At 47.3% G+C, this 40,805-nt stretch carries 38 protein-coding genes and 1 tRNA gene; 23 read left to right on the top strand and 16 right to left on the bottom strand.

Annotated elements, in window-relative coordinates:
• Positions 1-260: 260 nt before the first annotated feature.
• The 5 genes from S2091_RS22100 to S2091_RS22120 form a co-directional block, all read right to left on the bottom strand.
• Positions 261-794 carry an REP-associated tyrosine transposase gene (locus S2091_RS22100; RefSeq protein ID WP_105534148.1) on the bottom strand — a complete coding sequence of 178 codons (534 nt, stop codon included), beginning with the start codon at positions 792-794 and terminating at the stop codon, positions 261-263.
• A 211-nt stretch (positions 795-1,005) separates the two neighbouring features.
• Complete coding sequence (locus tag S2091_RS22105) at positions 1,006-1,506, bottom strand: hypothetical protein (protein ID WP_105534149.1); 501 nt, start codon at positions 1,504-1,506, stop codon at positions 1,006-1,008.
• A 201-nt stretch (positions 1,507-1,707) separates the two neighbouring features.
• Positions 1,708-3,882 (bottom strand): NHL domain-containing protein, encoded by a 2,175-nt coding sequence (locus S2091_RS22110; RefSeq protein WP_105534150.1) that lies wholly within the window; start codon positions 3,880-3,882, stop codon positions 1,708-1,710.
• A gap of 45 nt (positions 3,883-3,927) precedes the next feature.
• Entirely contained in the window at positions 3,928-4,773 is an 846-nt protein-coding gene (locus tag S2091_RS22115; protein WP_165795068.1) for a formylglycine-generating enzyme family protein, read from the bottom strand.
• A gap of 72 nt (positions 4,774-4,845) precedes the next feature.
• Positions 4,846-7,065: a peptidase domain-containing ABC transporter gene (locus S2091_RS22120; protein WP_105534152.1), complete on the bottom strand. Its 2,220-nt coding sequence runs from the start codon at positions 7,063-7,065 to the stop codon at positions 4,846-4,848.
• A gap of 496 nt (positions 7,066-7,561) precedes the next feature.
• On the opposite strand from S2091_RS22120, the gene S2091_RS22125 reads away from it, so the two are divergent.
• The 4 genes from S2091_RS22125 to S2091_RS22140 all read left to right on the top strand — a co-directional run bounded on the left by S2091_RS22125 (position 7,562) and on the right by S2091_RS22140 (position 14,168).
• Positions 7,562-8,791, top strand: coding sequence for a glycosyltransferase family 4 protein (locus tag S2091_RS22125; RefSeq protein WP_105534153.1), 1,230 nt, complete (start codon positions 7,562-7,564; stop codon positions 8,789-8,791).
• Between the two features lie 50 nt (positions 8,792-8,841).
• The gene (locus S2091_RS22130) at positions 8,842-10,497 is read left to right on the top strand and encodes a glycosyltransferase family 4 protein (RefSeq protein ID WP_105534154.1); all 1,656 of its coding nucleotides are present in this window, start codon (positions 8,842-8,844) and stop codon (positions 10,495-10,497) included.
• A gap of 526 nt (positions 10,498-11,023) precedes the next feature.
• The gene (locus tag S2091_RS22135; RefSeq protein ID WP_423828254.1) at positions 11,024-12,865 is read left to right on the top strand and encodes a replication endonuclease; all 1,842 of its coding nucleotides are present in this window, start codon (positions 11,024-11,026) and stop codon (positions 12,863-12,865) included.
• A gap of 286 nt (positions 12,866-13,151) precedes the next feature.
• Positions 13,152-14,168 (top strand): tyrosine-type recombinase/integrase, encoded by a 1,017-nt coding sequence (locus S2091_RS22140; RefSeq protein WP_165795069.1) that lies wholly within the window; start codon positions 13,152-13,154, stop codon positions 14,166-14,168.
• An 87-nt stretch (positions 14,169-14,255) separates the two neighbouring features.
• Here the strand turns inward: S2091_RS22140 and S2091_RS22145 are convergent.
• The 6 genes from S2091_RS22145 to S2091_RS22170 form a co-directional block, all read right to left on the bottom strand.
• Positions 14,256-14,332: transfer RNA gene (locus tag S2091_RS22145), tRNA-Arg, on the bottom strand.
• Positions 14,333-14,384: 52 nt separating this feature from the next.
• Positions 14,385-15,689 (bottom strand): serine--tRNA ligase, encoded by a 1,305-nt coding sequence (gene serS, locus S2091_RS22150; RefSeq protein ID WP_105534156.1) that lies wholly within the window; start codon positions 15,687-15,689, stop codon positions 14,385-14,387.
• A gap of 331 nt (positions 15,690-16,020) precedes the next feature.
• On the bottom strand, positions 16,021-16,641 hold the full coding sequence (locus S2091_RS22155; protein ID WP_165795070.1) for a head GIN domain-containing protein: 621 nt from the start codon (positions 16,639-16,641) through the stop codon (positions 16,021-16,023).
• 187 nt (positions 16,642-16,828) lie between these two features.
• Complete coding sequence (locus S2091_RS22160) at positions 16,829-18,139, bottom strand: replication-associated recombination protein A (RefSeq protein WP_105534158.1); 1,311 nt, start codon at positions 18,137-18,139, stop codon at positions 16,829-16,831.
• A 29-nt stretch (positions 18,140-18,168) separates the two neighbouring features.
• Positions 18,169-18,831: an outer membrane lipoprotein chaperone LolA gene (lolA, locus tag S2091_RS22165; RefSeq protein ID WP_105534159.1), complete on the bottom strand. Its 663-nt coding sequence runs from the start codon at positions 18,829-18,831 to the stop codon at positions 18,169-18,171.
• Between the two features lie 10 nt (positions 18,832-18,841).
• Positions 18,842-21,163 (bottom strand): DNA translocase FtsK, encoded by a 2,322-nt coding sequence (locus S2091_RS22170; RefSeq protein WP_105534160.1) that lies wholly within the window; start codon positions 21,161-21,163, stop codon positions 18,842-18,844.
• Between the two features lie 99 nt (positions 21,164-21,262).
• Here S2091_RS22170 and trxB point away from each other — a divergent pair, with 99 nt between their 5' ends.
• Together trxB and S2091_RS22180 are read left to right on the top strand one after the other, a co-directional pair.
• Positions 21,263-22,210, top strand: a complete 948-nt coding sequence (gene trxB / locus S2091_RS22175) for a thioredoxin-disulfide reductase (protein ID WP_105534161.1) — start codon at positions 21,263-21,265, stop codon at positions 22,208-22,210.
• Positions 22,211-22,218: 8 nt separating this feature from the next.
• Entirely contained in the window at positions 22,219-22,893 is a 675-nt protein-coding gene (locus S2091_RS22180) for a Smr/MutS family protein (RefSeq protein ID WP_105534162.1), read from the top strand.
• 28 nt (positions 22,894-22,921) lie between these two features.
• Here S2091_RS22180 and dusA read toward each other — a convergent pair whose 3' ends face one another.
• Positions 22,922-23,929, bottom strand: a complete 1,008-nt coding sequence (gene dusA, locus S2091_RS22185; protein ID WP_105534163.1) for a tRNA dihydrouridine(20/20a) synthase DusA — start codon at positions 23,927-23,929, stop codon at positions 22,922-22,924.
• 92 nt (positions 23,930-24,021) lie between these two features.
• Here dusA and S2091_RS22190 point away from each other — a divergent pair, with 92 nt between their 5' ends.
• Both S2091_RS22190 and S2091_RS22195 read left to right on the top strand, forming a co-directional pair.
• Entirely contained in the window at positions 24,022-25,047 is a 1,026-nt protein-coding gene (locus S2091_RS22190) for a site-specific integrase (RefSeq protein WP_105534164.1), read from the top strand.
• A gap of 328 nt (positions 25,048-25,375) precedes the next feature.
• The gene (locus S2091_RS22195) at positions 25,376-25,747 is read left to right on the top strand and encodes a hypothetical protein (protein WP_105534165.1); all 372 of its coding nucleotides are present in this window, start codon (positions 25,376-25,378) and stop codon (positions 25,745-25,747) included.
• Between the two features lie 543 nt (positions 25,748-26,290).
• Here the strand turns inward: S2091_RS22195 and S2091_RS22200 are convergent.
• The gene (locus S2091_RS22200) at positions 26,291-27,376 is read right to left on the bottom strand and encodes a Fic family protein (protein ID WP_105534166.1); all 1,086 of its coding nucleotides are present in this window, start codon (positions 27,374-27,376) and stop codon (positions 26,291-26,293) included.
• 628 nt (positions 27,377-28,004) lie between these two features.
• Here S2091_RS22200 and S2091_RS22205 point away from each other — a divergent pair.
• The 3 genes from S2091_RS22205 (at position 28,005) to S2091_RS22215 (ending at position 29,893) form a co-directional block, all read left to right on the top strand.
• Positions 28,005-28,478: a hypothetical protein gene (locus tag S2091_RS22205; protein WP_105534167.1), complete on the top strand. Its 474-nt coding sequence runs from the start codon at positions 28,005-28,007 to the stop codon at positions 28,476-28,478.
• A gap of 275 nt (positions 28,479-28,753) precedes the next feature.
• Positions 28,754-29,239, top strand: coding sequence for a hypothetical protein (locus S2091_RS22210; protein WP_105534168.1), 486 nt, complete (start codon positions 28,754-28,756; stop codon positions 29,237-29,239).
• Positions 29,240-29,332: 93 nt separating this feature from the next.
• Positions 29,333-29,893, top strand: a complete 561-nt coding sequence (locus tag S2091_RS22215; protein ID WP_105534169.1) for a DUF3885 domain-containing protein — start codon at positions 29,333-29,335, stop codon at positions 29,891-29,893.
• Positions 29,894-30,059: 166 nt separating this feature from the next.
• On the opposite strand, the gene S2091_RS22220 is transcribed toward S2091_RS22215, so the two are convergent.
• The 3 genes from S2091_RS22220 to S2091_RS22230 are packed head-to-tail and all read right to left on the bottom strand — an operon-like array spanning position 30,060 to position 33,102.
• Entirely contained in the window at positions 30,060-30,278 is a 219-nt protein-coding gene (locus S2091_RS22220; RefSeq protein ID WP_105534170.1) for a hypothetical protein, read from the bottom strand.
• Complete coding sequence (locus S2091_RS22225; protein WP_105534171.1) at positions 30,275-31,309, bottom strand: phage portal protein; 1,035 nt, start codon at positions 31,307-31,309, stop codon at positions 30,275-30,277. The genes S2091_RS22220 and S2091_RS22225 overlap by 4 nt, the downstream gene beginning before the upstream one ends.
• Entirely contained in the window at positions 31,306-33,102 is a 1,797-nt protein-coding gene (locus S2091_RS22230) for a terminase ATPase subunit family protein (RefSeq protein WP_105534184.1), read from the bottom strand. The genes S2091_RS22225 and S2091_RS22230 overlap by 4 nt, the downstream gene beginning before the upstream one ends.
• 139 nt (positions 33,103-33,241) lie before the next feature.
• Between S2091_RS22230 and S2091_RS22235 the strand changes: the two genes are divergently transcribed.
• The 12 genes from S2091_RS22235 (at position 33,242) to S2091_RS22290 (ending at position 40,629) form a co-directional block, all read left to right on the top strand.
• Positions 33,242-34,069 (top strand): GPO family capsid scaffolding protein, encoded by an 828-nt coding sequence (locus S2091_RS22235; RefSeq protein ID WP_105534172.1) that lies wholly within the window; start codon positions 33,242-33,244, stop codon positions 34,067-34,069.
• Between the two features lie 56 nt (positions 34,070-34,125).
• Positions 34,126-35,157 carry a phage major capsid protein, P2 family gene (locus tag S2091_RS22240; protein WP_105534173.1) on the top strand — a complete coding sequence of 344 codons (1,032 nt, stop codon included), beginning with the start codon at positions 34,126-34,128 and terminating at the stop codon, positions 35,155-35,157.
• A gap of 4 nt (positions 35,158-35,161) precedes the next feature.
• Positions 35,162-35,878: a phage terminase small subunit gene (gene gpM, locus S2091_RS22245; protein WP_243405528.1), complete on the top strand. Its 717-nt coding sequence runs from the start codon at positions 35,162-35,164 to the stop codon at positions 35,876-35,878.
• Positions 35,879-35,999: 121 nt separating this feature from the next.
• On the top strand, positions 36,000-36,485 hold the full coding sequence (locus tag S2091_RS22250; RefSeq protein ID WP_105534174.1) for a head completion/stabilization protein: 486 nt from the start codon (positions 36,000-36,002) through the stop codon (positions 36,483-36,485).
• 2 nt (positions 36,486-36,487) lie between these two features.
• Complete coding sequence (locus S2091_RS22255; protein ID WP_105534175.1) at positions 36,488-36,700, top strand: tail protein X; 213 nt, start codon at positions 36,488-36,490, stop codon at positions 36,698-36,700.
• A gap of 45 nt (positions 36,701-36,745) precedes the next feature.
• On the top strand, positions 36,746-37,105 hold the full coding sequence (locus S2091_RS22260) for a putative holin (RefSeq protein ID WP_105534176.1): 360 nt from the start codon (positions 36,746-36,748) through the stop codon (positions 37,103-37,105).
• Positions 37,098-37,367 (top strand): phage holin family protein, encoded by a 270-nt coding sequence (locus tag S2091_RS22265; protein ID WP_105534177.1) that lies wholly within the window; start codon positions 37,098-37,100, stop codon positions 37,365-37,367. Before S2091_RS22260 ends, S2091_RS22265 begins: the two co-directional genes overlap by 8 nt.
• Positions 37,364-37,819 (top strand): D-Ala-D-Ala carboxypeptidase family metallohydrolase, encoded by a 456-nt coding sequence (locus tag S2091_RS22270; protein WP_105534178.1) that lies wholly within the window; start codon positions 37,364-37,366, stop codon positions 37,817-37,819. Before S2091_RS22265 ends, S2091_RS22270 begins: the two co-directional genes overlap by 4 nt.
• 255 nt (positions 37,820-38,074) lie before the next feature.
• Entirely contained in the window at positions 38,075-38,335 is a 261-nt protein-coding gene (gene lysC, locus S2091_RS24570) for an Rz1-like lysis system protein LysC (RefSeq protein ID WP_105534179.1), read from the top strand.
• A 5-nt stretch (positions 38,336-38,340) separates the two neighbouring features.
• The gene (locus tag S2091_RS22280) at positions 38,341-38,820 is read left to right on the top strand and encodes a phage tail protein (protein ID WP_105534180.1); all 480 of its coding nucleotides are present in this window, start codon (positions 38,341-38,343) and stop codon (positions 38,818-38,820) included.
• Entirely contained in the window at positions 38,817-39,284 is a 468-nt protein-coding gene (locus tag S2091_RS22285; RefSeq protein WP_105534181.1) for a phage virion morphogenesis protein, read from the top strand. The genes S2091_RS22280 and S2091_RS22285 overlap by 4 nt, the downstream gene beginning before the upstream one ends.
• 424 nt (positions 39,285-39,708) lie before the next feature.
• On the top strand, positions 39,709-40,629 hold the full coding sequence (locus S2091_RS22290) for an NAD(P)H-dependent flavin oxidoreductase (RefSeq protein ID WP_105534182.1): 921 nt from the start codon (positions 39,709-39,711) through the stop codon (positions 40,627-40,629).
• Positions 40,630-40,805 lie beyond the last annotated feature (176 nt).

Genomic DNA, 40,805 nt, shown 5'->3' on the forward strand with positions numbered 1-40,805 from the left:
TCCAAACCAATCATTTTTACGGTAGTATCCATTTCGGACTCCTTCTCTTGATTGTCGCTTGCCAGCCCACCTGGCTCGCTAGGCACATTATGATGCCGTTTTCAGGAGGGTGGAGTCCATTTCATTAAGGTGTACAAGGTAGGGCGCAATGGGCTTCATCTATTGCGCCGTATGTATACTTAAAATAACCCAGCTGTTTGTTAAAGTTACGAAAGTTGATGACTAACTTTTTTAATGAAATTCACAGCGTATTACACCAACTAGTAATCAACATATTCAGGTATTTCACTACTGCCACCTGCCCAATCTATTGGATAAACTCCATCCTGCACCAAACGATGAAAAGTAGAAAATGGCCAATCACAAACTTGTTTAACCAATCCATGTTTTAGCGGGTTGATATGAACATAATCCATATGTGCAGTAAAATCCTTTTCATCCCGAATCAAGTGCTCCCAATAACGTCGCTGCCATACTCCTCGCTCACCACGCTTTTTTCGAATATCAGAACGCCATTCTTTATCGGGGATAGTTTTTGAGAATCGTGACTTTATTAATCGCCAACGTAGTGCAAAATCAGAATCGCCTATCGGAAGTGTCATGACGCAATGCAGATGATCTGGTAATACTACCCACCCGTGTATCGTGAAAGGATGCGATTTAATTGTTTGCCTTACTGCATCGCGTAAAAAATCGATATGACGAACAAGTAAATCATTTTCTTTACGCTGCAATAAATTCACGGTAAAGAAATAAGTTCCTCCTTTATGCCATGCTCGACGATAATTCGACATCGGTTGTTTTACCTTTCCATGCGGCGTAATACGCTTCGCTATTAGCGCCCTACGTATTGCAGGCTACGCGGGCTGCTCAACTGCGGCATTATCATCTGCTAGAATTTGACTCTGCTGAGCTGGCGTTAAACTAGCTTCACTTGAAGTTGGCTGGGATATTTCTAAGAGATTTGACATGGCATTTCCTAAGAATGTGGGTGTTTAATTATTTTTATTTGCTAGGATTCGGATAAAGCTGAATATTGGTGCGATCTAAATATCTAGTTCCGATTCTCTGTGCCCCTCGCACATAAGATTCTTTGAGTGCCAAATAAACATAAATCTGAGGGCCATGGACTATGAAATATAAATCGGTACCTTCTAAATTTCGTGGCATGACGTGGCGTAAATCAACGGTTTTCTCATAAATTGAGCCAGTTATATCGCCTTGCCATTTCACGTATAAAGAGATTGGTCTATCATATTGAAAACCTATACCTTCGCCATAAAATTTCATCCTCTTGTCTAGATACTCTTTCGGAACACCGTCAATTAAATTTTTTTCTCCCCATAATTTATAATCTAAGACTGCGGCATGTTGGTCATCAAAGCGCATATCAAAACTGAATCCACAAGATCTTTCCTTTACAAATAAATTGTCACATCCGGCCACAACGAATAAGAGCAAACTCAAGATCAAGAGATTCTTTATAAATAAACGGAACATTTTCATATCGATTTCATTTCTTTAAAATGATCATAATTTAGACATATTCACCAACTCGTATGGTGTAATAGCGCGTAGGTTAATGTAATGGACGCTTCCCCTCACTTAAGTAGTGTGTTGAAACTCTACTTTGGCACATTGCGATGCCGTTGTGGGCGGGAGGCGTCCATTACATTAACCTACGCGCTGTATCACACGCGACAAAAGTTACTGTAAATAGAGTTTAAACACTGCGTTACCACTAAGGATCGCAAACGTCTTACTATCGATCATTACAACGCAAGATATATCTTCCAAGACCCGATGCAGTCCAGGCTTAACTTCATAGCTGACTTCCCCACCAGCGACTTCGCTTAACTGTCCTTCTTTACTCCGCCTTTTAACAACGGTACCAATAGCGTAAAAAATATTCTCATCGCCATCAATGGCGAGCGATGCAGGAAAATTGGTAGTCTGAAAACCGTTGAAGAAACTGTTTTTCTCTGACAAGTCGTCAAATGTGCTTACCACACCTTGTGAAGAAATCTCGCGCAGCGTGTGGTTATCAATCACGTATAAATTGCCACCTTGATCTATGGTTATTCCGTCGATGCGCGCAAATTGCGCGGCTTGGCCAGTTTCATCAATGCGGTCACCTCGATTGTTGATATTCCCAACAAAGGTAGCCACCTTTCCAGATTGATCTATTTTTCTAATTGATCCCGCATCCACCACAAAAAGATTTCCTAATTTATCGAAAACCATATTTGCCGGTTGCGTAAAATGAGCATCCATCGCGGCTCCGTCGTTGCTACCGCGTTGTCCTGCTATGCCAGCCATGACTGTGACTTGCCCATTTGAACTAATTTTTAGGATGACAAAATTTCCGGCGTCGCTAATATAGACATTGTTTGACTGATCAACAGCTATTCCTGCAAGATAGCTATGATCAATATCTAATCCTGCTATAGATGAAAACGTTGCTTTGGGTAAGTTCTTGATTACGGGCCAATCAGAGTGCCGGTAGCTAACTAACGTCGTTGTTTTACCGTTTGATTCAATTTTTCTTACTAAAGCATTTCCTCGATCAATTACATATACATTTCCAGCCTTGTCTACTGCCATTTGATTTGGGGTGTTAAAGCTGGCATGATCTGCAATCCCATCCTCACTACCGCTGATTATTTTTTGACCGGCATAGGTTGTGACTAATCCAGTAGCATTGACTTTCCGAACAAGAAAATTATCTGCAACGTATAAACTTCCATCCCTACTTACGGTAATTCCGCCAGGAATAGAAAATGAAGCCAAAGTTCCCTTACCATCGTTACTGCCCCCAGCATCCTGACCAGCTAACGTAGTCACATATCCGTTTATACTAACTTTGCGAATTCTATGGCTATCCGATATATACAAATTTCCCTCGTGATCTACACCGATACCTTGGGGATAGGAAAAATGAGCCGTACTTAACGTACCATCATTATCTTCGGATGTAGTATATGTACCAGTCAAGGTGCTTACTGTCCCATTTGGAGTAATTCGGCGTATTGCCTTATTTCCTGAATCAGTAACATACATAACGCCGTATCGATCAATAGTTATATCGATCGGAGACGCAAATAACGCGTTTATGCCATCTCCATTAACAAAGCCAAATTTGCGATTTATGCCCGCAAATGTACTAACAATGCCATCGCTGCTAATTTTACGAATAGTGGAATTTCCAGTGTCAACAACAAAAATGTCTCCGCTCTTGTTAACCGCTATACCTTTTGGCAAACGGAATTTCGCACTCATTCCCTCGCCATCGGTGTATCCTTGCACTCCAACCTGCCCCGCCAATGTCGACACTACACCGGCAGGTGTTATTTTTCGAATAGTAAAATTCCCTGCATCTGTTACATAGAGATTGCCATGCGTATCTATGGTAATTCCCGTTGGTAGATTAAACCGGGCCTGAGCACCTGGACCATCCTCATTGCCGGGATTGCGCACTTGCCCAGCAAGTGTCGTTACTATGCCTTTTGCGTCTATCTTGCGAATTGTGTGATTGCTTGTGTCAGCCACATACAAATTACCGTGACTATCAGAAGCAATCCCTTTAAATATTTCGACCATACCGTAAGTTGCGTAACCGAATTGAGCATCGTTCAGTGAGCCATCAGCGAACCCGGGTCCATTACTATTTCCAGCAATTAGACTGAGCATACCGTTGGTCGTCGAATCTGGTTTAGGGTTCGCAATGGCACTATTGTCTTCGTTAACATTTAAAGAATTGATTTGAATAGTCGATGTGGAATTTTCATCCCCCCAACTACTAGCACTTGCGTGAACACCAATAGCAATAGTCAAGAAACTAATTACAAAGAATTTACTCAATTGAATTAATTTTGCACTCATGATTTTCCTCAGAATTTAACAGGGCCTAGTCATTGCAATTTAAATTTAGGGAAGCGTCCTAACCACGCGGAATCCGTCGAAGACGAACCGATATGTCTCTTGGAGACCGGCTCGGCTAGCCGAGCGAGTTTGCTCAGGGATGCCGCTCCATTCACCACCTCGAATCACGCGCCCAAATTTACATTGCTTGTCAATTCTCGTAGTACCGTCAGCAGGAGCGTTGTAGGTATTAAAACAATCTTCGACCCACTCCGACACATTGCCACTCATGTCATATACTCCCCACCGGTTCGGCTGTTTTGTGGCTACTGGGTGCGGCGAGCCTCCTGAATTTCCAGAATGCCAAGCTACGCTATCTGCATTGTCGCTGCCGCAGTATTCTTGCCGAACTCCGGATCGACAAGCATATTCCCACTCTGCTTCGCTCGGCAGTCGATATTGCTTACCGGTCTTCTGATTAAGCTTATTTATGTAATCCTGTGCATCGTACCAACTGACGTTTTCGACGGGACACGTATCTCCACAATTAATAAAACCGCTGGGATTGCTACCCATCAGCGCTTTCCATTGTCCTTGAGTGATCGTCGTTTTTCCGATTGCAAACGCTGCCCCTATTATTACTCTATGCACTGGGCCTTCATTACGTAATCCATTTTCCGAATCAGGATCAGCCCCCATCATAAAAGTCCCCCGTGGGATAATTACCATTTCTGGGCAACTGCCGTCGTCGCAGTCACGAAAAGTTGCTCCCAATGCCGTTATAGTTTTGATTAGCGACGATGTTGAATTGGTTCTTTCGGTTATCGTTTGCTCACCAAAACTCAATGAAGGTAGGTATATAAGCGTGCTCAGCAATATTGTGAAAAAAATTAATCGATTTTCAGACTTCATTTGTTTATCCCTTAAAAAATTTAACATTTTGCAAGATTGTTTGATTTCAACCAGCAGGTAGCTTCCCTGTATCTATACAGTCTGATATCCACGTTGATTCAACTGGATTCCATTCTCATCACTCGCTTTTCGCCCAATTTGAACTACCTCATCAACCAGTAAACTTTTCGGCAACGCATGCGTAATAAACAGCATCGTCACCTTGCCCTTTAATTGATTAATCGTCGCCGCAAAGTGTTCTGCTGTCTCTGAATCTAAACTACTGGTCGCTTCATCAAACACAAGGATTTTCGGCTGCTTAAGTAACGCCCGAGCAATCGCCATGCGTTGCTTTTGTCCACCAGACAGTCCCACGCCACGCTCCCCAATTTCGGTCTGATACCCTTGCGGCAAACCTTCAATGGTGTCGTGAATTTCCGCCATCTTGCAGGCATGTACCGCCTGATCAAACGTGGCATGCGGATTAGCCATGAGTAGGTTGTCGTAAATTGTTCCCGAGAACAGCACCGTTTCTTGTGGCACTACGCCAAAGTAATGACGCAGTTCATTGGCCGACAGATAGCGGATATCATTGCCATCCAATTTGATCTGACCATCAGCAGGAATATAGAAACCTTGCAATAGCTTAGCTAAGGTACTTTTACCGGAACCCGATGGCCCCATAATCGCGACTACTTTGCCGGGTTCGACTTTCATCGCAAAGCCTTGATACAGGTAAGGCAGATTGTCGCCGTAACGGAAGCTGAGATTTTCAATATCGATACTGCCGCGATTTTCGCGCAAGCGACTCGGCAGGATGGAGTACGGTTCGGTTGGTGCATTCATGATGTCGCCTAAGCGTTGCACCGACATATTGGCTTGCTGGAATTGCTGCCACAAGCCGACGATACGCAACATCGGTTGCGATACGCGCCCTGCGAACATTTGAAATGCGATCAACATACCAATGGTGAAGGTGCTGTCGTGCATGACGGTATATGCGCCCACCACTAGTATGAGTAACGACATCAGTTGTTCTAAGCCGTTCGCCACTACGTTATAGGTATTGGCAATTTGCTTCATCGAAAAACCAGCTTGCAAGTAATCAGCTAAATAATCGCCATAGCGTGCGGACAGTTGTGGCTCCATTTGCAGACTTTTAACGGTTTCTAGTCCAGAGACATATTCGGTAATGAAGGCCTGATTACGCGCACTGAGTAAGAATTGTTGATTGAGGCGGGTGCGGAAGATCGGTGCCATGATGAGGCTCAGCAGCACAATGCAGCTAATTAAGGACAGTGCGACTAAAGAGAGCATCACGCTGTAATAAAACATGATACCCACAAAGATTAGCAGGAACGGGAAATCCAGCGTCAACGTTACGGCAGCACTGGCCACAAATTCACGAATGGTTTCCACTCCATGCAAGCGCGCTGCAATCACGCCTGTTGGTCGGTGTTCAAAATAGCGCGGTGGCAGTTTGAAGAGATGGTTAAATACCGCGCTGCCTAAGACCGCATCAACGCGGTTACCGGTATGCAGCACCAGATATTGACGCACCCAGGACAGCAATGCAGAAAACAGCATGAACACCCCTAAACCAATCGCAATCACGATCAGGGTGCTTTCAGTGCGATGCACCACCACTTTATCAATCACCACTTGAGTGAATAACGGCGTACCTAATGCCAATAGCTGAATAATCAGTGAGGCGATCAAGACATCACGCCAGACTTTGCGGTGTTTGAGTAATTCGGGAATAAACCATTTAAAGCCGAAGGTGGTGTGCTGTCCCTGTGCGCCATCGGGATCTTTGAGTGCCAGAGTTGCTAACGCGAGCTGAAAGGCGGTTCCTGTGAAGGCTGACTCGAACTCTTCGGGTGTCAGGGTCTTGGGAACATTACTGCCCGCTTCAAACAAAATGACGTGTTCTTCGGTTACCTGCACCACCAGCGCTGGACGCGTAGTACGGGAAGCGACCTGGTCAACCACATCAATAATGGCTTGCTGAACTTCCATCACCACCAGGCAGGGTAAATTCAACCGACCGACTTCCTGGCTAGTACCTTCTTTACATTCTTTGCGTTTGATCTTAAAACCTAGCGCACGTCCTGCGTGAATAAATGAATCAGCGTTATACGGTGGTGGGAATTGTTTGGTCAGCAGACCCGCATCAAATGGCTTGCGATTGAGAGCGCAAAAACTGCCCATTGCCCACACCACATCGTCGACAGAAAAGACGTACGGTGCCGCAGAGGGGCGCGAATTATCCTGCCATGGTGTAGAAACCAGGCGCAACAAACGGCGCGGCATTAACGCATGGCTTTCGAATTGGCGGGAAGTTCCGCGTAAGCTGGATGAGATGCATGACGTGCATCGTTGCGAAAAAAATACTTAAACATAGAATAGTCGCGTAGACAAACAACTTGATGAAACTCGAATACAACATGCCATGTGAACAACCTTAAAAAGTGGAAAATCTGTAATTGAAGAGCAAACAGGGGACTTAACTAGATGTTATCAAGCCAACCAAATGATGATGTATCATTTTTGCCGATATGCAATTTTACCAACTCTAGATTGTTCAATAAGAAATGTATATGCCCTATTTAGGGTATTTTGTGCGTAGTTTCATTTCATCATTACCAATTAAATGCCATAGTGCAATCAAAACTCCATAGATGGCATGTATTTATTTTAAGTAACCCACACGATCGGCTGATGATGCCTATCCCCCAATTATTGGCGTAAATGACACATTATTTCTCCTTATTCTCGAAATTCGTTGAATCGTGTACATTGTTGCCTTATGAAAATCTTATTTATTCACCAAAACTTTCCAGGCCAATACCTGCACTTAGCGCGCCATTTAGGTGCAATGCCCGGTAATGACGTCGTTTTTATCACCCAACGCACTGATGCGGATTTGCCAGGTGTGCGAAAAGTGCTTTATAAACCCCAGCGTGAAGTGACGCGCGGTGTGCATCACTACTTGCGTGAAACGGAAGCCGGTGTGCTCAACGCCCAAAACGTGGCACGCGTAGCACTGAGTTTGAAGGAGGCGGGATTCGTACCGGATGTGATCTTGGGACACAACGGCTGGGGTGAGATTTGGTATTTGAAGGAAGTGTTTCCGACGACACCACTGATCGGTTACTTTGAGTTTTTCTATCGCCAGCATGGTGCCGATGTGGGATTTGAACCGGGGCCAGCGGCAATTTTTGATGTGGGGCCACGAATTCGCACCAAGAACATTGGTAACCTGTTGGCACTGGATGCTGCAGATTATGGACAATGTCCAACTCAATGGCAAAAGTCGTTGTACCCCAAAGAATACCAATCAAAACTGCACATCGTGCACGAAGGGGTGGATACGCAGCTGTTAGTCCCAGACCAGGCAGCGCGCTTTACCATTCCCAATACCGACATTACGTTAACGACCGACGACGAAGTAGTGACGTATGTATCACGCAATTTAGAACCGTACCGAGGTTTTCCGAGCTTTATGCGCAGTCTACCGACGATATTGGCGCAACGACCTAATGCGCAGGTGTTAGTGGTGGGCAGTGATGAGGTGAGTTACGGCCCGAAACTGGCTGGCGATAAAAACTTCCGTCAATTATTGCTCGAAGAACTTGGTAACAGCATTGATTTAAAACGGGTGCACTTTTTAGGCAAGGTACCGTATTCATCCTTTATGAAGGTATTGCAGGTGTCTACCGTGCATGTGTATTTAACTTATCCCTTTGTGTTGTCTTGGTCAATGTTAGAGGCAATGTCGATTGGCTGTGTGATTGTGGGTTCACGTACCCAACCGGTGGAAGAAGTGATCCGCGATGGGGAGAACGGTGTACTGGTGGATATATTTTCACCAGAGGAAATTACGAGCCGGGTTGTGGATGTACTGACGGATCGAAAAGCGTTTGAGCAGATCCGACAACGGGCCAGACAAACGATTGTGGAGAATTATGATTTGCGCTCGATTTGTCTTCCTGCCCAATTAAGGCTGATGAAGATGGCAGCACAGCGTATGTTGTGATGCGGTATTCCATCGCCCACTAACGCATCCTCACTTCACCTAAGCCATCTATGTCACAACCAAACGCAACCCTCCTCTATCAAGCCGAAGGCTATACCACCAATGGGGATAAACTCATGGGACGGCAAGCGGCGGGAGAAGGTTTGTTGCGTGCCGCAGCACAATCCGGTGCCGTGCAGTTATCCTGCCACACGGACAACCCCGCTTCAGCACGTCATTTTGTGGAACAGCTTGCGCAGCATGGTTATTCAGGAAAAACGAACTGGGTGCCAACGGAACATCCTGCTGGGCTTGCGGACAGTGGCTGCTTATATCTTCCTGGACCTAATCTCATGGATTTCGCATGGCGGCGCGCACCACTCGGCGACCGGACTTACAGCCTTTGCGGTATCACCCACACCACCGCGTCACACATTGCCATGACTGCCATCACGGATTTATTGATTGCGCCGGTGCGTAGTTGGGATGCGTTAATTTGTACCTCAACAGCGGTGCGCGATACGGTGCGTGTTTTACTGGAAAATCAAGCTGCTTACTTGTGTGAACGATTAGGCGCTAACCGCTTTGAGTTACCGCAATTACCGGTGATCCCGCTTGGCGTGCATACCGCTGACTATGTTTTTACAGAAAACGAACGCGCTGCGGCCAGAGCCGATCTTGGTATAGGTCAAGACGACATCGTGATGTTATTTGTGGGACGTTTATCATTCCATGCCAAAGCACACCCACAACAAATGTTTACCGCACTGGAGCGTGCGGCAAAAGGACGTCGGGTTCATCTAATTCAATGCGGCTGGTTTCCGAATGCGCCGATTGAGGCGGCTTTTAATGATGCAGCACAGGTATTGTGTCCATCGATATTTCTGCACTATATCGATGGAAGACAAGCGGCAGGTCGACGGCAAGCATGGGCGGCGGCACATATTTTTATTTCCCTCTCCGACAATATCCAGGAAACATTTGGCCTGACGCCGATTGAAGCGATGGCCTCCGGCATTCCGGTCATTGTGAGTGATTGGGATGGCTACAAAGATACCGTTCGTGATCAGATTGATGGATTTAGGATACCGACATTAACGCCACCAGTGCCACTGGGAGCTGATCTTGCGCAACGCTATGAGAACGGCACGGATACGTATGACGTGTACTGTGGCCTGGCGAGTCAATTAACGGCACTCGATCCCGTTGCCTTAGAAATGGCCTGCAGCAAATTAATTGTCGATGCTGAATTACGCCAACAGATGGGAGCAGCTGGTTCTGCACGTGCGCGCGAGGTCTACGAATGGAAAATCATTTACCAGCGGTATCAAACATTGTGGGCTGAATTGGCGGAGCAGCGTCGTGCTGATCCTAACTTACACGGGCCTTTAAAAGCATTTCATCGACCGGATCGTCTTGATCCATTTGCTGCCTTTGCGAGTTATCCGACATCACAACTCAGCGGTAAACATGTCGTTTCATTACGCGATGAAGCAGCTCAATTGTCATCCCGACGGCACATGGCAATGAATTCGTTTGCGCAACGCGTTCAATTGTCTGCGGAAGAGTGTGAGATGATTTTTACTCGATTAAAACAACATGGAACCCAGACTGTTTCTGAAGTGATCGCTTGTTTTAAGATCGAGCGCCGCCCCTATATTGTGAGGGGATTGGTGTGGCTAGCGAAGATGGAGGCGGTGCATATTTTTGTTTCAAGCAATTCATAGTTACATGCTTCCCCAAAACAACAACGCTCTAAGCGCATTTTAAATTTCATCCCATTCATTTACGAGACCTGAGAGCGTTTTAGTTTCAATTGTATTTAATTGAAACAAGCCATATTTAAAAAAATCACTTTAGTACTCTAAGTCATCTCATCCCGGATGGGTTACGCACTAATCAAGAGCACGGCGGATAAAAGCTGGCCATTTATTTTCTTGCGGAAATAAATCAACAAATCCTTTGCTGCACAATTCGCTTATACCCTTCAAATCAAGTGACATAAGCCGAGTTCTTGGGACATAAAATCAACTCAAATGCAATCAAAATTTTGACCAGAGGGTTAGATACGCGGATAACAACCCTCTGCTTAGTGATATTTTTTGAGCAACACGGCACTATGCTCACATGAATCCAAACCTTTCTCCACATAGCTTAATCAAGATTAATGCCATCAACGTCAGCACGGCTGCCGCGGATGGCAACTTCCAATGCGAAAAAACGTCACCGATTGATCTACAGCTATTCAATAAAATGTTTTCCAAGGGCACGACGATGTCGGCGCGGCGTCGCCATGAGCTTTTCTTTGAAACGCCCAAATTCACAAAAGAAATTGCGCGTATTCCCTATAAATGGCGCAAACGTCTTATGGATCGCGCTTTTCAAAAAATGGCTTGGTCGTATTGGCATCGGATCTACGAATCCATCGCCATCGATTTTGTGCGTGATTTTGCCAAACAGTATGTGCCAGCGGGTATTGATATGTCGCAAGACGATAACGACATTATTCAGACAGCAAAAAAAGCCGCTCGCACTGTATCAGAAGGACTTTGTGCAGCGCGCTCGGATCAACATGTCCTCCTCATCGTTCGCGCTATTTGTCATGAGTACGGTATTGCCGCACCGGAGTTTGAGAAATTATCGGATGTGGTCGCACGTGCGATAGATCACCGTTGGTGGCGTCGGCAATTACGAAAAAGTATCGGGCGCGCTTTTGAAGCAGGAAATATTCGCTTAGGTTATGTGCATTATCGTGGTGAGCCCTACGCCAGTAATGAGGCGGTATTGAGTCGTTTGTCTCAAAACCGCCGTAATGCCTTGGCGATGGAAACGACTCTGCTTCAAAACGAACATGGTGAGCAATTCAGTATTGCGGAATTAGCCGAAAAAACGACGGCGAATAAATCGATACGGCGCGGCGAACTCATGCTGCGGATTAACGGATTTGAGGCCATCGCCAAAGAAAATGGCGATCACGGCATTTTTGTCACCTGGACGTGTCCATCCCGTTTTCATGCGACGCACTATAACGGCCAACCCAATTCAAACTATAGCAACGCCACGCCGCGTGAAGCCAATGCGTATTTATGCAAAGTGACGTCGTTGTGCCGTTCGGCATTGGCCCGCCTTGGCATTGGATTATATGGTTTTCGGATTGCGGAACCCCATCACGATTCCTGCCCACATTGGCACTTGCTGCTATTTGTACGTCCCACTGACAAATTCAAAAAACACCATCTTCAGGATTTGGTGAGTCGCGCTATCCGCATCATGAAACGCTACGCATGGCGCAGTGATCGTGGCGAAGCTGGTGCGTTTAAACACCGCTTGGATGTGAAGCGCATTGATTGGAGCAAGGGTAGTGCCGCTGGCTATATCGCCAAATACGTCGCTAAAAATATCGACGGTGTCGAGCAGCATAAAACCCGTGAAGGTTATACGGTCGCAGCGGATTTAAACGGCGACGTGGAATTAACGCCTTCCATGCGCGTAGAAACCTGGGCCGCCAGATGGGGAATCCGTCAATTTCAGCAGTGGGGCGGTGCGCCGGTGACCGTGTGGCGTGAATTGCGCCGTATTAAACAAGACATGATGAACGAAGCGCCAGAACCCATGCGCCGCGCTTGGGATGCTGTGCAAAAAATCGAAGGAATAAAACGCGCTGACTGGGCGGAATATTTACGTGCTCAAGGCGGTGCCATCGTGCCACGCAAAAAACTGGTCATTACCTTAGCCAAGGATGAAAAAACCGTCATTGGACGTTACGGTGAAACGATCAAAGTGACGCCGTATGGTGTGCATTGTGCAGCCTTGATTGGGGTTGTTTTTAAGTCGGTGCGCCATACGTGGACGCCGGTTAATCACGGTGGTGATGGGGCTGTTTTTGATCTTCCTCGGACTCGTGTAAATAACTGTACTCATCCCAATTCAGCATTACCCGAAATTGGGTTGAATTCATCGCCATTTACTGTTCCAGATCAGAGTCAGGTTCAACAAAACACCACCAATAACGCAATGAACAGTAGATATGGACCGCAATCGAAGAGGCCTCCCTGTTTAGTTACCTCAAAAAGTGAAAGGGCAATTTTACGATGATGAACTTGCCACGATTTATACGCTATCGCGATGCACCTGCTTATTTAGGAGTAGATCGAGGGCGGTTTAATACTGAAATCCGGCCGTATTTGATTGAAATACCCATTGGTGAGCGAGGAATTGCATTCGATCGACTTGACTTAGACGAGTTTGCCGACCAATATAAGCAGCGCAACGGTCGTCTAAGTCGCAACACAAAGGTTTTACCATGCGAACAAGGACAAAAGGAATCCAATCGACCGCCAATAACGGGAAGATTGTTAACAAAGAATACCGGGGAAAGCGCGTGTATGCGCGCCTCGGCGCAGTTAGTCAAGAGGAAGCCGAGGCATGGTTGCGGAAAGAGCAAACCAGAATCGACAACGAACTTGAGCAAGGCACGCAACGCAATTTCGCAATTGCTGCAAGAAAATATTTAGAGGATTGCGAGCGGCGCAAAGTGCGCACATTAGAATTGATCGCGTATCACATTACCCTGGCATTGCCTTACATCGGTACTAAACCGTTGGAGGCGGTACATACAGGGAGTTTGCAAACGTTTTGTGATAGCCGCATTAATGATGACGGGGTAACGCCAACGACAGTGAACCGCACGTTGGAAGTGGTCAGGTCAATTCTGAATAAAGCTGCACGGGTATGGCGTCAGGAAAATGGTTTGCCGTGGTTGGTATCGGCACCGTTGATTGAAATGCTGGATGAAACACCGCGACTTCCTTACCCGCTAGCATGGGAAGAGCAATCCAGGTTGTTTGGGGAATTGCCTGCGCACCTTGAGCTCATGGCCTTATTTGCCGTCAATACGGGTTTAAGGGATGACAACGTGTGTGGCCTCAAGTGGGACTGGGAACGGTATATACCTGAACTAAAACGCAGCGTATTTATCATCCCTGCGGCAGAGTTCAAGGGAAATCGGCAGCATGTCGCCATCTTGAATGATGTTGCTTGGAAGGTAGTTGAGTCGTGTCGCGGTATTCATTCTGATTACGTTTTTACATATCGGAATGAAAAAAAATCATTACCCGCGAACCGAGTTGATACCATGAATAATACCGGGTGGCAGAAAGCACGAAGTCGCGTTAACTTGAGTCAGGTGCGGGTACATGATCTTCGGCATACATTTGGACAGCGACTACGCGAAGCTGGCGTAGCGAACGAAGATCGTGCAGTGTTAATGGGGCATGCAACCAGTAATATGTCGGAGCATTATGCAACACCGACCATTTCCAGATTGATTGAAATGTCCAATTTGGTAACGAAAACACGCGATGCCATGACGTTATTACGCGTAGTAAATGGGAACTAAAGGAAAAAAAGTCGCGCAGAAAGTCGCGCAACAAAAGCAAAAGGGTCAGCGCATAAACGCTAACCCTTTGACTTTAAAGCATAATACTGGTGCGGCTGGCAGGAATCGAACCCACGACCCCTTGGTTCGTAGCCAAGTACTCTATCCAGCTGAGCTACAGCCGCGAAAGACGTGATTGTACACGGCTTTGCGCGCGATTGGAAGCACTACTGCTAATTAGTTTGCACCTTCAGGTTTTAAACTAATTACACCGCCCATATACGGATGCAATACGGCTGGAATGTTAACGCTGCCGTCGGCTTGCTGATGATTTTCCAGAATCGCTACCAAAGTACGGCCAACCGCTAAACCAGAACCATTTAAGGTGTGCAATAACTCTGGCTTACCTTGCGCGTTACGGAACCGTGCTTGCATGCGGCGCGCCTGGAATGCTTCCATATTGGACAGCGAAGAAATTTCGCGATAAGTATTTTGCGCTGGCAGCCATACATTGATATCGTAAGTTTTCGCCGCAGAAAATCCCATATCGCCGGTACACAAGGCCATTACCTGATACGGTAAATCGAGTTTTTGCAAAATCACTTCTGCTTGCAATACCATTTGCTCCAAGGTCGCATCCGATTCATCGGGATGCACAATTTGCACCAACTCGACTTTATCAAACTGATGCTGGCGTATCATGCCGCGTGTATCGCGGCCATAGCTGCCTGCTTCGGAACGGAAGCATGGTGTATGCGCGGTGAATTTCATCGGCAAACTAGCGAGCGGTACAATTTCGTCGCGCACGATATTGGTTAAAGAAACTTCTGAAGTTGGTATCAGATATAAAGTTTCCTCCTCGCCTCCCTCTTGCCCGCCTTTTTTAACACTAAATAAACCATCAGCAAATTTAGGTAATTGGCCGGTGCCACGCATCGAAGCGGCGTTGACGATATACGGCGTATAGCATTCGGTGTAGCCATGTTCCATCGTATGCGTGTCGAGCATAAACTGCGCCAAGGCACGATGCAGACGGGCGATGCCGCCTTTCAGCAACGTGAAGCGTGAACCGGTTAATTTAACAGCAGTATCAAAATCCAACCCGAGCGATGCACCGACATCAACATGATCACGCACTTCAAAGTCAAACTGGCGTGGCGTGCCAAAACGGCGCACTTCCACGTTATTCTCTTCGCTCGCGCCGATCGGCGTAGTCGGGTGCGGTAAGTTGGGAATACCTTCTGCAAAATTGGTCAGTTCAACTTGAATTTGCTCTAAGCGGGTGGCGGAGCTTTTTAATTCGTCCGCAATACCATTCACTTGTTCCATCAAGGCGGAAGCATCTTCGCCTTTACCCTTGAGCATGCCGATTTGCTTGGACAAACTATTACGCAAGCCTTGCAATTCTTCACTGCGTGACTGGCATTGTTTGCGCTGCGCTTCAAGCGCATTAAAGCCATCCACATCTAAACTAAATTTACGTTGCGCTAATCGTTCGGCAACAGTGCTGATGTCTTTACGGAGAAGTTGAATGTCTATCATGGCGAATGGCGATTCTTGGTTGATGATTTAGTGGGTACGCTATAAAGAAGCGAAGAAGCAGAATTGTAACTTAGCGCTGAGTTTTGGTCGACATATCCGCATTTCAGCATCAAAAATCCCTTAAAACATGTACTTTCCCTATTTCTTGGGAAATTTAACGCATTCGATGAGTTTTCACGTCGACAATAGTGTGTTTTTAATAATATATTTTGAGGCCAATATAAAATCTTCGTTATATAGCGAGAACTCTATTAGGTGCGCTAGTATGCTAAAACAAAAAAGCGCAGCCCCATAAAGGTACTGCGCTTTTTTAAAAACCTTAAATTACGACTTATTTGCCAGCGGAAAAGCCACCAATACCATCGATCGATTTATCAATAGAGTGAGGATTTCCATAATAGGTAACGGAACCAACACCATGCGCCACAACATTTAAGTGGTTGCTGGCATACATTTCAACGCTGCCAACGCCGTCAAAATCCACATCAGCGTTTTCAGCCAAGAGTTTCTTGGTATCAACATCGCCGACTCCATTTGCTTTTAATCTGAGCCATTTGATTTTGCCGGACGCTTCCAGATTACCCACACCTTCGTAGCCGATATCGATCCGGTCACCGTCAATATTTTTGAGCACAACCGAACTCACGCCTTTACCTTTAAACAAGCGCAGAGCAGGAACGGTAATAGTGACTTTAGTCGTAGTCGAAAATATCGATCCATGTTTTTCGTCAGGACTGGTAATTAATAATTGCCCATCAACGACACTTAACGACAATTTTTTAATCGCTGCATCAGATCCGGTAGCAACCACGGATTGCGCACTGCCAGCGGTAATAACAATATCAAACACGCCTTCACTTTTCACCGCATTAAAAGCAGGGAATTGATAGGTTTGATCGGCGTTCGCAAAACTGCACAAAAACAACAAGGAAAGAATGACTAGGCGGCGCATGTAAAACTCCTCTAATAAAATAAAAAGTGGCATTCGCTGCCACGCTTTTAATGTTGATCTAAGTGTTGCTTGTTGAGTGATGACGAAGTATAGATATTTGCCACAAACACCCGACCAGCTTTGCGACGAACTGCTTATTTTCGTGCATAGATTGCACAATTTACTCTATTTTTAATTGCGAATTCAACTATTTCTTCGATTTTTTAGCCGCCGCATCCAAGCTACGCAAATGCGCCAATTTGTCGGCAATTTTAATTTCCAAACCACGCGGAACCGGCTCGTACCAATGCGGGTCAGGAATACCGTCCGGCAGATAAGTTTCCCCAGCAGCGTAGGCTTCGGGTTCGTCATGCGCGTAGCGGTAAGCGTGGCCGTAACCAAGCTCCTTCATCAGCTTGGTTGGTGCATTACGCAAATGCACCGGCACCTCACGTGATTTGTCTTGTTTAATAAACTCCATAGCTTGATTAAACGCGTTATAACCTGCATTACTTTTTGCCGCTATCGCCAAGTAAATCACCGCCTGCCCTAAAGCTAATTCACCTTCCGGTGAACCCAACCGTTCATAAGTAGTGGCAGCGTCATTGGCGATTTGCATGGCGCGTGGATCGGCGATGCCAATGTCTTCCCAAGCCATACGTACAATGCGGCGCGATAAATATTTAGCGTCGGCACCGCCGTCCAGCATGCGGCACAACCAATACAAAGCCGCATCGGGATTGGAGCCGCGCACCGATTTATGCAGGGCTGAAATTTGATCGTAAAAATTATCTCCACCTTTATCAAAGCGGCGCGCATTTAATGTCAGCGCATTTTGAATAAATTCGGGGGTGATTTCGGTGGTACCAACTCCAGCTGCCGCGCTGCTAGTTTGTTCCAATAAATTCAATAAGCGCCGCGCATCGCCATCGGCATAACCGACCAACGTATCAATCGCTGCCGGGTCAAACTGCAAATGCGCCAAAACCTGGCTCTGGGCACGTGTGACTAACAACTTTAATTCATCTTCGGTGAGTGACTGCAAGACATACACTTGAGCGCGCGACAGCAAGGCGGAATTGACTTCAAACGACGGATTTTCCGTCGTCGCGCCAATAAATGTTACTAAGCCGGATTCGGCATACGGCAGCAGCGCATCTTGCTGCGCTTTATTGAAGCGATGAATTTCATCGACAAACAAAATTGTGTGCTTACCTTGCGCCAGATATTGTTCCGCCTGCTCCATCGCAGCGCGGATATCTTTAACGCCAGAAAACACGGCAGATAGCGCAATAAATTCACAGGCAAAGGCATTGGCGGTTAAGCGCGCTAAAGTGGTTTTTCCAACGCCCGGCGGGCCCCATAAAATCATCGAATGCGGACGACCCGATTCAAACGCCAAACGTAAAGGCTTACCGGCACCCAGTAAATGACTTTGGCCGATAACCTGGTCCAGATTTTGTGGACGCAAGGCTTCGGCCAAGGGGGGCGTTGGTGCTACTTTAAACAAATCATCCATGAATACGCTGTGCTAAGTGAGTAACTAAATTAATGCTTAACATCAGAATTAAAAACGTCAGCACCGGCAGGTGCAGTAAATTTAAATTGATCTGGTTTTAATACCGGATTTTTTTCAAGATTCTGCAACAAAATTACCGTGGTTTGATTAAAAGTATCGCGCAAATCCATCTCACGCGGCACACCGTCTTGCATGCCGATACTGATTAAGGCAAAGGTGCTGTCTTTATCTTTAGGCGTGGCTTGCAACCAATCCATGCCATCTTTTTGACCAACATCTTTTAGCGTGAAATTTTTCTCTAAGTCATTGCTGCCAAACAGAATCGCAGCCGGGCTGGAACTCAGCGCCGTGCCTAACAATTTAACGGTGACCTGATTTAAATCTTTATCGTACATATATAATTTTTCGCCATCGGCTTGCAGCAATTGATCATACGGTTTTTGATACAACCAAATAAATTTACCCGGACGCGCAAACATAAAAGTACCGCTCGACTGATTGGATAATTTAACTTCACCCTTCACTACTTTAATCTGGCGTTGAATGAAATCACCTTTAGCTGAATGTGTGCTGCTGACAAAAGCTTTAAATTGATCGAGTCCACCGGCTTGCGCTGCACCTGCCAACAAAACACTGCTCATTGCGATAGATATGCTGAATTTTTTTAAAACAGTAGTTATTACAGTAGTCATTACTTTTATCCTATTCCTGCGGAGGGGTTGGCACTAAAATTTCACGGTTACCATTACTTTGCATGGTAGATACGATGCCGCTTTGCTCCATTTGTTCTAATAATCTAGCGGCGCGATTGTAACCGATGCGCAAATTCCTTTGCACCAGTGAAATCGAAGCGCGGCGATTTTTTAATACGATCGCCACCGCAGAATCATACAGCTCATCGGACTCATTGCCACCAGCCACGCCAGTCGCACCATCGATGCTGAGGCTTGCGCCATCTTCCGCGACGCCGCCTTCCAAAATACCTTCAACGTAATTCGGAGCACCTTGCGACTTAAGGAATTCCACGACCCGATGTACTTCTTCATCCGACACAAACGCACCATGCACCCGAACCGGAAAACCGGTACCGGGTGGCATGTATAACATATCGCCCATACCCAGCAATGCCTCAGCACCCATTTGATCCAGAATCGTGCGTGAATCAATTTTACTGCTGACCTGAAATGCAATTCGAGTTGGGATATTGGCCTTAATTAAGCCGGTGATCACATCCACCGACGGACGCTGCGTGGCTAAAATCAAATGCAAACCTGCTGCACGGGCTTTTTGCGCAATACGGGCAATCAGCTCTTCCACTTTTTTACCGACTACCATCATCAAGTCAGCCAATTCATCAATAATAATAACGATGGTTGGCAACTCTTCCAGCGGCTCCGGCGCATCCGGCGTCAAACTAAACGGGTTAGAAATATGTTCTTCGCGCTTGGCAGCTTCAATAATTTTACTGTTATATCCGGCCAGATTTCGGACGCCTAATTTCGACATTAAGCGGTAACGCCGCTCCATCTCATTCACCGCCCAATTCAGCGCGTGCCCAGCTTGGCGCATGTCGGTAACCACCGGCGCCAACAAATGCGGAATGCCTTCATATACCGACATTTCCAACATTTTTGGATCAATCAAAATCATCCGCACAGATTTAGGATCAGACTTATACAGCAGCGATAACAGCGTGGCATTGATACCGACCGATTTACCAGAACCGGTGGTACCAGCAATTAACAAATGCGGCATTTTAGCCAAATCCGCGACCACCGGATGTCCGGCGATATCTTTACCCAACGCGATGGTCAGCGATGAGGCGCTGTCGTTATATAGCTGTGAGCCAAGGATTTCCGTTAAACGCACAATCTGGCGTTTAGGATTCGGCAACTCCAATCCCATGTACATTTTGCCCGGTATGGTTTCCACCACGCGGATCGAAATAATCGACAATGACCGCGCCAGATCACGCGCCAAGCCGACAATCTGACTACCCTTTACGCCGGTAGCCGGCTCTATTTCATAACGGGTAATTACAGGGCCAGGATAGGCCGCTACCACTTTCACATTCACGCCAAAGTCGGAGAGTTTTTTCTCAATTAAGCGACTGGTAAATTCCAGCGTTTCGATACTCACTGTTTCTTGCACAGCTTTAGCTTCGTCCAGCAAGGCTAACGGCGGTAAAGAGTTGTCGCTTAATTCAGAAAATAAAGCCGCCTGTTTTTCTTTTTCCACCCGCGTCGAGCGCACCACCGCCACCACTTGTGGCTCAATCCGTACCGGCACCGCTTCCACATGTTTGGCACGCTCTTGCACCACCACGACTTCACGCTGAGTGGCGGCTACCTGGCCGACCATACGGTCTTGACGTGCGGTGTATTTTTTAACAATCCAATCTAGCGACAACTCCAGCCCGGTGCCGATTTTTTCAGCCACGGTCAACCAGGAAATTTGAAACAGTACGCTAATACCCAAAGCAATTAACACCAAAAAGAAAAGGGTCGCGCCGGTAAAACCTAATACGCTATACGCCGCATTACCAATCACCTCACCCAACACGCCGCCCGGTGCGCGCGGCAAGTGGAAATGGTAGGAATACATGCGTAAATATTCCATACCCATGCTCCCGCTAAATAACAGAGCAAAGCCCGTGCCGCGCAGCCAGCCTAGGTAGCGATGTTCCGGCTCCCAATTTTCCATATTTCCCAGCTGAGAATAAGAGCGCGCTACATTAATACCTAACAACAAAAACCACCACCAGGCTGATTTTCCAAACACATACAACAACAAATCGGCACACCATGCGCCAAAATGGCCACCCCAGTTTGCTATATGGTCAACTTGGTTAGATTGCGACCACGCGGGGTCATTCGGTGAATAGCTAAGCAATATCATGGCTAAAAATGCCGTTACTGCCACTAAAACCAACCAACGCGCCTCACTAAGCAACATCACCATCCGACCAGGCTTGGTGGATGGCTTGTCTTTATCTGGGTCTCTTGTGTAGGCAGCTTTGCTCATAAATCCATAATCTGAAATGTTGAATTTGGTAAAATAACCTATAATCTTAACCAGTTTTTTGTAACTCCAGCAAAAATATTCACTCTCTAGGAATTCATCATGTCAAGCACAAAACACGCCAAAGTTCTCATTCTCGGTTCGGGACCTGCTGGTTATAGTGCCGCCGTTTATGCCGCACGCGCCAATTTAAACCCAGTCCTCATCACCGGCGTAGAACAAGGCGGGCAATTGATGACGACCACCGACGTAGAAAACTGGCCTGCCGACCCAATGGGCGTGCAAGGCCCGGAGTTAATGCAGCGCTTTCAACAACACGCTGAACGCTTTAATACCGACATCATTTTTGACTATATTCACACCGTTAAATTGACCGAAAAGCCGATGCGCTTAATCGGCGACCAATCCGAATACACTTGCGACGCTTTAATTATTGCCACTGGCGCTTCCGCCCAATATTTAGGCCTGCCATCTGAACAAGCCTTTATGGGCAAAGGCGTTTCGGCCTGCGCTACCTGCGACGGCTTTTTCTATAAAGGCAAAGAAGTTGCAGTAGTTGGCGGCGGCAATACGGCCGTAGAAGAAGCACTGTATTTGTCGAATATCGCCAGCAAAGTCACTCTGGTACACCGCCGCGATAAATTCCGCGCTGAAGCAATTTTAGTAGATCGTTTACTCGCTAAAGTCGCCGAAGGAAAAATTGAAATTAAATACAATCACACGTTGGAAGAAGTAACTGGCGACGCTTCCGGCGTAACAGGTATTAACATCAAGTCAGCGCAAGACGGCACTGTGCAAGCGATTCCGTTGCACGGCGTATTTATCGCCATCGGTCACAAGCCAAATACTTCGATTTTTGAAGGCCAGTTGGACATGCACAATGGCTATATCCAGACTAAAACCGGTTTGGAAGGTATGGCAACTGCGACGAGTATTCCCGGCGTATTTGCCGCTGGTGACGTACAAGACCACATTTATCGCCAAGCGATTACCAGCGCCGGAACCGGCTGTATGGCAGCGTTAGATGCACTGCGCTATTTAGAAGGCTAAGTTGAACGATGAAACGCGCACCAATAAAAGATTTGAATGAATTAAGCAGTTTACGCAATCAGTTAAAGGTGCGCGCCGAACAGGAAAAAGTAGCCGAACAAAAGCGCCAGGCCGAACAGCTTGCAGCGCAAAAAGAAGCTAATATTTTCCGTAGCAATATGGGTGCGGTTACGCCGATTAAAGCGCCGGATGTTTATGTCCATCAACGCGCATCCATCGCGACAAAAACCGTCACCACCCAACCCAAAGAAATCACCAGCATGGCGCAAGCGATGCAAGTGATGGAACAATGGTCGGATGAGTTTGACGCCAGCCAGTGGCAAGAACAAGATGAAGGTTTAAGCTATGCCTGCCCTGGGAGCGGCCCTGATTTGCTGCGCAAATTACGTAAAAATCAGTGGCCGGCGCAAGCTTTTTTAGATTTACACGGTCTGCAACGCGACCAGGCGCGCACGGCATTAGCCGACTTTTTACGGCGATCCAAACAAGCGAGGCTACGCAGCGTGTGCGTAATTCACGGCAAAGGCATCAATTCCCGTCAGCCGGCGATTTTGCCAGACAAAGTGCGCAGCTGGCTGTGTCAGTCAGAGCTAGTACAAGCGTTTTGCCCAGCCAATGCCAGTGATGGCGGTGATGGCGCTTTGCATGTTTTGTTGAAAATGGAACGGGATCTGGGAGTATAAAATTGCAGGGTAGGCAATATTGCCCCCCCTACTCACGTACCTTCGCCATCGCCTCCAACAACAATTCCGCCCGCCCAGACGCTAATTGCTTTGAATCAGACAGCATCTGCCGAAAAGACCGGGCACCAGCCAGGCCCGTCATCAAGCCCAACATATGGCGCGTGATGCTATTTAATTTCAAACCGCGCTGCGCATACAAATCCAATTGATCTTGCACATAAGGTAGCATCGCTTGCAGCACCTCAAACCGCGACTTGATCGGCATCGCATCCTGATAATAGCGCGCATCAAATTCCGCCATAACATACGGATTATGATAAGCCTCGCGCCCCAGCATCACGCCATCCAGATGCTGTAAATGCAGGTCAATTTCAGCGCAGGTTTTTATCCCGCCATTCACAATAATTTCCAACGCCGGAAAGTCACGTTTTAATTGATACGCGTACTCATAATTCAGCGGCGGAATTTCACGATTTTCCTTCGGGCTTAAGCCCTTTAAAATCGCATTACGAGCATGAACGATAAAAGTCGAACAACCCGCATCGGCAATTTCGCCCACAAAGTCGCGCATAAATGCATATGAATTTGTGTCATTAATCCCGATTCGATGCTTCACCGTCACATCAATTGACACCGCATCCCGCATCGCCTTAACGCAATCCGCCACCAAGGTCGGCTCCGCCATCAAGCAAGCGCCAAACGCCCCGCGCTGCACCCGTTCAGACGGACAACCACAATTCAAATTAATCTCGTCATAACCCCACTGCTCGCCCAACTTGGCGCTCTTAGATAAATCCGCCGGTTCGCTACCACCCAACTGCAACGCAATCGGATGTTCAATCTCAGCAAAATCCAAATGCCGCGCCACATCGCCATGCAACAACGCGCCGGTGGTCACCATTTCTGTGTATAGCCAAGTGTGGCGGGTGATGTGGCGATGGAATTGACGGCAGTGACGGTCAGTCCAATCCATCATCGGGGCGACAGAAAGGCGGCGGGAGGGCAATACGGGGGTTTTACCTAGGGGAGACGTCATTTTTTACCAACTCAAATCTTATTTAAACTTTATCAAAACTATGCTGTCTTAATGCTCAATTACGGATTAATTACGGATTTTTAGGACTAAATATGGCATCAATACGGCAAAAAAATGGCGCGTGGGTTGTAGACATTCGTCGAAAAGGGCATAAGTCTATCAGCAAATCATTCCGTACAAAAAGTCTAGCGCAAACTTGGGCGCGTGAGATAGAGCAGCAAATTGATTCAATGCAATATAAAGATGTCCGTAGTTTGGCATTAGTTACCGTTAGGGCATTGATTGACAAGTATATCGAGGAAATTGGCAGTATTAAAAAAATTGGTCGGACAAAAGCGGATTCGTTACGAAAATGGAAAATAACGCATGGCGCGCTGACTGTCTCAGAATTGACAGATGATCTTCTTATCAAGCACATACAACAACGCGCTAAAACCGTTTCCGGCGTCACGATTGCGGTTGACCTGGCTTATTTGAGCGGCGTATTAAAAACCGCCAAAGAGCTGTGGCGCATGCCGGTGGATATGTCAGTGACCGTAACTGCTCGCGCCAGTTTGCGTTATCTGGGGCTAACATCCAAAAGCCGGGAACGTGACCGAAGGCCTACCAATGGAGAAATCGAAGATATTTGCTTACACTTCGCCATCAAGACCCGACAACGCGTACCGATGGGCGATTTAATTCACTTTGCCATCGAAACAGCGATGCGCGCCGGTGAAATTGTTAATTTACGCTGGCAGGATATTAACCACGATCACAAAACCATCACCATCCGTAATCGTAAGCACCCTACTGAAAAAGAGGGTAATCATCAGGAAGTGCCACTCTTGGGAACTGCTTACGATATTTTGGTGCGGCAGCCTAAAAAGGACAAGGAAGAGAGAATTTTCCCAATCGCTGAAGGAACTGTTTCAAGCCTGTTCCCCAGAGCTTGCAATGCGTTAGGTATTGACGATTTACGGTTTCACGATCTGCGCCACGAAGGGGTCAGCCGGTTGTTTGAACGCGGCCTATCGATCATGGAAGTGTCGTTGATATCGGGACATCGCGATTTGAAAATGCTTAAGCGATATGTGAATTTGCGGGCTGTTGATATATCGAACAAATATTTGAGCTAATTAATTTACCGTATTGTCAGCACTGAATAAAGCTCTTTCCTGATTAATAAAGTTCTTTCTCCCCCCCTTTATCTGGTTGAAACTACCGAACTATTTTTACCTTTTTGCATTAGTTGGACAAAAATAGCTTATTTAGGCCATATACAAAATTCAACTAAATGGACAGCCGTAACGTTTTGATTTAATTGAATCCCCTCCAAAAAATTAATTGAATTTAATTAAAAAAGCCAATAAAATCAATTGCTTATGTTTATTTTTGGATGAAAATTTCATTGTATAACTTGATGTAAGGCTTTAGAATGTAAAGAAGCCCAACCTGGAAGTGAAAATGGAAAAGATCGAAACACACGACATAGAGACTGAATCTGAAGAAGGTGTACGCCTGTCCGACGAATCTAGCGAAATCCGCAAACTTTACCGAGTGTTGGAGATAACTGAGCGCTATTGCGGCAAAGACGCATCAATAGCGCTCAGACGGCAAGTTGAAGAGATCGTCCGTGATGACGTGCATATTAGCGGTGAGCGCAGCATGGTCATTTGTTTGCTTGATCTACCTTCATCGTCAGCGTACCCCCTTGTCATGGCTGAGATATCGAAGCTAAAGAGCGGCATAACTGAGGATGAGGGCAAACTAGAACGCAAGAAACTCGTATACCTTAAAGCTTGCCTTACAGCGATTGACGAGGCACTTAGTGTTTAAAAAAATAGCTCGTTATTTTTACGAAAAAAATGTTATTTACAATTTACGTTCCAAAATAATATTATCTATTGGTGATATATTTATTATCATGAAAACTCCATTTTTTATTTATTTAACTCTCACAACAACAATTCCTCTAACAACAGGTATTCCACTTTGGATGCCTGAAATACTGCGAATTCTTAGTTGCTTATCAATGATATGCGCCTTTCTTTGGGCTATCAAAAAAATACGCAAAAATTGGAATTAGGCTTACGATAGGAAAGAACTTTATTTTGTATGGACACGTATATCGATGTGCGGCTGGTGGATCAACCCCCATCCAAAAAACTTCGCCACTCATTTTCTAATCCCAATACTATGCTTCTGACTATTAGTGATTAACTAGGTATATTAAATAATGTGACCAGAATATGTCGATCAAAGTGACATATTCGTTATATACGTCGATAGAAATCATTTTTGACGACACATTAAAGGCATATGTCCTCAGCATCGACATATGTAACGAATACGTCGAAAAATGTAAATTTCATCGACATATCATTGTGTCAGTATTGAATACAAGCGGTCATTTACATAGTAAACTTCTCGCCCAACTTTGACTGAACGCAACAAACCAATACCTTCTAATTGCTGCAAATAAGTTGATGCGGCTTGACGTTTTGCGATATTAGCCTGCTCCAGGAAACGGATCCGGCAATAAGGTTGACTAAACAACACTTCAACTAAATCCTTAGTATAAATTTTAGGCAACTTTTCCTGCACAACCGTAACATACTCTTGAAGTAAAGCACGAATATCCAGTATTTTCTTACTTGTAGCACGCGCCGTTTGCTCTACTGCATCGAGCATATACAAAATCCATGATTCCCAAGCCCCCTTCTCAGTAACATCTCTCAAACCTTGATAATAAGCAGCTTTATGCTCAATAATGTATCGAGATAAATACAAAACGGGAATATCAATCATTCCCTTCATTACCAAATACAAGATATTAATAATACGGCCAGTTCGACCATTCCCATCAGAAAATGGATGAATCGCCTCAAATTGATAATGCATAATCGCCATTCGAACTAATGGATCCAAATCGTCTGGCGAGTGGATAAAATCCTCTAAATTTGCCAGCTTGTCACGAATTACCTTCTCCCCTTCCGGTGGAGTATAAATAGTCTCGCGCGTCGTAGGATTAGCTAGTTTTGTGCCACCTCCAGTACGAATACCTAAGCCGTCCAATTGATTAATAATTCCCACTAACTCTATAAATAGATTAGTAGTTAACAACGGGCGATCCTTCATTCCTTGATAGCCATGCCAAAGAGCGTTCTCGTAACGCAATACCTCTTTAGTAGCGGAGTCAAATTTACCTTCCACCTCAGCAAACGCTTTATATAACTCATCATTAGTCGTAACGACATTTTCAATTTCGCTTGATAAGCGTGCCTCTTGTAAAACAAAAGCGCGTATTAACATTGATTGATTCGGAATTTGATTCCCGATACCACGCAGCTCTGCCAGTGCGGCCGTCGCGGAGATTGCTTTTTTTAATACTGCTTTTGTTTCAAGCTCGTAAGTAGGTGGTACTAACGGGAGATCGTTATACGGTTGGTCTTTATCGTATGCCATAAGAATTCATTCAAAAAATATATAGCCAGATTATTGATCTAATAATTTTATTTGTCGATATTTTTCAAATATATCGACATATCAATTAGCAACTTAAATTTATTGCAGAGAAAATTGCGGAAAATATGTAGGCAACCTGACTATATTAGAGATTGCGTGGATCAATCCTGTTGACCGGTTTAGGTGCGTCATTTTGCGTCTTTGCATTTAAGCGAAATAGAGCCGTTTTTTAAGTGCTTTATGGGCATGCGCAGGCTTCCCACTAGATGCCGCCATGAGTCGCTAGAGTGCGTCAGTTTTGAAAATTTGAGTCGAAAACGACCAATTTAGCGCGCAGGCGTGGCGGGGGGATGACTGCGCGCCGCGCCTTTGAATCGACGTCGGTTGTATTCAATCAATAATTCTCAGATGAATTAATATGAGTGCTACACTAGCAACTAAATACTAATTTACTAGACATAGCGTCTTCTCTAGTGAATGTATCGAGATCTAGCAATTTGTCAGCAATGTGGGGTAAGGGGTCGTTCGTGTTTTCGGGTGACTGGCCCTTCGCGGCACTTTGCAGTCGTTGATCAAACAATCTAATTTTGTGTAACCCTGACAAAGTAGTTAAATTTTGGAGCTTTTAATGCATTTGCGCGTTCTTACTTTTGTCTCTGCAATGTTCATTGCATATGTCCTTTCGGACGTTGCGATTGCTGAAGAAATAGTTTCGCGGTACGGAAAGATATCTGCAGTTGAACTTCCTAATAAATCGGGCTCGTATTCGATTGGCCTAGACGATAAGTCGATTACTACAGTCGATGCCTTAGCTGTATCGCTTTATAGAGTCACGCCATCCAAGAATGAGAAGGTGGAAAATATCATCGTCGAAAAAGTCCTCCCAGGTTTAAATTGCCATAACGAGTACTTGTTGGTGACCATATCGCAGGATCGTAAATCTATATTCTCTCCATCGTTCGGCAAGTGCATGGAACTGGATGGTGTTGAAAACTTAAACGAGCGCGTGACCATTCGATTGCACAGCACAGAAATTAACACTAACAACAAATTGAGGATTGACAGTTATGTTTGGGCAAACGGGAAACTCAACAAAATCTAATTTTATGTCCGCTTATAAAAAAAGCGGCCGTTGACTGGATGTCTGGATCTGATCACAGTCGGCAGAGACTGTGTAAAAACACAAAATTAATTTACACCCGAAAAAATCGGCCTCTTAAAACACGCTCTATTCAATTTTTTCGACGCAGGGAATGATCTCCCTACCCATGATTTTTCAGAAAAAGTTGGAAATTTTTTGTTTTTACACAGTCTCGGCACCAAGCCGACATTGTAGACCGAAGCAAAATTTAGGCTTATTTAATAAATATTCGATAAATGGTAAAAATATCTTCTGATGATGTGACTGGCACGACAAAGGCGTTTGTTTTCGTGCCACTTGCTTTGCTGGTTTTAATAATCGTTGCAACGTCGATTGACGTGTTTCGAAACGGTGGATCTCCAATTATTCCATTCGCCTTATCGTTGATATTAATATTGATTATTTGGTCATTTAGGAAGTTCACATGGAGCTTGGCCGATGAGGTTTACGATGATGGGGACAAGCTGCTCGTTAAAAGACGGAAAGATGAGCAAGAAATTTTATTGAGCGATATTGAGAATTTATTTGATAGAAGTTTTTCCCGGCCGCCAAAAATTACCCTTGATTTATTGGTCGACGGAGTTTTTGGTTCAAGTATCAGTTTCGTCCCTATAAATTCTGGTTCGCCTCTGGAATTTCGAAATGGGATTGCGACGGATCTGTCACTTAGAATAAACAAGGCAAAAGCTGACTATTATAAAAATATCGGCGAGAAAAAATGAGCGACGGGACACGGCACGTTGCCACCATATGCCTCACCCGTCTTTGCCACATAGACAAATATTAATTTCCGCAAAAATGGAAGTGACTACTGAATGAAACACACAGAGGCCTCCGCCGAATGGAGTAAGAGCTTTCCAAATGCAGCACCGGCGGGATTTTTATGTCGAGATGCTTATGCAGATCGTTGGTTACGTGTTCATAGTCTCCCGGAATCAAAACGTTATGCTGAATTGGAGTCTGAACGACTGGAAATTCTTCGACGCCACAATACAGTTGCCTGCGACTTACTTGGAGAAGGCAGTGATTGTATTTTGTTCCTTGGTCGTTTCGGTCCGGAGAAACTTTGGCAAGACGAACGAAATATTCCGCTGAGTGCAATTCTGCCGATACATGCAATGACTTATGAGTGTGACGATGATGAATTGCAATTTTTTTCAGCACCCGTCATATGGCACAAAGATAAATTCAACGATTTGATTCTGGCTAGTGCTGACGATTTGACTGGCCCAGTTATGTTTGCAAACACCAAACTTGGAACGGCCTATGCCCCATATGACGGTGGTGCTGACCTTTTTTATCCAACGCACCTCGATGTGGGACACGCTAGGCTGAATTATCGAACTTGGTTTTCAACTCGCGACGATGGTCTTTAAATTAAAAAATGTTGTGTTTGACTGACTGCAATGTGAAACCTCGAACGGCAGCAGAGGGCACACTGCGAGCGGTCGCCCTTCCATCGATCCGGCAGCTAACTGTCTACAGCAGTCAATTGAAAATTCTAGCGCGTGCAATTTCCACACATTTCTTCACGCCGTGACTTTAAAACCGGCAATTCCCCGCCCGCCGCAACCCCACCATCTCCCGCTCAAAATCATCCCGGCACTCCACATTACAAAACCGGGATGGTTCTGCAACTGCTTCCTCACAATACCGACAACACCCAGTAAACGCCAGCACGGGCGCAGCATGCACCCGCGCCAATCCTGCCGCAATTTCAGCATGAATAATTTTGTCAGAACGGTCAGCGATATCGCTCATGATGTAACTCCTGTAGGCATTGTAGATAATTCGTAGTCAGTGAACTGGATCACGTCTTGACCCAGCCAGTCATTGAGAGCCCGGAATTGCGCCTGCAGTGGTACCAGTTCATTTCTGGCAAACACGCGAGCGGCCGGTTCCACCGCACCAAAGCCGCCGGTGTTGTTCGGCATGATGCCAAGCAGTTGCGGTGGTACCCGATGCGCGGCCAACACGTCGTCGCGGGTCACGCCTTTGATGTTGAAGAACTCATCCTTGGCGGCGACGTCCGACACCGGCAAAATCTGAATCCCGTCTTTCTTCCCATTCGGCGCATACATAAATAGGTTGCGGAAATTGCCGGGGCCTTTGCTTTCACGCATCGCCTTGCGCAAGCTATCGACGTCGGTTTGATTTTGCGCAGCATCGGTCATATAAAAGATAAAACCAGCGTGCGAACCGTTCTTGTAATACTTGCGCCGGAATAACGTGGCCGCTTCATTGAGCCAGGCCGACTGCAACGCGCTTAGGTATTGCGGCACGCCGTACACCTCCTGGTTAATGTCAGGATCAATCAAATGAAAAATGCTCCCCGCTGCAAATTCATGCTCCTGCTGCCAGCCGGTCACAAAGTAATAGCTATTCAACTCCTTACCTCGTCGCACAAACTTGGCCAGTGCCGGTGCCAGACTAAGCAGTAAACCAGAGCGGCTGGTGCGCTTCTCCAGGTAAGCATTACCAAAGATCAAAAAGTCGAGCGCAAAACGTTTAAACGCATCGCGCGTCAGAAACTTATTCGGCACGAAAGTCGAGGTCAGAATATTGGTCTTGAAGTAAATCGCACTGCTGTGATGCACGCTGGCATTCAACGACTTAGCCAGGCCGGGGAAACTGATCGGCGGTTCATACCAACGGCCATTGAGCCAGCATTCAAAACTGTCCAGCATTTCGCTGTGTTCCAGCACCGGCGTCGGGTCACCAAACGTGAACGCCTCCATGCGGGTATTGTTGGTCGTTGCCGGTACGGTATCCGGTGGAATAGATTCGCTCATGAATAAATCTCAATAATGGATTGATGGTTGCCATTCGTTCCTTCAAACGGCTCGTTGTCGAGTGCATGCATACATGCCCAGGCTAAATCGGCATGACCGGTTTCATCGGTGCGCCCCGCGTCGTAGGTCACTTGCCGTCCGCTGGTGGTGAGCGTTTTGCGTATCGTCATAAAGGATTGGGCAATGTCCGTCCAACCGGCATCAAATTCCAGCCGGGCCTTACTAATGATGTTCTGTGCCTTCAGCACCATGCGCGTTTTAACTTCCGGCGAATAATTAATAGACGTCACCAGCGGAAAGAACTGCTTAACAAGCGGAAATACCCCGATGCCCATGCCGGTGGTATCGATGCCGATATAGGTCACGTTATAGCGCTCGGTCATTTCCTTAATCGCTTTGGCTTGCGCTTCAAAATCAATTCCACGCCACTGGAATCGCTCCAGAATCCGAAACTTGCCACCCTCGACTAGCGGCGGAGCCATCACCACACAGCCCGCACTATCGCCCGTCAATGAGGGGTCATACCCAATCCACACCGGCCGATGCCCAAAGGGACGCGGTGAAAACGGTTTGTAATCATCCCAACTGACCCACGAATCGATCATGCAGCGCTGCAGCGCCGTCAGTGGAAAGACCGACTGCGTGTCATCGATAAAATTACACATCAGCAGGTTGTCGAACTGATCCGGGCTGTATTCAAAGTCGCGCAGTTCATCGATATTGAACAGATCGCAACCACCGGCTTCGGCATCCAGAATCGTCACAATCTGCCGCCAAATTTTGTCCTCACCAACAAAGCCCGACGACAAACGCCGATGACTGACATCGATATCGATCCGGTCATTTTTTGCACGACGTTTATTGAAGGCGTCACCGGTCCAAAACGGATAGGCTTGGTGTGTGATAGACGATGGAGTTGAAAAGTAAGTTTTGCGCCACTGTTTATGTATTGCCATGCCAGAGGCAACTTTATTCAGCTCTTGGAAGTTATGCGTCCAGAAAAATTCATCAAAATAGAAATTGCCGTGATAGCCCTGTGCCGTGCGCGCATTTGTGCCCAGAAAATACAAGTGCGCGCCGTTCGGCAACACAATCGGATCGCCAGTCAACGTGATGCCTGCCGACTCCTGGGCGAATTGGATAATGTATTGTTTGAAAACGTGCGCCTGCGCTTTCGACGCGGATAAAAAAATCTGATTACGTCCGGTCTTCATCGCATCGGCCAAGGCTTCCCGCGCAAAATACCAGGTAGCACCAATTTGGCGCGACTTTAGAATTGCCCGGGTACGCTGATGGCCGTTACGGAACCAGACTTTCTGATAGTCAAATAGCGAATCCTGAAACGCCTCAAGCAGCTGGTCTCGCTGCTCATCACTGAAATCATTACGGGTCGGCTTCTTCTTTTCTCCGGCATTGCGGTTGGCCAGTTTCGGATTTAAATCGACCTCATTACCGCCCGGTGCTTCATAACGCCGTACCCTAGCCAGCCGCTCTACCTGGCGTCCCAATAAATCAATTTCCTTGAAGTCGCCGCCGGTCTTCGCCTCTTTGACGATTAGTTGCACCATGCGCGCTTCTAGCGAGGACTCAATTTTTTCCAGCGGTGAGGCTTTATCCCATTCGTCACGTTCTTTCCAGCTATGGACGGTGGTGCGCTTGAGCTTCAGGTAGTTGGCAATAGACGTGACGCGCCAGCCTTGCCAATACAACTGTTTAGCAAGGCGGCGCGGATCAGTTTCTGGTGCCAGATTCGGTTCAGAAACGGGAGGTAATTCGGTTGGTGTTTCAGACATGCCGCCAGCGTAGGGCTTGCGCGTGCGTAACGGGGAAGCGGGGAAGTCAGTAAGGCCTTTACTAACCCTCTGCCAATTGAATAGACAGCGCACAACCTTGACTATGGAGCCTTCAATCACACTCCAGCATCCACAGACCATGCCGACTTCCAAATTCTTCCGCGTCGCCACCGAAGGCGCGACCACTGACGGGCGGGTCATTGACCGCGCCACCATTACCCAACTAGCCCAGAGTTTCAATCCCAAGACCTATGGCGCACGCATCTGGATGGAACATATTCGCGGCATGACAGCGGATAGTATTTTTAAAGCCTATGGTGATGTCGTCGCAGTGAAAGCCGATGAAGTCGAGACAGACACCGGCAAGAAGTTGGCCCTGTTTGCGCAAATCTCTCCCACGCCTGATTTGATCGCGATGAGCAAAGCGCGCCAAAAAATTTACACCAGTTTAGAAATTAATCCGAAGTTTTCCGATACCGGTTTGCCGTACCTGGTCGGCCTGGGCATTACCGATAGTCCGGCCAGTTTGGGTACCGACATACTGACTTTCTCCGCACAACAGGGAGAGAACAGCCCGTTTGCCGCACGCAAACAAAATCCCGACAACTTCTATACGGAAGCCGTGGAAATCACCGTTGAATTCGACGACAAACCAACTGATCCGGATACCGGCAAGCTGACCACCACGCTTAAAAACCTGTTCAAAAAAATCACCACCAGTGACGCCGCGCAAGATGCCCGTTTTGCCGAACTCAGTACCGCGATTGAAACCGTCGCCCAACATGTCGTCACGGAACTGGACAGCTACGCCAGCCAGCTAACCCAGATCGCCACGCTGGAAAAAACCATCACTGATCTGCACAACAACTTCACTGCATTCAAGCAGCTGATGGATACCCAAGACAGCAACCCCGATCAGCGCCCACCCGCTATCGGTGGCCCCGGCACAATCCTGACCGATTGTTGAGCCACCTACCGCATAACCTTATTGCGCCTACCAATCATTCAACCAGGAATTGATTCATGAAAAAACCAACCCGACTTGCCTTTAACGCCTATACCGCGCAACTGGCATCGCTCAACGACACAGGCAACGCCACCGACACGTTTAGCGTGGTACCGAGCGTACAACAACGCTTAGAAAACAAGATTCAGGAAAGCAGCGCCTTCCTGTCCAGAGTCAACATCATCGGCGTGACCGAGCAGGAAGGTGAAAAACTCGGCTTAGGTATTTCCAGCCCGATTGCCAGCCGCACCGACACCAACAAGGGCGACCGTAAAACCCGCGACCCGTCCGATTTGGACAGCCAACGCTATCGCTGCGAAAAAACCAACTTCGACACCCACATCCCTTACGCAAAACTGGATGCCTGGGCCAAGTTTCCCGACTTCCAAGATCGTGTCGCCCGACAGATTTTTATTCGTCAGGGTTTAGATCGTATGGTGGTCGGTTTCCACGGTGCCAGCGTGTCACCCGACACCGACATCACTAAAAACCCACTACTGCAAGACGTCAATAAAGGTTGGTTGCAACACTACCGTGAGCAAGCACCCTCCCGCGTCATGGGTAGTGGCAGCACCGACGGCAAAGTGACGATCGGTGCCGGTGGCGATTATGAAAATTTAGACGCGGCTGTGTTTGATGCCTTGAACTTGTTAGAGCCGTGGTACCGCGACGATACCGGCCTGGTCGTGATCATGGGACGTCAATTACTCACCGACAAATACTTCCCGATGGTCAATGTCAACCAAGCGCCGTCGGAAACCTTGGCCGCTGACATCGTCATGAGTCAAAAACGAATTGGTGGTTTGCCTGCCGTCACGGTGCCGTATTTCCCTGGCAATGCGCTGTTCATTACGCGTTACGACAACCTCTCGATCTATTTCCAGGAAGGCGCACGCCGTCGCCGCGTGGTGGATGAAGCCAAACGTGACCGGATCGAAAACTACGAATCGTCCAACGATGCCTATGTCGTCGAAGATTTTGGCTTAGGTGCCTTGATTGAAAACATCACCCTGGTCACCAAAACCGAACCACCAGAGGACAAGGAGTAATCACATGATGCGCACCCTTTCCCCCGCCATGCGCCACCAGGCTCGCGTGTTAGCACAGCAAGCTGCCGGTAACAGCGCACCGGGTACCGTCACAACAGGCTCCCAGTACGAGCTGATGCTGTACCAGTTAGCCGAAGACCGTCGCCGCTTGAAACAGATCCAATCCATCAAAAGCAAGATCACATTAAAAGCTACCTTGCTGCCCAACTACCAGGAGTGGATCGATGGCGTACTGACGGCGGGGAAAGGTGGCCAGGATGATGTGCTGACTACGATACTGGTGTGGAGCATCGACACCGGCGACTTTGAGCGAGCAATACAGATTGCCGGTTACGCCGTTCAGCACAAAATGACCTTGCCCGATCAATACGAACGCGACATTGCCACCATGCTGCTCGATGAGTTTTCGGGTGCGTATCTGAATGGCAAGCTGGCCGACGATCCACTCCGTGCGGTACAGATTTTAAGTCAGGTCAATGCACTGACCGACGGTCACGACACACCAGATCAGGCACGCGCCAAGTTGCACAAGGCACTGGCCTATGCACAACTAGCGGTGATCGGTGAAGACGAAAAAAGCGACTTAGTCGGCACCGACCTGGCGGCAGCCAGAGCGGCGTATGACAACCTGCAACGCGCCCTCACCTTATATGAAGGTGTGGGTGTAAAAAAAGACATTGAACGGCTGGAGCGGCGCTTAAAAAAAGCGGCCTCCACCTAAACGAGCACCCCCTGGCGCACGGCGGCGCGGGCTGAAATCGGAATGAATCATCCCCGTTTTGACGCCCGCCCACCGCCGTTTATAGCTTCCCGGTTACACCGTTTTTAAACGAATGGATAGTATGAGTTTTTCTGCCTTTGCCCCGCCCACCAACTCGGTGCCAGACGATCAACAGATCGTTGAAAACGACGGCTGGTTCCCGGCGATTCATTTATCGGATCTGCGCGAAGCGGCACGGCTGGATGGTACCGTCACCGATGCCCGATTAACACCTGCAGTCGTAACAGCGATGTTGGCCGTCAATCAGGCGCTAGCAGAATGGCAAGCCCGGCAACGAATTAACGGCTGGTCTGATCTGGCCAGCGTTCCTGCCCCCACCATCAACCGCGAAAGCCAATACCTGGCGCACTACCGTCGCGCCGTGTACAGCACCACCAAAGCCGACCTGCTGGAAAAGTACCGTGATTACGACAGCACCGCCAGCTCCATGTCCGATAAAAAAGCGATGGAATGGCTGGACACAGCACCAGAGCAGGAACGCCGCAATGCGCACTGGGCGATTGCCAACATCCTGCAGCAGCCACACATGACGGTCGAATTGATTTAACCATGTCGATCACGGTACGCACCCAACAATACGACACGCTAGATTTAGTGTGTTGGCGACACTTAGGCACTACTAATGGTGTTGTTGAGGCCGCGCTCGAGCTAAACCGTACCATTGCAGATCCCGGCGCGATTCTGCCGCATGGCACGTTAGTCACGCTTCCAGAACCCAGTGCCATGACCCCGACCTCCCACGTTGTGCAACTCTGGGATTGAAGTAAAAAAATCAGCAACACACAGCAACATTCACCGCGAGGATTTATGGCAGAACCCCACACAAGCAGTTTCATTATCGCCGCCACCGCTGCAGGCATTGGACTATCTACACTCTTTCCGGGCATTGACGGTAACGCCTTAATCGGTGCATTTGCCGGATCGAGCCTGGTGGCGATCAGTAGTAAGAACTTATCACTACTCAAACGTCTGGCCTACATGTTGATATCGCTGGTGGCAGGCTATTTGGCCGCGCCCGAAGTGGTAGCGCAGACGCCGCTTCGGGAATCCGGTGTGGCGGCGTTTTTAGCCTCGGCGGCCGCCATTGCGCTCACCTTCCATTTGCTGGATCTCATCAAAAAAATTCAACTACCAAGTAGTTTCGAGAAAGGAAAACCACGTGACTAAACTATTAATGCTCATCACCCTACTCAGTTACATCGGCACCTGCGCACGGTTACTCTCTTACCGCCGTGGCTTGGGTAACTACCGTTTAAAGATATCACTGGCCGCGTGGTGTTTAATACTCTTCACCGGCACCAATGCCATCGATATTTTGCTGCACCCACATGCCGTATCGTTTGGAAATGCAGGCATTGCCGTGACTTTATTCCTCTTAGTTTGGCGTGCGCGTGGCAACGTGGCCAGCATCACCCGGAGCGACCCATGACCCAACTCAGCCGCCACTTCATGTTAAGTGAATTCACGCGCAGTGCCACCGCACAAGCGCGCAAGATAGACAACACAGCGCCCCCAGCCGTAGTTAAAAACCTGTTTTTACTTGCGCAATTCATCGAACAAGTAAGAACAGAGCTGAACGACGCCGCCATCTTTATTTCCAGTGGCTACCGCTGCCCGGCACTCAACAAGGCCGTTGGAGGTGCTGCAACTAGTAGTCACTTAACGGGTCTCGCCTGTGACTTCACCGTACCGCACTTTGGAACGCCATTCGCTATCTGCCAGCAATTAGCCAAATCGGATTTAATGTTTGATCAGCTGATTTATGAACGAACAAGCACTGCGATATGGGCGCATTGTGGTATTGCAGCAAGTGGTGTCACGCCACGTCGGCAGGTGCTCACCATTGATGGCAATGGCACGCGGGTGGGTCTATGGGAATAGTAGTGAAAGTGCTGCTGTCTTTGCTGGTCGTTGTACTACTAGGCACCACAATAATCCTCCAGCGAACCAGTTTGATCGCAGAAAAGCAGAAAAACACCACGCTCACCAACGAAAAGGCCGAGCGTGATCAAACGATCAAACAACTGCAGGCCGCCGAAGTTAGCAACAAAAAACGGCTCGCCCAACTACAAACCGAGCGCAACCGCATCAGCGCCACGCTCTCCGAACGTGAAACCTTTATCGAGAACCTGCACCATGACAATCCACTCATTCAAAGCTGGGCTGACACTCCTTTGCCTGCTGCTATTGTGCAGCTGCGCCAGCGCCCCGCCGCCACCGGCGCAAGTGAATATCATTCAGAACTGTCCCAACCTCCACCGCTGCACCCTGCTAGCAGCCAACCCAACAACTAACGGCGCACTCAACCTTCTGCTAGAACGCACCGAAGCGGCATGGGCCGACTGCGCCGCCCAGGTAGACATGATGGTGGACTGCCAAGAAGAAACGAATAGGTAATCAACATGTACAAACCACCCAACCTGCGTCAGCATCTGACCAATGCCATCCCCGACCTAAAACAAAACCCCGACAAACTGTTGATATTTGCCGACCAGGGCCACACCGTCGCCAGCGGTACCGGCTCGCTCTCGTTTGAATATCAATACCGGCTAAACATCATCATCACCGACTTCAGCGGTGACCCAGACGCCATCATGGTGCCGCTACTCGCCTGGATCACCGTGCATCAGATAGAACTGCTCGCCAATCCTGATTTACGTAAAAAGGGGATTGGTTTTGAGGTGGATTTTAATAACCATGAAACGATCGATATTTCCATCGCGCTCAACCTCACCGAACGCACCATCGTCAAACAACAGGACGGCGGCAAGCTGCAAATCACCCATCCACCAGAACCACAAACCACGCCCGCATTTGACGACGCATTCTGGACGCTATATGCGGGAGATTCACTGCTGGCCGAATGGGTAACGCCAACATGAGCGACGACCTCAGCACCATCGCCACCTGGGCAGGTGCCTTACTGCACAAACTGAATCCTGCCCAACGCCGCCAGGTCATGATTAAAATAGCCCAAGACCTACGCCGCAACCAGGCTCAGCGTATCACCAACCAACAAACGCCAGACAGCATCAGCTACACACCACGCAAGCAGCGCAAAAAACTGAGAGAAAAACAAGGAAGGATCAAACGCCAAAAAGCCGCCATGTTTAACAAACTGCGCACAACCAAACATTTAAAAACGCGGCAGGACGCACAGCAATTAACAGTAGGATTTTATGGCAGAGTAGCGCGCATTGCGCGAGTACATCAGGAAGGGTTGAAAGATAAGGTCGCTAAAAATGGCGTTGACTATCAGTATCCTGAGCGCCAATTACTAGGATTTAGCCCCGGCGATCACACGCTGATTAAGGAGTCGTTGTTGCTGCATTTGAATAACGATTAAAAATTAAATGACTGAGTGCTTTGTGCCGAGACTGTGTAAAAACAAAAAATTTCCAACTTTTTCTGAAAAATCATGGGTAGGGAGATCATTCCCTGCGTCGAAAAAATTGAATAGAGCGTGTTTTAAGAGGCCGATTTTTTCGAGTGTAAATTAATTTTGAGTTTTTACACAGTCTCTGCCCATACCCGCCTGTCGAGATTCTACACAGGAGTCATTCAAATTTATAAATTAGAAACAAATGTAGTGCCAATTTGATGATCAATGAGTAATTAAAAACACCATTGGCAGGACTATATGAATTCGACTGTGCATTGTGCCCCGTCAGTCGCAATGACCAACGAATGTCGCCGTTTGACAGGCAATATTAAAATTTTCATCTGACAATGCTTTGGTCAATAATTCTCGCTGTCAAAAGCAATGCACAATGTCTATTCCACAAATTCTTAAAGATGGACTGCAACTTCCAGTAATTGCAGCACCAATGTTTTTAGTGTCCGGCACTCGGCTTGTGATTGAAACATGCAAACAAGGAATTATCGGCACATTGCCAGCGCTCAATGCACGCCCTTCAAGTCAACTTGATGACTGGCTTTTTGAAATCCAAACTGCTTTAGCCGATATTCAGGCTGCAAAATTTGGAGTGATGTTACCGATTCACAAATCAAATAAGCGTTTGGAAGAAGACTTGGACATTGTGATTCGCCATAAAGTACCTCTTGTAATAACAGCCGCAGGTCATCGTCCAGATGTAATCGAAGCGGTCCATTCCTATGGCGGCGTTGTATTCCACGATGCCATTCATATGAAACACGCAATGAAAGCGGTCGAAGCTGGCGTTGATGGAATCATTCCCATTTGTGCCGGTGGTGGCGGTAACGCTGGAATTCTCAACCCTTTTACTTTCGTCACGCAATTGCGAGCAGAATTCGACGGCACTATCGTTCTTGGTGGCGCTATGGGACACGGTCGGCATATCCGCGCTGCTCAAGTGCTTGGTGCGGACATTGCATATATGGGTACTCGATTCATTGCAACGGAAGAGGCAAATGCCAATCCCAAGTTTAAGCAAATGATTTTGGATGCCGAGTCAACCGACGTCATTTACACCAATAAAGTAACTGGAATCGGCGCTAGTTTTTTGCGCGAGAGTTTAGAAAAAGCTGGTCTGGACTGGCGAGAAGGCGCAGTCATTCCGCCAGTTACTGTCGAAAACGAAGAGGAGATGATTGCCTGGCGTGACATCTGGTCTGCCGGTCATGGCGTCGGACTTATACAAGATGTGCCTACGGTAGCCCATCTTGCACAACGACTAAAAGATGAATATTCAGCAGCACTTGCGCTTTAAGGGTGTAATAAATAGAACAAAATTGGCCTGCCTCATCACCGACTGCAAAGTGCCGTTTTTTGCCAATCACAAATCGTTGAGCTGGTGCAGCACTAGCCCAACCGTCATTAATTAGTTGCTTATTTACATCAGTCAAAGATTCTATAGAGTATTTAATCCATTGGCTATGCCCTAAA

Origin of the sequence: Solimicrobium silvestre (assembly GCF_002976435.1) — a bacterium.
GTDB classification, from domain to species: domain Bacteria; phylum Pseudomonadota; class Gammaproteobacteria; order Burkholderiales; family Burkholderiaceae_D; genus Solimicrobium; species Solimicrobium silvestre.

Excerpts from the sequence above, each read along its gene's own strand:
- S2091_RS22190 (WP_105534164.1), top strand. The coding sequence starts at position 24,022 with ATGGCATCAATACGGCAAAAAAATGGCGCGTGGGTTGTAGACATTCGT.
- S2091_RS22130 (WP_105534154.1), top strand. The coding sequence starts at position 8,842 with ATGTCACAACCAAACGCAACCCTCCTCTATCAAGCCGAAGGCTATACC.
- S2091_RS22110 (WP_105534150.1), bottom strand. The coding sequence starts at position 3,882 with ATGAGTGCAAAATTAATTCAATTGAGTAAATTCTTTGTAATTAGTTTC.
- S2091_RS22250 (WP_105534174.1), top strand. The coding sequence starts at position 36,000 with ATGAGTTTTTCTGCCTTTGCCCCGCCCACCAACTCGGTGCCAGACGAT.
- S2091_RS22205 (WP_105534167.1), top strand. The coding sequence starts at position 28,005 with ATGCATTTGCGCGTTCTTACTTTTGTCTCTGCAATGTTCATTGCATAT.
- dusA (WP_105534163.1), bottom strand. The coding sequence starts at position 23,929 with ATGACGTCTCCCCTAGGTAAAACCCCCGTATTGCCCTCCCGCCGCCTT.
- S2091_RS22105 (WP_105534149.1), bottom strand. The coding sequence starts at position 1,506 with ATGAAAATGTTCCGTTTATTTATAAAGAATCTCTTGATCTTGAGTTTG.
- S2091_RS22195 (WP_105534165.1), top strand. The coding sequence starts at position 25,376 with ATGGAAAAGATCGAAACACACGACATAGAGACTGAATCTGAAGAAGGT.
- lysC (WP_105534179.1), top strand. The coding sequence starts at position 38,075 with ATGACAATCCACTCATTCAAAGCTGGGCTGACACTCCTTTGCCTGCTG.
- S2091_RS22115 (WP_165795068.1), bottom strand. The coding sequence starts at position 4,773 with ATGAAGTCTGAAAATCGATTAATTTTTTTCACAATATTGCTGAGCACG.
- S2091_RS22285 (WP_105534181.1), top strand. The coding sequence starts at position 38,817 with ATGAGCGACGACCTCAGCACCATCGCCACCTGGGCAGGTGCCTTACTG.
- S2091_RS22225 (WP_105534171.1), bottom strand. The coding sequence starts at position 31,309 with ATGAGCGAATCTATTCCACCGGATACCGTACCGGCAACGACCAACAAT.
- gpM (WP_243405528.1), top strand. The coding sequence starts at position 35,162 with ATGATGCGCACCCTTTCCCCCGCCATGCGCCACCAGGCTCGCGTGTTA.
- lolA (WP_105534159.1), bottom strand. The coding sequence starts at position 18,831 with ATGACTACTGTAATAACTACTGTTTTAAAAAAATTCAGCATATCTATC.
- S2091_RS22100 (WP_105534148.1), bottom strand. The coding sequence starts at position 794 with ATGTCGAATTATCGTCGAGCATGGCATAAAGGAGGAACTTATTTCTTT.
- serS (WP_105534156.1), bottom strand. The coding sequence starts at position 15,689 with ATGATAGACATTCAACTTCTCCGTAAAGACATCAGCACTGTTGCCGAA.
- S2091_RS22120 (WP_105534152.1), bottom strand. The coding sequence starts at position 7,065 with ATGCCGCGCCGTTTGTTGCGCCTGGTTTCTACACCATGGCAGGATAAT.
- S2091_RS22230 (WP_105534184.1), bottom strand. The coding sequence starts at position 33,102 with ATGTCTGAAACACCAACCGAATTACCTCCCGTTTCTGAACCGAATCTG.
- S2091_RS22170 (WP_105534160.1), bottom strand. The coding sequence starts at position 21,163 with ATGAGCAAAGCTGCCTACACAAGAGACCCAGATAAAGACAAGCCATCC.
- S2091_RS22255 (WP_105534175.1), top strand. The coding sequence starts at position 36,488 with ATGTCGATCACGGTACGCACCCAACAATACGACACGCTAGATTTAGTG.
- S2091_RS22210 (WP_105534168.1), top strand. The coding sequence starts at position 28,754 with ATGGTAAAAATATCTTCTGATGATGTGACTGGCACGACAAAGGCGTTT.
- S2091_RS22125 (WP_105534153.1), top strand. The coding sequence starts at position 7,562 with ATGAAAATCTTATTTATTCACCAAAACTTTCCAGGCCAATACCTGCAC.
- S2091_RS22290 (WP_105534182.1), top strand. The coding sequence starts at position 39,709 with ATGTCTATTCCACAAATTCTTAAAGATGGACTGCAACTTCCAGTAATT.
- S2091_RS22135 (WP_423828254.1), top strand. The coding sequence starts at position 11,024 with ATGTTTTCCAAGGGCACGACGATGTCGGCGCGGCGTCGCCATGAGCTT.
- S2091_RS22215 (WP_105534169.1), top strand. The coding sequence starts at position 29,333 with ATGAAACACACAGAGGCCTCCGCCGAATGGAGTAAGAGCTTTCCAAAT.
- S2091_RS22155 (WP_165795070.1), bottom strand. The coding sequence starts at position 16,641 with ATGCGCCGCCTAGTCATTCTTTCCTTGTTGTTTTTGTGCAGTTTTGCG.
- S2091_RS22270 (WP_105534178.1), top strand. The coding sequence starts at position 37,364 with ATGACCCAACTCAGCCGCCACTTCATGTTAAGTGAATTCACGCGCAGT.
- S2091_RS22180 (WP_105534162.1), top strand. The coding sequence starts at position 22,219 with ATGAAACGCGCACCAATAAAAGATTTGAATGAATTAAGCAGTTTACGC.
- S2091_RS22280 (WP_105534180.1), top strand. The coding sequence starts at position 38,341 with ATGTACAAACCACCCAACCTGCGTCAGCATCTGACCAATGCCATCCCC.
- S2091_RS22235 (WP_105534172.1), top strand. The coding sequence starts at position 33,242 with ATGCCGACTTCCAAATTCTTCCGCGTCGCCACCGAAGGCGCGACCACT.
- trxB (WP_105534161.1), top strand. The coding sequence starts at position 21,263 with ATGTCAAGCACAAAACACGCCAAAGTTCTCATTCTCGGTTCGGGACCT.
- S2091_RS22200 (WP_105534166.1), bottom strand. The coding sequence starts at position 27,376 with ATGGCATACGATAAAGACCAACCGTATAACGATCTCCCGTTAGTACCA.
- S2091_RS22220 (WP_105534170.1), bottom strand. The coding sequence starts at position 30,278 with ATGAGCGATATCGCTGACCGTTCTGACAAAATTATTCATGCTGAAATT.
- S2091_RS22260 (WP_105534176.1), top strand. The coding sequence starts at position 36,746 with ATGGCAGAACCCCACACAAGCAGTTTCATTATCGCCGCCACCGCTGCA.
- S2091_RS22240 (WP_105534173.1), top strand. The coding sequence starts at position 34,126 with ATGAAAAAACCAACCCGACTTGCCTTTAACGCCTATACCGCGCAACTG.
- S2091_RS22160 (WP_105534158.1), bottom strand. The coding sequence starts at position 18,139 with ATGGATGATTTGTTTAAAGTAGCACCAACGCCCCCCTTGGCCGAAGCC.